We start from the raw sequence: 55,121 nt of genomic DNA on the forward strand, positions 1-55,121 counted from the left end.
GGTGCAGCGCGCCCAGGTCGGGATGTAGCTGATGCCGAGCCCGATCCGCCGGTCGTTCGAGCGGTTGGGCCGCGAATTGTGCACGAGATGCGTGTGGTGCAACGAGAACTGGCCGGCCTTCACCGGCATGTAGGCCGTCCTGGTGCGATCGACCTCGGCCGCCAGCGTCTGGCCGCGCGACAAAAGATTCTCCGGATCCTGTATCTCGGCATGGCGGAGCTGACCGAGCTTGTGTGAGCCCGGGACCACCTCCATGCAGCCCGCCTCGATCGAGGCATCCGTCAGCGCCACCCAGGCCGTGACGTGGCAGGCCGGCTCGAGCGCGAAGTAGGTCGCGTCCTGATGCCAGCTTACATAGGTGCCCGAGCCCGGATCCTTCGGCCAGACACTGAGATGGAACAGCCGGATGTCCGGCCCGATCAGGTCCTCGACCGCATCGAGCACCTCGGGCGCATGCACGATCTCGTCGACCCAGGGAAAAAGCAGGTGCGGCTTGAAATTGTGGCCTCGGCCCATCTTCTGGCCCTCCGCGCGCTCGAACGCTTCGAGCTTGTCGCGCCAGGCCCGCGCCTGACCGGCCGAGAATCCGTCCACGGGACAGATGTAGCCATCGCGCTCATAGGCGGCGATCTGATCGGGAGTAAGCTTCCTCGGCATGTCAATGCGCCGTCCAGCCGCCGTCGACGAACAGCAGCGTGCCCGTGACAAAGGACGAGTCGTCGCTCGCGAGAAACAGTGCCGCCCGCGCCACCTCCTCCGGCTGGCCGATCCGGCCCATCGGATGGCGCTGCTTCCAGACCAGACGCGCCGCTTCGGGATCGGCCTGACGCTGCAGCGAACGCGCCGGCATCGGCGTATCGATGACCCCGGGCATCAAGGCGTTGATGCGGATGCCCTGGCGCGCGTGATCGACGGCAATGGTCTTGGTGAAGGAAGCAATCGCGCCCTTCGATGCGACGTAGGCCGCGTTCTTGCCGAGGCTCGACTGGGCGAGTTGTGATCCTATCGTCACGACGGCTCCCGATTGCGCCGCGATCATCGGCTTGATGGCATGATGGATCCAGAGATACGTACCCTTCACGTTGACCGCGAAAGTCCTGTCCCAGGCTGCCTCGTCGACACTGTCGACCGTCCCGCCGAGCGACACGCCGGCCGCCGTCAGAAGGATATCGATCCGACCCCATTTCGCCAGGACCTGATCGACGCCCTCGCGCGCAAGGCGTCCGTCGCTCACATCGGCGACGATGGTGATGGCCTCGCCACCGCGCTCTCCGATGCCCGCTGCGACCCGGCCCAGGCCCCTCTCGTCGAGATCGACCAGGGCGAGCCGCGCACCTTCCGCTGCGAACAGGCGCGCCGACGCAGCGCCAATGCCGGAGGCGGCGCCGGTGACGATGGCAACGCGGTGCTCGAGCTTCATGGCGGCAAGCGCAGCGTCGCCCCGCGTCGAAGGAAGATCAACCGCCTTGTGCCGCATTGCGCCCCGTGCCCTAATTCCGCCAGTACCGGTGCAGGATCACGAGGGCGCAGCAAGACGCCCGATGGAGGAAGCGAAAAACCCAGGAGGAACGCCATGAAGACTGCAGTGGACGGGCTGCTCAAGGACGCTGTCGCCGAGGGCGACGTTCCAGGCGTTGTCGCGGTCGCGACGGATGCCAAGGGCACCACCTATGAAGGCGGCTTCGGCAAGCGCGTGCTCGGCCAGCCGGCCGAGATGACCCCTGACACCGTGGTCTGGATCGCCTCGATGACCAAGGCGATCACCGGCACCGCGGCAATGCAGCAGGTCGAGCGCGGCAAGCTCAGTCTCGACGCGCCGGCAAAATCGGTGATCCCCTACCTCGGTGAAGTCGGCGTGCTGGAGGGATTCGATGCCGCCGGCAAGCCGATAACGCGCAGGCCGCGCCGCGACATCACGCTGCGGCATCTGCTCACCCACACCGCCGGCTTCTCCTACGAGATCTGGAATGCCGACATCATCAAATACCAGCAGGCCATGGGCGTGCCGGGCATCACAGGCTGCGAGAACAAGGCACTCACCACGCCGCTCCTGTTCGACCCCGGCGACCGCTGGGACTATGGCATCAACATCGACTGGGCCGGCAAGATGGTCGAGGCGGTGAGCGGCCAGAAGCTCGGCCAGTATCTCAAGGACAACGTGCTGGGTCCGCTCGGCATGAACAGCACCGCCTTCTTCATCTCGCCCGAAATGCGCGGGCGGCTCGCCAAGATCCATCATCGCGGCGCCGACGGCTCGCTGACGCCCGACATGGAGCTCGAGATCCCGCAGCAGCCCGAGTTCGAAATGGGCGGCGGCGGGCTCTACGGCACCGCCGGCGACTACCTGAAGTTCGTGCGCATGATGCTGAACCAGGGCAAGTCCGACCGCGGCGAGCAGGTCCTGAAGCCCGAGACCGTGGCGCTGATGTCGAAGAACGCGATGGGCGATTGCAAGGTCTCGCTGCTCAAGACGGCGATGCCGCCGCTGTCGAACGACGCGGAGTTCTTCCCCGGGCTCGAGAAGCAATGGGGCCTGAGCTTCATGATCAACAATGTCGAGGCGCCGACCGGCCGCTCGGCCGGCAGCCTCGCCTGGACAGGCCTCGCCAACACGTTCTTCTGGATCGACCAGAAGAAGGGGACAGGCGGTGTCTTCGCCACGCAGGTCCTGCCCTTCGTGGATACGAAGGCGCTGCCGCTCTATCTCGCCTTCGAGAAAGCGATATACGACGCCGGTCGCCAGGCCCTGGCAGCGGAATGACTAACGCGCCAGGGTGAAGAGTTCCGTTTCCTCGCGGACGCCGCGCAGCCGGTGACTGCCGAGGGAGACCAGGTGGTCGCGGCTGCGCCCGGCGGCGGCCGCGAAGGCCTGGCTGACCAGCAGACTCTGGCCGAGCTCCTTGCACAGGAGCTCGATGCGGGCGGCCTCGTTCACGGCCGGGCCGATCACCGTGAAGTCGAGCCGCGCATCGGTGCCGACATTGCCGTACAGCACCTTGCCGACATGGAGCGCGATATCGAGGCCGGGTGTCGCCTGGTCCGACTTGCGTCGTTCCTCCGCCATAAGGTCCATCAGGTCGAGTGCTTCGCCGGCGGCCGTGAGGGCGAGCCCGCAGCTCTCGTCGCGGCGGCGCCGTTCGGTGGAAAAGATCGCAAGCAACCCGTCGCCCATAAACTTGAGGACCTCGCCGCCGCGCCGCGTCAACGGTCGCACCATGCAGTCGAAGCAATCGTCAAGCAGGTTGATCAGCTCGTGCGGCGGCAGCCTGTCGGCAAACCCCGTGAAATCACGCAGATCGGCGTAGAACAGGACAGCCTCGACGCCCTGCACCTCGCCGCGCTGGACCGTGCCGGAGAAGACGCGTGCCGCCGGGTCGGTACCGAGATAGGCAGCGAGCAGACCCTGGCCGACGGTACGCAGCGTGATCGCCTTCACCGCGAGCGCGAAGAGCGGCAGCACCGTGGCGATCGCAGTCATATCGGACGGCGAGAAGCCTCCGGGCCGGTCGGTGCTGACAGAGCACACAAGCCCGAGCCGCCCGCCTGCCTCGGTGATGGTCGGTCCCTGGATCTGAAATTCAAATTCGCCGAAAGGAAAGATGCGACCGAACCAGTCGGTCATTCCGGCCTCGCGCAGTTCGGCAAACAGAGGAGCCTCACCTTCGCTCGCAGGCAAGGTCAGATCCAGCCGCCGCTCGGCCATGCCTTGGCGCAGCATGGCGACGAACGGGCTCTGCGCGATGATCGGCGCATCGACCTCGGCATGCTGGAACTCGAAACGGGTTGCGGGTCCTGTGGCGCGGTCCCAGATGACACTGCGCGCGCGCACCAAAGGATGCAGCGTGTTCATGCCGACGAACAGGCGGGCGGCGGCAATACCCGCCTCGTTCAGGCGGCGGCCGAAGCCGTCGATCAATTCCTCGAAGGGCAGATTGCGCAGGCCGGACTCGACCAGCCATGCGGAAAGCGCGTCGGACTTCATGCCGCCGGCAAGGCGACGCGGGCAGGCGGCAACGGAAGGCCTGCGACCTCGACCCGGCTGCGGAAGATGCTGCCGCAGTTGTCGTGTGGGCCGCCGCGCGATCCGGTGACGACATAGAGATCGCGGAGATCGTCGCCGCCGAAGCACAGGCTCGTGACCATGGGAAGGGGAATCGCAACGTCCTCGCGGTGCGTGCCATCGGCGTTGAACACGACGACGCGTCCGCCATGGGCATCGGCGACCCACACCGACCCGTCGGCGGCGACTTTCAGGCCATCCGGCACCCCGTCCGGCGCAAGGCTTGCGAACGATTGCCATGAACCGACCGTGCCATCGGACTGGACAGGGTACACGCGCACCATGCCCGCCCGCGCATCGCAGTGGTAGAGGCGCCGTCCGTCGGGCGAGAAGCCGAGACCGTTGGTCAGCAAGATGCCGTCGGAGATGGTGCGCATCCTTCCATCGACGTCGATGACATGGAGATGTCCGGGTTTGGGGAGTTCGCCGCCGAAGACGCGAAAGGCGAGCGAGCCGACATAGACCCGGCCCGCCTGGTCCGTCGTGAGATCGTTGAAGCCGGTGGCCCCCGGAATCGAGTCAAGCGACAGCAGCGATCGCGTTCCGCCATCGGAAAGCGACACCCAGGCGATGTCGCGTCCACCGACGACCAGCCCACCCGAGGCATGCAGCGCCATGCCGCCGATGCCGCGCCGCTTGGGAAGCACCTGGGACACGTGGCCTGTCCGGTTCAACAAATGCACGCCACCGTTCAGAACGTCGCTGAAATAAAGACCTCGCGCCGGGTCCCAGACCGGCCCTTCGATCAGGCCGTAGCCTGTGGCTACCTGCTCAAGCTCGCGTTGCATGCGGCGGGCTCCTCTTGGGTCAATTCTGCGGCGAAACGCGGAACTGGTAGGGCTCCTCGAGCTGCTTGCATTCCTCGTCGCTGAGCGCGATCTCGGTCGCCTTCGCCGCCGAGTCGAGCTGTTCGAGGCCGGTGGCGCCAATGATCGGCGCGCCCATGTAGGGCTTGGCCAGCAACCAGGCGAGCGCGATCTGCGCCGGCGTGCAACCCCGCGCCGCCGCGATCTTCTTCAGGCGCTCGATGATCTCCCAATCGCAGTCGCGATAGGTCCCGGTCTGGACTTGCGTGTCGTTCTTCGACCGCTCGGTCGCGCCGCCGCCTTCCCTGCTGCGATTGCCGGCAAGAAATCCACGCGCCAGCGGCGAATAGGGGATCAGGCCGACGCCCTGCTCGTGGCAAAGCCGGTTCATCTCGCGTTCCTCCTCGCGCTGTATGAGATTGTACAGGTTCTGCATGGCAATCGGCCGCGCGTAGCCCTTCCAGTCGGCGATCACAGCCATCTGCGCGAACTTGTAGGCCGGCATGGTCGAGCCACCGATGTAGCGCACCTTGCCCGAGCGCACGATCTGGTCGAGCGAATACATGGTCTCTTCGACCGGCGTGTGAGGGTCGAGGCGATGGACCTGATAGACGTCGATGTAGTCGGTCTGAAGGCGCTTGAGCTGCTCGTCGAGCGAGGCCATCAGATGCTTGCGGCCCGTGCCCTGGTCGTTGGCGACCGGGCTCATGCGAATGCCGACCTTGGTCGAGATCACGATCTCCTCCCGTTTCGTGATCTTCATGAGCGTCGCGCCCATGATTTCCTCGGAGCGGCCGAAATTGTAGGTATCGGCGGTGTCGAAGAAGATGATGCCGAGGTCGAGGGCACGCTTGAAGTAGGCCGGCGCCTCGGCCTCGTCGAACTTGCCCCAGCCACGGCGGCCCTTGGCACCCCACGAGTTACCGCCAAGGCAAATGCGGCTCACGATCAGGCCCGAGCGGCCGAGCGGTCCGTACTTCATCAAAAATTCCCCCTTGTTGCGCCGAGCTTAAGGTCCCACCTTTGCAGAATGAAGGTCCTGATCGAATATTGCGGCGCTTGAGGCTACAAGCCGCAAGCCCTCCGTGTGAGGGAACGCCTCGAGAAGATGGGTGCCGCCGACATCGAGTTGCGTCCCGGCAAATCCGGCCAGTTCGACGTCTCAGTCGACGGCGCCCTGAAGTACACCCGCAGCAAGACCGGTCGCTTTCCGACCGACGCCGAGATCGAGGGTCTGCTGCCCGGGTAGAATTCAGGCCAGGACTTCCTTGTTTACGCAGTTGGCGGCGTTGGGACGGCCGTCGAACACCGACAGGATGTTCTCGACGGCGGTGACGGCCATGCGGTCGCTCGCCTCCTTGGTGACGCCTGCCATGTGCGGACTGAAGATGACGTTCTCCAGGGTAAAGAGCTTGTTCTTCGGGTCGGGCGGCTCGCGGTCGAGCACGTCGAGGCCGGCGCCGCGCAGCTTGCCGGCGCTCAGGGCATTGTAGAGCGCCTCCTCGTTGACGATGCCGCCGCGGGCGGTGTTCACCAGGAATGCGTCGTGCTTCATCAGCGCCAGCGTCTCGGCGTCGAACATGTTCACCGTATCCGGCGACTTGGGACAGTGGACCGAGACGAAATCGACCCTGGGCAGGATCGCCTTGAGGTCGGTTACCTTGCTGGCGCCCGCCTTCTTGATCTCGTGCTCGGGAATATTGGGATCAAGCACGTAGGTATTCATGTCGAAGGCGACGCAGCGCTTGACCGTGCGCGAGCCGATGCGGCCCATGCCGACTACCAGAACGGACTTTCCCGAAAGATCGGCGGGCAGATCGGAAAGCCGCTGGCCCCAGGCGCCTTCGCGAACGAAGCGGTCGTGCTTCCTCGTGAGCCGCGCTGCGGCCAGCATCATATACATCGCATGTTCTGCGACGGAGACCGAGTTGGCGATGCCGGTGGTCATGAGCGGAATCCTGCGCTTGTTGAGCGCCGGGATCTCGACCGCGTCGAAGCCCACGCCCAGGCGCGCCACGACCATCATGCCAGGTGCGGCGTCGAGTTCGGCCTGACGGAACGGTGTGGCGCCCAGCGTCACGGCGTTGGCGTCCTTGAGCTTGGGAAGCAGCGACGGGGCCGAATCATCGGTCAGGATCTCGTATTCGACATCGTCGCGCTTCTTCAGCACATCGAGACCCGCCTGAGGCATGCGTCCGACAATCAGTACCTTCTTGCGATTCTTCTTCCCCGTAGCCATGCTTTCCCCGCGATCTTGGATCGAACGGCCGCGATCCTAGTGGCGAGCGCAGAGCGGGGCCACATCGAACGCAGGTCGCCGCGACATGGTGGACCTGATATTTCGCGGGGCAATCGGCCGAGCCACTCAAGGACAGATAGGGCCAGTCACGACAGATAGGAAAGCGGAAGCCGGGTCGTGGATTTGATTTCCTCCATAGCGAACATGGAGGTGACGTCGGAGAGCTCGATCCGCGCGATGAGGCGCTTGTAGAAGGCGTCGTAGGCATCGATGTCGGGAAGGGCGAGGCGGATCAGGTAGTCGATCTCGCCGCTCATGCGATAACAATCCATCACCTCCGGAAACGAGGCCACCGCCTTGGCGAAGCGCGCCAGCCACTGCGCATTGTGTTGCGCGGTGCGCACGGCAACAAACACCGTGACGGCCGCATTCACCGCCCTGCGGTCGAGGAGTGCCACCCGGGCGCGGATGACGCCTTCCTCCTTCAGGCGATGGATGCGGCGCCAGCAAGGCGTGGTCGAGAGGCCGACGCGCCTCGCCACCTCGGCCAGAGGCATGTCCGAATCGTCCTGCAGGCAATCGAGAATCTTCCGGTCGAAGGAATCGAGCAATAATTTCGCTGACATGGCCATTTCCTTGGAATTTGGTTCTCGATATTGGCGTCCGTAGCGTAAAGCTTGCAACCCGTTTCCCGCGCCGCCGGCTAGACTTCCCGTCATGTTGCGGCGTTTCACCGACCATCCCGCCTCGGTCGACGAGACCTACCTCCAGCACATGGGCATGGCGTTCAGCTTCGGCATGCGTATGCTGATGGGCAGCTTCGCCTGCTTCGTGCACGGGCTCTTTCCGTGGCTTTGCCTTACTCGCGGCAGCGACACGGTCCGCAGCTTGCATCATCGCATGGTGACCAATCGCGCAGGGCGGCCGCAGCAGCCGGATGCCCGCTTGGCGAGCGTCAAGTAGATCCGGCAACCGGCCTTCCGGCGCGGCGTTTACGCAGGGGTAACAAGCGCAAGGGGATGGCCATGGAAACGCCACTGCGAGTGACCTTCCAGGGGGGCGAAACCAGCGAAGCCCTGGACAGTTTCATCCGTGAGCATGTCGAGAACCTGGAGAAGCTGCACGGCCGCATGACGGCCTGCCATGTGATCGTGCAAGTGCCGGACCGGCACCATCGCACCAGCAATCTCTATAGCGTCAACATTCACCTCGTCCTGCCGGGCAACATCAACATCGACATCGACCATACGCCGCAGGTGGACGACCGGTTTGCCATGCCGCAGTTCGCCGTCAACGACGCTTTCCGCCGCGCCAAACGCCTGCTGAAGGATCGCGCAGAAAGGCAGCGCGGCGAAGTGAAGACGCTGCACGAGCGCGTCGAGCGCACCATCGACCAGCCACCGGACCGCTGACGGCCGGTTGCCGATCGTTCGCCTCCCCCGACAGGACAGCCGGCCTCTCGCCACCTCAGGCAGCACGGCGGCGGTCTACGCCCTTTTCATCGAGACGTTCCCGCAACAGCCCGACGCGGTCGCCGCCCCAGAAGAGCTCGCCCTCGAGGACAAAGGTCGGCACTCCGAAAACGCCCGACCCCTCGGCCTCGTTGCGCAGTCGATCATGCTCCACCCCGCCCTCGCCGGCCAGATAGTCCGGGAAGCCGGCAGGCGCACCCGCTTCGAGGAGCAAGGCCTCGACCGCCGCGACATTCTCCGGATCGATGGCGCGGCGCCAAAAGCGGTCGAAGGCGAGGTCGTTGTACGCACGGAACACGCCATGCCTTTGCGCATAGAGCATGCCCGTCTGGATCGGGCGTGCGAAGTAGATCTTCTTCGGGCCCATGAGCGTCAGGCCCTGCTTGTTGGCAAAGCGGCGTGCATCCATGTAGGCATAGCGCACGCGCCGCCAATGATGCGGATCACGCCCGGCGACCGAGCCCTGGAACGCGGCGATATCGAGCGTATAGGGCCGCCACGTCAGCATGACGTCGTAGTCGGCCTCGAGCTGATAAGCCCACGCTTTCGCGACGAAAGCGTACGGGCTGACATAGTCGGACCAGAGGGTTATTTCTGCGGTCATGGTTCATGCGGTCGGCGCGCACCACGGGCGCTCTTCATCATGAGCGCGCAGGATGCGCGCGATCCGGAATAAGCTACCTCGCGTCCTTCGCCAGCTTTGTCTCCACCACGCGCGACCACAGGGTGGCGCCGAGCGTGATGATCTCGTCGTTGAAGTCGTAGCCCGGATTGTGGACCTCGCAGCCGCCCTCGCCGCCGCCATTGCCGATGTTGATGAAGGCGCCGGGCACCTTCTCCAGCATGTAGGAGAAGTCCTCGGATGCCATCACGTAAGGACCTTCGCGGTTCATGTTCTCCTCGCCCACGATCGAGGCGGCGACGTCGGAAATGAACGTCACCGAGTTCCTGTCGTTCACCAGGGGCGGGAAGACGACACGCACATCCGGCTCCGCCGTCCCGCCCAGGGTCTTGGCGATGCCGCGCGAGATCGTCTCGATGCGCTCCTTGATCAGGGCCATCGTCTCCTTGCGGAAGGCGCGGATGGTGCCGCGCAGCACCGCTTCCTGTGGAATCACGTTGTAGGCGTCGCCGGCATGCATCTGCGTCACCGAGATCACCGCCGAATCGAGCGGCGCCACGTTGCGCGACACCACGCTCTGCAGGGCCGAGATGATCTGCGTGGCGATGACGACGGGATCGATGCCGGTCTCGGGCCGCGCACCATGTGCGCCCTTGCCGGTGATCTTGATGTCGAACAGGCCGCCGCCCGCCATTTGCGGGCCGGTGCGGATGGCGAACTTGCCGACATCGAGCTTGGGCCGGTTATGCATCCCGAATATCTGCTCGCAGGGGAACTTGTCGAACAGGCCGTCCTTCACCATGGCCTCGGCGCCGCCACGGCCTTCCTCCGCCGGCTGAAAGATGAAGTGCACCGTGCCGTCGAAGTTGCGCGTCGCCGAAAGATATCTGGCCGCGCCGAGAAGCATGGTCGTGTGGCCGTCGTGGCCACAGGCATGCATTCGTCCCTGGTGACGGCTGCGATGGTCGAAAGTGTTGTGCTCGTCCATCGGCAATGCATCCATGTCGGCCCGGAGGCCGATCGCCCTGGGGTTGTTGCCGACGCGGATCGTGCCCACGACGCCCGTCTTGCCGATGCCGGTCGTGACCTCGCAGCCCCATTCCTTGAGCTTGCCGGCGACGATTTTCGAGGTTCGCTCCTCCTCGAAGCCGAGCTCGGGATGGGCGTGGATGTCACGCCGGATGGTGGTCAGCTCGTCCGCGAAGGCGTTGATCTTCGGTTCAATCTTGGCAGGCATTCAGGACTCCAGCAGGAAGGTGGTTATTACACGCCGAAATTCGGCGCCATGCACGCCCGGATAGAAGTGACCACCGTCCGGCAGCACATAGGCGCGCGCGTTCGGGATCAAGCGGACCAGCTCCTCGGTGAAATAGAGCGGCGTCACCATGTCGTCCCGGGCGCAGATCGCGAGCGTTCGCGCCCGCACGCTCTGAAGCTGGGTGTGCCGATCATGCGCCACGATGGCGGCGATGCGGGACAGCACGATCTCCGGGACGGGAATGGTCTCCTCCGCCTTCGCTTCCGCTGCCGCAAGATCGGCGTCGTGGTCGCGCACCCACGCCGGCATGTTGAGCGCCAATGCGCTGGCTTTGAGATAGGCTGCGGCTCCCAGTTCGCGCAGCATCCGGGAACGCACCTCGAACAGGCGACGGAAGAAGGCGTCGGTCCTCGCCCAGGTCGCGCTCAGCACCAGCCGGTCGATTCGTTCGGGCTTCTCGATCGCGAGCACCTGGCCCATCGCGCCACCCGTCGAATGGCCGCACCAATGGACCTTGTCGAAGCCCAGTCCCTCGATGAGCTGCACGGCATCGTCGGCCATCTGTGCCACGCTGTAGTCGATGTGCGACAGCGTGCTCCGGGCGGTGCCGCGATGGTCGTGCACCACGACGGTAAAGCGCTCGGCGAGCGCGGCGACATTCTCGCCCCAGAACCGGCCGTCGCCGCCCAGGCCCGGCACGAGAAAGAGCGGCGGGCCGCTTCCTGTCTTCTCGTAGTAAAGCTCCGCGCCATCGCGCAGCCTGAAATACGGCATCCATCTCCTCCGGCCCGCCCTGCAGCGGACGCGGCAGTATGCGCAGGCGACGCCGTGCTTGGAAGCGTTGCCCTGCAGGCCAAGGCCGTTAAGCTCCCGCTCCCCGAAACTTACGAAGGAAAACGTTCGATGCGTCCCCTGTCGATTGCCACGGCCATGCTCCTCGCGCCCCTGGGGGCCTGCGTGCAACAGGCTTCGGCAATCAGGACTACAGCACCGATCGCGCGACCGGCGCCCGACGATCTGGCGCCGCGCGGCATCGCCTACACTTGCGAAGACCACAAGGAAGTTCTGGTGGTCTACGCCAAGAACCGGGCGACGGTCACGTTCGAGAACAAGACGTGGCGCACGGAGTATCAGCCCGCCGGCGATGGCTTCCGCTACACCGATGCCGCGGTTCAATGGGCAGGCCGGGATGATCTTGCCGCCTTGCGCGAGAATTACGGCACCGGCCGCCCGCTTGCCTGGAATTGCCGCCCATCGCGCCTCACGACCTGACGTCACTTGAGCCAGAGGCGGATGCCGTAGTCCACAAGGGCAATGGCGCCGACGCCCGCCGCCCACAGGCTCATGAACCACAGCCACTGCCGCGCGGACGGCATCAGTGATAGCCCTCATGTCCCGTCTTGCCGCGGAAGACCCAGTACGCGTAACCGGTGTAGGCAAGAATGATCGGCACCATGATCGCCGCCCCGGCGAGCATGAATTCGAGGCTGGCCGCAGGCGCGGCGGCATCCCAGATCGTGACGGCGCGCGGCACAACATAGGGATAGAGGCTGACGCCGAGACCGGCGAGGCCGAGCGCAAACAGGGCGAGTGCGATCAGGAAGGGCCAGTGATCGTGCTTGTGGCGCAGCGCGAAGAAGAACGCGACCGAAGCAATCGCGACGAGGAGCGGCACCTGCGCCGTGAACATGACCTGCGGCCAGGCGAACCAGCGTGTCGCGTAGTCATTGCTGAGCAGCGGCGTGGCCGCACTGACCGCCGCGATGCCTGCGATGGTCGCGATGCCGAGCCGCAGCGCCAGGCGATGGCAATGATTCTGCAGAGTGCCCTCGCTTTTCATGATCAGCCAGGTTGCGCCCAGGAGCGCATAGCCGCAGACGAGGCTCACCCCGGCCAGGACACTGAAGGGCGACAACCAGTCCCACCAGCCGCCAGCATAGGCGTTGTCGCGCACGGCGATGCCCTGCAACAGGGCGCCGAGCGTGATGCCCTGCGCCAACGCCGCAACGACCGAGCCGAGCGCAAATCCGGCATCCCAATACTTGCGATGCCGCGGCTCGCGCCAGCGGAACTCGAAGGCAACGCCCCGGAAGATCAGCGCCAGCAGCATGGCGATGATCGGCGTGTAGAGCGCCGACAGGATGATGCCGTAGGCGATCGGGAACGCGGCCATCAGCCCGCCGCCGCCCAGGACCAGCCAGGTTTCATTGCCGTCCCAGACCGGCGCGATTGAGTTCATGGCGCTGTTGCGCTCCTGCCCCTCGGCGAAGAACGGGAACAGGATGCCGATGCCGAGATCGAACCCATCCATCACGACATAGGCGAAGATCGCGAAGGTAATGATGAAGGCCCAGACGGTGGGCAGGTCGAAGGCGATCGCCATGCTCAGATCCTTCGGCCGGTGGCTACCGCGGGTGCCGGCGTGATGCCGGCGGCGTGGGTTGGCACCGGCGCGGGCCCCGGTTCATCCTGATGCGGCGTCTGCCCCATCAGCTTCAGGACATAAACGATGCCGGCACCGAAGACGATGAAGTAGACGACGATGAAGGCAACGAGCGACGAGGCGACCGCCGGTGCCTGCAGCGGCGATACCGATTCTGCCGTGCGCAGGAGGCCATAGACGGTATACGGCTGGCGGCCGACCTCGGTCGTCACCCATCCGGCGACCACGGCAACAAAGCCGGCCGGTCCCATGGTCAGGGCGAGCCGGTGCAGCCACGTCCAGTCGTAAAGGCCACGCCACAACCGGGCGAGCAGGCTCCATGCCCCGAGCAGCAGCATGAGCAGACCAAGCCCGACCATGGCGCGGAACGACCAGAAAACGATCGCCACGGGCGGCCATTTGCTGCGCGGCACGCTATCGAGACCATCGAGCGGCGCGTCGAGTGAATGCTTGAGGATCAGCGACGAGAGCTTGGGCACCGAGATCTCGTCGCGCACCTTTCCCGCCGCCTGATCGGGCAGGCCGAACAGGATCAACGGCGCGCCGTTGGGGTGACTCTCGAAATGGCCCTCCATCGCCATCACCTTGATCGGTTGATATTCCAGCGTGTTCAGCCCGTGCTGATCGCCGAGCAGGACCTGGATCGGCGCCGTCACCGTGATCATGCCCATCGCCATGGAGAACATCACCCGCACGCCCTCGCCCTTCCGCCCGTGCAGCAGATGCCAGGCCGCGACCGCGCCGACAGCGAGCGCCGTGGTGAGGTAGGCCGCCGTCACTGTGTGGGGAAGCCGATATGGAAAGGACGGGTTGAAGATGATCTGCCACCAGTCGGCGGGCACGAACTGGCCGTTGGCCGCAACGGCGTAACCGGTCGGCGTCTGCATCCAACTGTTGGCAGCGAGGATCCAGAAGGCCGAGATCAATGTTCCGACCGCGACCGCGAGGGTCGCCGCGAAGTGCAGGCCGCGTCCGACGCGGTTCATGCCGAACAGCATGACGCCCAGGAAACCTGCCTCGAGAAAGAAGGCCGTCAGGACCTCATAGGCCATCAGCGGCCCGACGACCGGGCCGGCCTTCTGCGAATAGACCGACCAGTTGGTACCGAACTGGTAGGACATGACGATGCCCGACACCACGCCCATGCCGAAGATGAGCGAGAAAATCTTCAGCCAGTACTTGAAGAGGTCGAGATAGACGTCGCGACCCGTCGCGAGCCACATGCCCTCGAGCACGGCGAGATAACTGGCAAGCCCGATGGTGAACGACGGGAAGATGAAATGAAACGAAATGGTGAAGGCGAACTGCAGCCGGGCCAGCAGGGTTGCGTCGAAGGCTTCAAACATCGCGTTCCCCTCGCGCCGGACCGTGCGGGCGCCTCGCTATCCGAAGGCGTCAAAGAGTTCGGCGATGCCGGGCCGCTCCAGTCCGGCGCGCAGGCACGCATCCAAGAGAATGCGCGCCTTTACCGGATGCAGGCGCCCACCCCAGATCAGGCCTGCCTTGCGTAGCGCGATCTCCGAACTCGGGCCACCGTAAGTCTGTCGCAGCATTGGCCCACCGCCGGCCCGCGGCGAGACGACGGTGGGCAATACCGTTGCCAGTTGCACCAACCCGCCGACGACCCGTTCGGGCACATGCCCGCCACCCATTGCCGCGATCACGGCACCACCATAACCCAGTCGATCGGGCGCGCGGACCAGCGCCCCGATCAGGCCGCCCGGCTCGTCCAGTACCATCGACAACAACGCCACCGGTTTGTATTCGGTGTTGCGCGCGGCACTGGGTCGCGGCCCGAGCTTGGCGCGCGCCGCTATGACGGCGTCGCGAACCGGCAGTGCGAGCGGCACGACGCGGTCTTCGACCAGGGCCGCCAGCGGCCCGGTTTGCGTCGAGGCGAAGGCGTCGAGCCGCGTCGGATGGACTTTCAGGACATCGACGGCGGCATAAACCTCGTCGAGCATCACCGCCACGACGCCGAGCGCCTTGGCATGCGCCCGCACCCATGGATCGGTTGCGACCCGCACCGCAGCCAGCAGGTTTCCCGGTCCGTCGGGCGACGTGAGCGCGGGATTGCGCATCGCCGCCGTCACGATCACGGGAATGTCGAGGTCGAGCAGCAGGTCGAGCAGGAAGCTCGTCTCTTCCAGCGTATCGGTACCCTGGGTTACCACGATGCCGTCGACCTTCAGCGCATGGATCCTGGTCGCCAGCGCATGGATCTGATCGAAGGTGAGCGAATGACTACCGACGCGCGACACCGTTTCCGCTTCGATGTCGGCGATCCCGGTGAGTAGCGGCACGGCGGCGACGAGGTCGTCGGCGCCTAGTCCCATCTGCATGACACCCGTCGTGTCGGGGCGCGTGGCGATGGTGCCGCCGAGGGCGAGGATGTGGATGCGGGGTTTGCTCATGACTGAAGCTTCAACGAGGCGAAGAAGCGCTGGGCCTCCGGGCCGGTCACCGATCCGGCCGGACCGAGGAAGGCGAGCGACACGAAGCGCCTTCCCTTCAGGAGCACGAGTTGCCGCAGTGCATTGCCTGCAGGCAATGCACCAATCGACTCGACCGCCGCCGCCCCCTGCACCTGACGCCATTCGACCTTGCTCCATTTTCCACCCGCCAGGCTGCGGGCCCGGCTGTCGAGCGCGGCTTGCAGGATGACGCGCGGATTGCCGGCGTCGACGTCACCGGGATAGAGGGCGCTTTGCGCGACATAGGAAAAGCTGCCGGCGTCCAGACTGTAGGAATGGAGCTTGAAGGGCGTGCCGCCGGCCGAGGTGTCGTTCACGATGCGATGGTCGGGCACGCCCGGCATCTGTACCGTGAACACATTGTCCTCGACTTCGACGCCGTACCACTGCTCCGGCAGGCGGAGCGGCGTCTGGGCCTCGGTGCGAGACGCCAGCCCAAGCGCTGGCAGCGCAAGGAGCCCACGACGAAGAAGCGTCATCCCGTCGCCGGCCGAATGCCGAATTTCTCGCGGGCCTCTGCGGGCGTGTAGTAACCACGGGCGATGTCGCGCGCGATCAGCTCCGGCTTCCGCCTGGCCGGATCGCCGAAACCGCCGCCGCCCGGCGTCGACACGCGCACCACATCGCCGACGCCGATCTGGATGTCCTGATCCTTGGAAAGGTGCGGCGGGCGGTAGCTTTGGCCGGCTTGCGTCACGAGCACGGTGTTGGTGCCTCCGTCCCTGCCGCCCAGGACGCCCTGCGGCCCGGTCCGGCCGTGATCCATCACCATCGACACGCGCGCCTCGCCGCGGCGCAGCCTGATCGCGTAGTTGATGCCGAAGCCGCCACGATATTCGCCGGCCCCGCCCGATCCCTCGCGCAGCGAAAACTCCTCGAATAGCACCGGATAGAACTGCTCCAGTACCTCGACCGGCGGCATCTTCGAGATACCGATTGTCGAACAACCGTTGGAAAGACCGTCGCCACCCTGGAAGCCGCCGTAGCCGCCGCCGGTGAAGAGATACATGATGTAGTTGCGCTTGCGTTCGGGGTCGTAGCCACCGACCCCGAGATTGCCCGACGTGCCGGCGGGCGCCGCGAACAGCAGATCGGGAATGGCATGGGTCAGCGCCGCAAACACGGCCTCGGCGATGCGCTGGCTCACTTCAGCGGCGCAGCCGGACACCGGGCGCGGATATCTGGCGTAAAGGAACGTGCCTTCGGGTTCGACGATGTGAAGCGGCTCGAAGGTGCCGGCATTGATCGGCACGTCAGGGAAAATGTGCTTGATGGCGAGATAGATCGCCGACTTGGTCGTGGCGATCACGCTGTTCATCGGACCGCGACAGGGCGGGCTCGATCCGGTCATGTCGAAGGTCAGCTTCTCGCCCTTCTTCGTGATCTTCATCCTGATCGTGAGTGGCTCGTCGATGACCCCGTCACTGTCGACCTGCGAGCTGCCTTCGTACACGCCGTCGGGGATCTGCGCGATCCTGGCCCGCATCTGGCGCTCGGCACGATGGCGCATCTCGGCGATCGCCTGGCGCACCGTGGCCGCGCCATAACGATCGATCAGCGCCGTGAGCCGCTGTTCGCCGGTCGTGAGCGCTGCCGCCTGGGCCTTGATGTCACCGATTCTCTGGTCGGCGATACGAATGTTGCTCAGGATGATCGACAGGATCTCCTGGTCCATCTCGCCCTGCTTGAAGAATTTGACCGGGGGCAGGCGCAGGCCCTCCTGCTCGACCTCGGTGGCGCTCGCCGAGAAGCCCCCCGGGACCATGCCGCCGACATCCGGCCAGTGACCCGTGTTGGCAAGCCAGGCGAACAGCTCTCCCCCGTGGAAGAAGGGTTTCACGAAGCGCACGTCCATCAAGTGCGTGCCGCCGAGATAGGGGTCGTTGACGATGAACACGTCGCCCGGATCGACCTTGCCGGCATAGTGGGTTTTCACCCGTGTAATCACCGCCTGGGTCGAAAACTGCATCGTGCCGACGAATACCGGCAGGCCGAGCTCGCCCTGGGCGATCAGCGCGCCGTCCTCGGCCGCATAGATGCCGTCGGAGCGGTCCATGCCTTCGGAGATCACCGGCGAGAAGGCCGAGCGCACGAAGGCGAGATCCATTTCGTTGCAGACCTGGATCAGGCCGTTCTGGATGACCGTCAGGGTCACGGGGTCGAGGTTCGACATGGCAGCAATGACTAGCACAGCCCCCTGGGTCGTGCGCTATGATCGTTCCCGATTTCCCACCCATTTTCGGACGGACCGCCATGAACGCTCCTCTGGACGCGGACAATCTCAATTTGACGAAATTCGGCATCGGCCAGCCGGTGCCGCGCCAGGAAGACCCCACGCTGCTCAGGGGCCGGGGCCGCTACACCGACGACGTCAACCTGCCGAACCAGGCCTATGCCGTCATGGTGAGAAGCCAGGTGGCGCATGGCATCCTGAAGGGCATCGACATCGACGAGGCCCGCAAGATGCCGGGCGTGTTGGGCGCATGGACCGGCGCTGATCTCGATCAGGCGGGCTACGGTCCCCTCAAGACACTGATACCGGTGCCCAATCGCGATGGCTCGCCGATGAAGGTCCCGACGCGCCATTCGCTGGCGACCGGCAAGGTGCGCTTCGTCGGCGATCCGGTGGCCTTCGTCGTCGCCGAAACGCTGGCCCAGGCGAAGGACGCTGCCGAGACGGTCGCGCTCGACATCGAGTCGCTGCCGGCGGTCACCGATGCGCGCGCCGGAGCGGAAAGCGGCGCACCGCAGGTCTTCGACGACGTGCCGGGTAACATCTGTGTCGACTTCCACTACGGCGACAACGCGAAGGTGGCCGAAGCCTTCGCCAAGGCAGCACATGTGACGCGCCTGCGGCTGGTCAGCAATCGGATCGTCGTCTGTGCCATGGAACCGCGCTCGGCGATCGGCCACTACGATGCCGCCTCGGATCGCTACACCCTCTATGCCGGCAACCAGGGCGTCTTCGGCCTCAAGCACCAGATGGCGGACCTCCTGAAGATCAAGCCGGCACAGATGCGAGTCTCGACTGGCAATGTCGGCGGCTCGTTCGGGATGAAGGGTTCGCCCTATCCCGAATATGCCGGCCTGTTTCATGCTTCCAAGCTGCTCGGCCGTCCGGTGAAGTGGACCGACGAGCGCAGCGGCAGCTTTCTTTCCGACCAGCATGGCCGCGATCACGATTTCGACGCCGAGCTGGCGCTCGACAAGGATGGCCGATTTCTCGCGGTGCGGATGACGGGCTTTGCCAATGTCGGCGCTTATCTTGCCAATGTCGGCCCGTTGATGGGATCGATGGGCGTCACGCGCAATCTCGCGGCGGTCTATCGCACGCCGTTGATCGAGGTCTCGTCCAAGGTGGTGTTCACCCACACCTCGCCCGTCGGCGCCTATCGCGGGGCCGGCCGGCCGGAAGCGAACTATTTCATGGAGCGGCTGATCGACACTGCGGCGCGCGAAATGGGCATCGACCGCATCGAGATGCGCAGGCGCAACCACATCCGTCCCGAGGAGATGCCCTACAAGACGGCGTCAGGCACGACCTACGACAGCGGCGAGTTCACGACGCTGCTCGACAAGGCAGTGAAGCTCGCCGATGTCGCGGGCTTCGCCGGGCGCAAGGCCGAGAGTGCGACGCGAGGCAAACTGCGCGGCCTCGGCATCGGCGACTATCTCGAAGTGACGGCACCACCGACCAAGGAGATGGGCGGCATCCGCTTCGAGCCGAACGGCGACGTCACGATCATCACCGGCACGCTCGACTACGGCCAGGGCCACTGGTCGCCGTTCGCGCAGGTGCTGACCGAGAAGCTCGGCATCCCCTTCCACAGGATCAAGCTGATCCAGGGCGACAGCGACCTTCTGATTGCAGGCGGCGGCACCGGCGGCTCCAAGTCGATCATGGCGTCGGGTGCGGCGATCGTCGAAGCCTCGGACAAGGTGATCGACAAGGGCAAGCAGATTGCCGGCGTCGCCCTCGAGGCCTCGGCTGCCGACATCGAATTCAGGGCCGGCCGTTTCAGCATCGTCGGCACCGACCGCGGCATCGGCATCATGGAGCTGGCTGCGAAGGTGCGTGCCGGCATGAAGCTGCCCGAGGGCGTGCCCGCCACCCTCGACGTCAGCCACGTTCACGAAGCGGCGCCCTCGGCCTTTCCCAATGGCGCTCACGTCGCGGAGGTCGAGATCGATCCCGACACCGGTTGGATCGATGTGGTGAAGTACACCATGGTCAACGACTTCGGCACGGTCATCAATCCGCTGTTGGTCGAAGGGCAGAGCCACGGCGGTGTCGTTCAGGGCATCGGCCAGGCGATGTTCGAGCGCGTCGTCTACAGCGACGACGGCCAGATCGTCACCGGCAGCTTCACCGACTATGCCCTGCCGAGGGCCTCCGACACGCCGTCCTTCCGCATCGACTACCATTCGGTACCCGCCAAAACCAACGCGCTGGGAGCAAAAGGGTGCGGCGAGGCGGGCTGTGCCGGCTCGCTGCCTTCGGTGATGAACGCCATCGTCGATGCGCTGGGCGGCAAGCACATCAACATGCCCTGCACGCCCGAACGCGTCTGGGAGGCGCTCAACTCCTGATCGCCGACGTCGCCATCGTCGGCTGCGGGCCGGTCGGCGCGCTGCTGGCCAACCTTCTCGGACAGGCTGGCCTCTCGGTCGATGTCTACGAGCGCGAGGCCGCCATCCATGCGCTGCCGCGCGCGGTGCATTTCGACGGCGAGGTGATGCGCATCTTCCAGTCGGCCGGCCTTGCCGGGCCTGTCGTCGCCGTGGCCCGCAGTTCATCCAAGGGCATGCACTTCATCGATGCGGCGGGCCGCACGCTCATGGTTCGGCGCGGCATCGACGGCGTTGGCCCGCACGGCTGGGCCGGCAACTGGTATTTCCACCAGCCGTCGTTGGAGCAGATCCTGCGCGAAGGCCTTGCCCGTTTCCCCAACGTGCGGCTTCACCTTGGCCACGACGTCGGCTCGGTCGACGACCTGCAGGCGCGCTATGTCGTGGGCTGCGATGGCGCACGCTCCCTGGTGCGCCGTGCCATCGACAGCCTGGCCCACGATCTCGATCTCGATCAGCCGTGGCTGGTGGTCGACCTCATTTGCGATCCCGCCTCGCCGCGCGTGCGGACCTTGCCCGACTACACGATCCAGCTCTGCGACCCCGAACGGCCAATGACGATCGTCAATGTCGGCGGCAAGCGGCGCCGGTGGGAGATCATGCTGCTGCCGGACGACGATCCGGCGCGCCTCACCGAACCCGACATCTTCTGGCCGATGATGGCGAAATGGCTCGGGCCGGAAGATGCCGCAGTCGAGAGATCGGCCGTCTACACCTTTCACTCGGTCGTCCAGGAAGCCTGGCGCAAAGGACGTCTGCTGCTGGCGGGCGACGCCTGTCACCAGACCCCGCCATTCCTCGGCCAAGGCATGTGTGCCGGCATGCGCGACGTCGCCAACCTCGCCTGGAAGCTCGCCGCCGTGGCGAAGGGCGCCGCGGCCGATGTCCTGCTCGACACCTACGAAAGTGAGCGGCGGCCGCATGTCACGGCGTTCATCGAGTTGGCCGTCCGATTGGGTGCCGTGATTCAGGCGACCGATCCGGCAGCCGTCGCCGAACGCGACCGTCGCTTCGCCGAAGGTCCGCACACCTTCGACTTCCCGCAGCCGCAGCTCGGCCCCGGCTGCCGCATCGACGCGCCGCCACCGGTCGGCACGATCTTCCCCCAGCCGCGACTGGCGGATGGCCGCCTGATGGATGACGCCATCGGCCAGCGCTTTGCCATCGTCGGTGACGTCACGCTGCTGACCCATTTGAGATCTGACGCAGTGCCGTTGCCCGCGGTCGGCCGGGAATGGCTGGCTGAGCACCACCTGCGGGCGGCGATGCTGCGCCCCGATCGTTATATCTACGCGGTTGCCTAAGCCGGTGTGAACATCGGCAGCGGCGGGCCGCCGTCGGTCGGCTTGAAGACGAGCTTCACCGCCTGCTCGACCTCGAGCTTGTCGAAATTGCAATCGACGATGTTGGTCACCATGCGCGGACCCTCCGCCAGCGTGACGTAGGCCATGACATAGGGCACCGGCGCGCGGCGCATGACGCTATAGGAATAGATGGTGCCCTTGCCCGACGCCTCGATCCATTCGGTCCTGTCGCTGAAGCAGAACGGACAGATGGTGCGCGGATAGTGATGCACCTCTCCGCAGCTCGTGCATTTGCGCACGAGAAGCTTGCCCTTGGCGGCGGCGTCCCAGTAGGCCTTGGTCTCCGGGCTGATGGAGGGCGCCGGCAGCTTGCGCTCTCTGGTCTCGACCATGATCCTATTCCCTCTCCAGAATGACGGTGGCGCTGCCGTGCCGGAGGCCGAGCGAGCCGCCGGTGCCGTGCGCGAGCGCGAGATCGCAGTTCTTCACCTGCACCTTGGGATGCGCCTCGCCGCGCAACTGGCGAACGGCCTCCAGCACCTTGGTGAGGCCGCCGCGATTGCCGGGATGGTTGCTGCAGAGTCCGCCGCCATCGGTATTGAAGGGCAGCTTGCCTTGCCCCGCGATCAGATTGCCGTCCGACACGAACTTGCCGCCCTTGCCCTTCTCGCAGAAGCCGAGATCCTCGAGCTGCATCAGCACGGTGATGGTGAAGCTGTCGTAGATCGAGGCGTACTTGATGTCGGACGGCTTGACGCCCGCCTCGGCGAAGGCGGCCGGCCCGGTGAAACGCGCGCCCGAATAGGTGAGATCGACCTTGCCGCCCATCTGCGTCTTGATGAACTCCGAGGCGCCGAGCAGCCTCACCTTCGGTCGTTTGAGCCTGGCCGCGATGTCCGGCGCCACGACCACGATGGCGCCGCCGCCATCGGTGATGACGCAGCAATCGAGCCGGTGCAGCGGATCCGAGATCATCGGCGAGTTCACGACGTCCTCGACCGTGACCACGTCCTTCAGAAGGGCATGGGGATTGTGCTGCGCATGATGCGACGCCGCGACCTTGATCCAGGCAAGCTGCTCCGAGGTGGTGCCGAACTCGTACATGTGGCGCATGGCGCACATGGCATACATGTTCACGACCGTCGGGCCGTAGGGAAATTCGAACGGCTCGTCGGGTGTGGGCGTGCCACCGCGGCTGCGCGGCACGGTGCCGGTCGCCATGCCTTCGGCACGCGGGCGGCCGGCCAGCGTGATCAGCGCCACCTTGCACTTGCCCGCCGCGATCGCCTCGGCGGCGTGGCCGACATGGAGGACATAGGACGAGCCGCCGGTATCGGTCGAATCGACGTGCCTCGGGCGCAGCCCCATATATTCGACCATCGACATCGGCCCCAGCCCCGGCGCGTCGCCGGCGCAGAAATAGCCATCGACGTCGTCCTTGCCGAGGCCCGCATCCTCGAGTGCGCCCTTGGCCACCTCGGCGTGGATCTGGGCCAGCGACAGATCCTTCGCCAGACGCGTCGGATGCTCGTAGATGCCGGCGATGTAGGCCTTGCCCTTGATGCTCATCGCGCGCCGTCTCCTTGCTTCAGGTTACAGGGCATGGTGCGCGATTCGTCGCTCACGAAAAAGCGAAGGTTTCCGTTCTGAGGAACCTGTTAGGCTGCAATCAAGACCGGGAGGAATGGGATGCGTTTTCGGTTTTTCGCCCTTGTCGCCGCCGCTTGCCTGGTTCTTGTCAACGCGGCCAACGCTCAAGGCAAGATCCAGCTTCAATGGTTCGCGCAGTCCGCGTTCAAGCTTACCATGCCCGGCGGCAAGGTCGCGATGATCGATCCCTGGATTACCGGAAATCCCAAGTGTCCGCCGGAATGGAAGGATCTCGACAAGTTCGGCAAGGTCGACGTGATCTTCGTCACGCATGGCCATGGCGATCACCTGGGGGATTCCATCGCCCTTGCAAAGAAGAACGAGGCGCCGGTCTGGGCACCGGCGGGCATGGATCAGTTCCTGATAGCGCTCGGCGTCCTGCCTGCCAGCCTGGCGCCGCGCTTCGGCAAGGGCGGCACCATCGAGCCGGTTCCCGGACTGAAGGTCACGGCGGTGCATGCCGAGCATTCGTCCGAGATGATCCTCAAGGACCCTGCGACCGGGAAGGAGACGAGCTATCCCGCCGGCGAGCCGGTGGGCTTCATCTTCCAGTTCGACAACGGCTTCACGATCTACGACATGGGTGACACCGCTCTGTTCGGCGACATGAAGTTCTACGGTGAAAGGTACAAGCCCGATCTGCTCCTGATCCCGATCGGCGGGCATTTCGTGATGAATCCCTCGGATGCCGCCTTCGCCACCAGGGAATGGATCAAGCCCAAGATGGTGCTGCCCATGCACTACGGCACCAGTTCGGTGCTGAAGGGCACTCCTGCCGAGTTCAAGACGGCGCTGGGCCAGACCTCGATCAAGGTCTTGGACGACTGGCAGCCGGGCCAGGTGAAGGAGTTCTGACGCGAAGCGTCATGACCCCTAGTCGACGTCGCGCGCGCCGACGGTGCGCTGGCGGAACTCGTCCGGCACGTCGCGGCCAACGTCGGTGAAGGCCTTTTTCACCGCTGCAACCGTCGGGCCGAACACCGCCTTGCGGTTGGTGCGCGCCCACTCGTTCGAGGCCACGATCGTGTCCAGCGAACCTTGGAAGCGCGGCATCACGTAGCGCGCGAACAGCTCGTAGGAGCGCAGCGTTGCCTCGCGGCTCGCCCATTCGTGCGCGCGGAACAGCACACCACCGAAGCCGCCGTTGGAATAGCCCAGCAGCCGCTCGATTCCCTTCGCGACGGTGTCGGGCGTGCCGACCAGCGTCGTGCCTTGCGCCACGCCCTCGCGTAGCGGGTCGTCGGAGCGGCCCGGTGGACGGCCCAGCGTGTCCTCGAAGTAGGTCACGGTCTCGCGCCGTTCGCCGATATGGACATCGCGCAGCGCCTGCTCGTCGTCCTCGGCGAGATGGGCGTTGACGACGATGCGCCATTTCGAGCGATCGGCCGTCTTGCCGTGCTGGGCCGCGGTCTCCTCGTAGATCGCCCATTGCCTGGCCATCGCCTGCGGTCCCCCCGGCAGGCCGGCGCCGATCGAGAGCACGCCGAGGCCATGCTTGCCGGCCGCGATCATGCCCGAAGGCGTGATAGTGCTGGCGCAGGCGATCGGGAAATGCGGTTGGCTGTAGGGTGCGAGATGCAGGCGCGCCTCGCGCAGCTCGAACCAGTCGGTCTTCATGGTGACGGGCTCCCTGCACTCGAGGAGCCGCATGATCGCCTCGAGCGCTTCCTCCATGCGGCTGCGCTGCGTGGAAGGCTCGATCCCCATCATGTAGGCGTCCGACGGCAGGGCGCCGGGGCCGCAGCCCAGCATCGTGCGACCCCGCGACATGTGATCGAGTTGCACGAACCGGTTCGCGACCATGAGCGGATGGTGATAAGGCAGGCTCGTGACACCCGAGCCGAGGCGGATGAAGCGCGTGCGCTCGATGGCGGCGCCGATGAAGACTTCCGGCGCGGCGATCGTCTCCCAGCCGGCCGAATGATGCTCGCCCACCCAGGCCTCGTCGAAGCCGAGCTCGTCGAGCCATTCGATCAGCTCCATGTCGCGTGCCATGGCAAGCGTCGGATTCTCGCCCACGCGATGGAACGGCGCCAGGAAGATGCCGAATGTCAGCCCCTTGTGATTGCCGGTCTGCGCCATGTCGCTACCTCCGTTGTTGGACGCTAGCATGGCGGGCAGCGTTGACCGAGGTCTTCGCCCGCGATACGCGGAAACAGTGCCATGAGCGCCGCCGATACCTTGCCGCTCCAGCGTTTCACCGTCGTCGAAGTGAACGACCGCGACGTCCCGCAATGTCTGCGCCTTGCGACGTCGCTGGCGGGCAAGATCGCGGCCGACCTCGGCGCCGATGTGCTCAAGGTGGAGCCGCCGGGCGGCGATCCGGTGCGGAAGGCACCGCCCTTCCTGCCGCAAGGCGGAAGTGCGCTGTTCCAGTTCCTCAACACGTCGAAGCGCTCGCTGGTACTCGATCTTGCGAGCGACGCCGGTCATGCCGCCTTGGGCAAACTGCTCGACACCGCCGATGCGGTGCTGTTCGAGGAGCCCGCCTGCGTCGCCCCGCAGATGCGCGCAAGTCGCGCGACGCCGATCGAGATTGCCGCGCTTCCCGCCGGTATGCAGGCGGGTGCGCATCCGGTCAGCGAATTCACGATACTGGCCATGAGTGGCCTCCTGCACATGATCGGTGAACCGGAACGAAAGCCGCTGAGGATTGGCGGCCATCAGGCGTCCTATGCCGCGGGACTGACGGCTTTCACCGGTCTTGCGGCCGCGCTGGCGGCACGTGACGCAGGCCGCAACGCCCCCGCCGTGCGTGTATCGCTGACCGAAGTGATGCAGTGGGTCAACTGGAAGGCGGCTTCGGGCGCCGACGCATCGGGCGTTTCGCCGGGACGCGAAGGCAAGCGCTCGGAGTTTCAGGTCGTGCCTTGCAGGGACGGCCACGTCGCGGTCGTCCATACGGCGACGCAATGGCCCGCGATGCGCGCCCTCGTCGGCGATCCGCGTCTCGACCACGTGAAATATGCCACGCGCGCCGGCCGACGCCAGAACGTCGCCGAACTGTACGAGATCTTGACGCCCTGGCTTGCCGACAAGACACGTCGGGAAATTCAGGCTCTGGCCCAGGCCAAAGGCGTCCCGTTCGGGCCGATCTTCTCGCCGGCCGAATTGCTCGCAGCCGAGCAATATCTGGCACGCGGCTTCTTCACCGACATTGCGCATCCGACGCTTGGAACACTGCGCCTGCCGCAGCTTCCGGTGCAGTGGAACGGTCGTTCCTTCGCGCCGCGGCCGGCGCCGGGGTTGTCGACATGAGCGCTCGCCCGCTTCACGGCGTGCGCGTCCTCGACTTCGGCCTGCTGACGGCCGGCGCCAATACCTCGGCGATGCTGGCGGATCTCGGCGCCGACGTGCTCAAGATCGAATCGGGCGCCTATCTCGACCCCTTCCGCGTGGTCGGCAAGCCTGACAATGACGACGGTTGGTGGAACCGCTCGCCGCAATTCCGCTTCACCAACCGCAACAAGCGCGGACTGGCGCTGAACCTGAAGGACCCGCAGGGCCAGCGCGTCATCCGCGAACTCGCGGCGCGGTGCGACGTCGTGATCGAGAATTTCCGACGCGGCGTGCTCGATCGCGCGGGTGTCGGCTACAAGGATCTGAGCGCCATCAATCCGAAGCTCGTCTTCGCCGCCATCTCCAGCCAGGGCGATACCGGGCCCGAGCGCATGAACGTCTCCTTCGGCAGCACGCTCGATGCCACCTCGGGCATCGCCGCGCTGACCGGTTACGAGGGCGAGGAGCCGCGCATCTCCGGCATGGACGTGAACTATCCCGACCAGATCGTGTCGCTGTTCGCGGCCGGCATCGTGATCATCGCCATCATGGTAGCGCGGCGCACACGCCGGGGTTGCTTCCTCGACTTCTCCCAGCGTGAGGTCGCTTCGTTCACCCTGGGTGAGGAGATCCTGGCCGCCGCCTGCAATCCCGGCCGCAGCAGCGTGCGAGGCGGCAACGCCATCGAAGGGATCGCACAGCAGGACACGTATCGATGCAGCGATGGGCGCTGGATTGCGGTCACCTCCGAGATCGCGCTGCCGGATCTGGCGCGGTTTTGCGCCGCCCTGACAAGCACGGAAGCCGCTGCCGAGCTGCTGACACGCGGCATTGCGGCGGCGTCCTGCAACGACGGCGGTGACCTCCTGCGTGACGTGGCCCTGGCGGGCGTCACGCTGACGCGCGACGAGAAAGGCCGACTGGTCAAGGGTCTGCCCTATCGGCTCGACGGCAAGGGCATCGTCATCGAGTGCGCGGCCCCCGATCTCGGCCAGCATACCGAAGAGGTCCTGCGCGACCTGCTCGGCTACGATGAGGCGAAACTCGAGGAACTCGCGAAAGCCGGCGTGACGTCCACCACGCCCAGCACGGGAGACGTCTGATGGCGCGCGCCGAAGTGCTGAATCTGATCGACCGCATGGCGATGCCCTTGATCGCCGCGCCGATGTTCCTCGTCTCCAACCCGGCTCTCGCCCTCGCCTGCTGCGGCGAGGGCATCATGGGCAGCTTCCCCGCTCACGGCACGCGCAGCCGCGAGCAATTCCAGGCCTGGCTCGACGAGATGCAGGAGGGCATCCAGCGGCTGGAGGATGCCGGGAAGAAGCCGGCGCCGTGGGCCGTCAATCTCGTCGTCCATTCCTCCAACCCACGCTATCCCGGCGATCTCGAACTGGTCGAAAAATATCGGGTCCCGGTCGTGCTCACCTCAAAGGGCGCGCCGGGTGATGCCATCAGGCGCATCCATGACTGGGGCGCGGTGGCGCTGCACGACATCGCCAACCGTCGCCATGCCGAGAAGGCGCTCGAAGCGGGTGTCGACGGTGTGATCGCTGTGGCGGGTGGCGCCGGCGGCCATACCGGCACGATCAACCCCTTCGCGCTTGTGAACGAGGTGCGCCAGCTCGGCGAACACTTCGCGATCGTGCTGGCGGGCGGCATGTCCACCGGCCGCGATGTGCTGGCGGCCGAGGCGATGGGCGCCGACCTCGCCTATGTCGGCACGCGCTTCATCGCCACCCGCGAGGCGATGGCCGCCGACGCCCACAAGAAGATGATCCTCGACACCCGGGCGACCGACGTCTTCCTGACCGCCTCCATCGACGGTGCGCCGGCCAACTGGCTGGTGCCGAGCCTGCTCGCCGCCGGCATCGATCTCGACGTGCTGCGCACGACGCTCCCGGGCAAGATCGTGGCCGCGCAGGAGAGCAAGAAGCGCTGGAAGGACATCTACACGGCAGGCCACGGCGTCGGGAACATCGACGACATCCCGACCGCCGCCGACCTTTGCCGCCGCCTGATCCGGCAGTATCGCGAGGCGAGGTCCCGGATGACCGGCCGCCGCGCGAAAGTGGCGGCGGCATAGACTGCGGCCGCTCCCCTGCTCTAGGCTCCCCGTCTCACCCGGGGAGCGCAGCGTGAAGACGAAGGCGGCGGTCTGTTACGAAGCCGGCAAAAAACTCGAGATCGAGACGGTCGACGTCGAAGGACCGAAGTTCGGCGAGGTGCTGGTCGAGATCAAGGCGTCGGGCGTTTGTCACACCGACGAGTTCACGCGCTCGGGCGGTGACCCGGAAGGACTGTTTCCGGTGATCTTCGGTCACGAGGGTGCAGGGATCGTAGTCGACGTCGGGCCGGGCGTCGTCTCCCTCAAGAAGGGCGATCATGTGATTCCGCTCTACACACCCGAATGCCGGCAATGCAAATCGTGTCTCTCGGGCAAGACCAACCTCTGCACGGCGATCCGCGGCACACAGGGTCAGGGCGTGATGCCTGACGGCACCTCGCGCTTCTCGATCAAGGGCAGGAAGATCCATCATTACATGGGCTGCTCGACCTTCTCGAACTACACCGTGCTGCCCGAGATCGCGCTTGCCAAGATCCGGCCCGACGCGCCCTTCGACAAGGTCTGCTACATCGGCTGCGGCGTGACGACGGGCATCGGCGCCGTGATCAACACCGCCAGGGTCGAGCCGGGAGCGAACGTCGTCGTGTTCGGCCTGGGCGGCATCGGGCTGAACGTCGTGCAGGGCGCGCGCCTGGCGGGCGCCGGCATGATCGTGGGCGTCGATCTCAATCCGGCGCGCGAGGCGCTGGCGCGCAAGTTCGGTCTCACCCATTTCGTCAATCCCGCTGCGCTCGAAGGCAAGGACGTCGTGGCCCATCTCGTCGAAATGACCGATGGCGGCGCCGACTACAGCTTCGAGTGCGTGGGCAACACCAAGCTGATGCGCCAGGCGCTGGAGTGCTGCCATCGCGGCTGGGGCAAGTCGGTGATCATCGGCGTCGCGGGCGCCGGCCAGGAGATCAGCACGCGGCCGTTCCAGCTCGTCACCGGCCGACAATGGCTCGGCACCGCGTTCGGCGGCGCCAGGGGACGGCGCGACGTGCCGAGGATCGTCGACTGGTACATGAACGGCAAGATCGATATCGATTCGCTGATCACCCACACCATGCCGGTGGAAAAGATCAACGAAGCGTTCGACCTGATGCATCGCGGTGAGTCGATCCGCAGCGTCGTCACTTTCTGAGGAAGCGGACACATGACCGTGCGCAAGCTGGGCAGCGCCATCATCGAGAAAGTCGAGGAGATCTGCGGGCCGGGCTTCAAGCCGACACGCATGTTCCCCAGGTTCAGCCAGCAGGCCTTCGACGCGCACAAGTCGTGGATGGTGCCCGAGCATGTCGAGGCCGGCAGCGACCGGCTGGTCGGCAGCGTCCACACATGGATCGTGAAGACGCCGCATCACACCATCCTGATCGACACCTGCCTCGGCAATCACAAGCAGCGGCAGAACCCCGGCTGGAACAACCTCAACACGCCCTTCCTCGAGCGCCTGGCGGCGTGCGGTTGCCCGGCCGAATCCGTCGATTTCGTGATGTGCACCCATCTCCATGTCGACCATGTCGGCTGGAACACGCAGCTCAAGGACGGTCGATGGGTCCCGACCTTCCCCAATGCGAAGTACCTCTTCGCCAAGCGCGAGTACGCGCACTGGGAGACGGAGCGCAAGACCAAAGGCGCCAACGTCAACGATGGATCGTTCGACGATTCGGTGCTGCCTGTCGTGGAAGCCGGCAGGGCGGTGATGATCGGGACCGACCACCAGCCCGATCCGCTGCTCACCCTCAAGGACTATCCCGGCCACACGCCGGGGTCGGTCGCGATCAATCTCGGCGACGGCGACCGCAAGGCCTGCTTCTCGGGCGACATCATGCATCATCCGATCCAGGTCTACTACCCCGATTGGTCGAGCCAGTTCTGCTGGGACCAGGAGCTCTCGGCCAAAAGCCGCCGGTTGCTCCTCGAGGACTGCGTCGAGAGCCAAGCACTTCTCTGTCCCGCGCACTTCCCGGGCGCCAATGCCGGCTACATCAAGCGGCAGGGCGATGCCTTCAGGATCGAGTGGGACCGATGATCAGGTTTTCCGAACTGAGTTCCCGACCATGAAGCTCGAGCCATTCCTCTCCGGTCTCTGCTTCGGCGAAGGGCCGCGCTGGCACGATGGCAGGCTGTGGTTCTCGGACTTCTACGTCCATCAGGTCCGCTCCGTCGACGAAAGCGGCAAGGCGGAGACGATCGTCGAGGTACCCGGCCGCCCGTCGGGCCTGGGCTGGCGACCCGACGGCACGCTGTTGATCGTGAGCATGACCGATCGCCGGCTGATGCGGTTCGCGAAGGGCAACCTTGCGGTCGAGGCCGAACTGAAGTCATTAGCGAGCGGATACTGCAACGACATGGTCGTGGACGGCCAAGGCCGCGCCTATGTCGGCAATTTCGGCTACGATCGTCACGCCGGCGAGACGCCGCGCACGACCTGCCTGATCCGCGTCGATCCCGACGGATCGGTGCACAAGGCAGCGGACGGGCTGCTCTTTCCCAACGGCACGGTGATCACGCCCGACGGCCGGACCATGATCGTGGGCGAGACTTTCGCCCATCGCCTGACCGCTTTCGATGTCGCTTCCGACGGCACGCTCTCCAACAAGCGCCTGTGGGCGGTTATCGACGCCTGCTATCCTGACGGCATCTGCCTCGATGCCGAAGGCGCGATCTGGGTCTCCGACCCGTTCGGGCACCGCGTGCTGCGGGTTTTGGAAGGCGGCCGGATCACGGACAGCATCGACCTCGCGCCGCGCGGCGCCTATGCCTGCATGCTCGGCGGGGCCGACCGGCGGATGCTCTACGTCGTCACCAATTCCGGCAGCGGTCCCGGCATCGCCGACAAGCGCGACGGCCGTATCGAGACGATGCGGGTGGACGTACCGGGCACCGGCTGGCCTTGAACCGCCTGCGAAGGGGGAAGCGATGAAGGGTCCTGAAGACGATCCCGGCCTCGACGGCAAGGTAGCGATCGTGTCGGGTGGCGGCGCTGCGGGGGACGGCATCGGCAATGGCCGCGCGGCCGCCATCCTGCTGGCGCGGGCCGGCACCAAGGTCGTTGTGTCCGATCTCGACCTCAAACTTGCCGAACGCACGGTCGAAATGATCAAGGCCGAGGGTGGCGTTGCCGTCGCCGAGCCGTGCGACGCGACCAAGGAGGCCGATTGCCGCCGCCTCGTCGATGCCGCGGTCGATCACTGGGGCCGTCTCGATTTCCTCGACAACAATGTCGGCATCGGCAGTCGCGGCAGCGTAGTCCAGGAGAAACCGGAGGAATACCGGCGCGTGATGCAGGTGAATGTCGAGACGATGTTCCTGCTCTCCAGGCATGCCATTCCCGCGATGATCAAGACCGCCAAGGGCGGCGCGATCGTCAACATTTCCTCGATCTCCGCGCTCAGGCCGCGCGGGCTCACGACCTACACGACCTCCAAGGCGGCCGTGATCGGTCTCACCCGCGCGATGGCGGTCGATCACGGCAAGGACCATATCCGCGTGAACTGCATTTGCCCCGGACCGATGTACACGCCGATGGTCTATGCCCGCGGCATGAGCGAGGCCGCCCGTACCCAACGCGCCGGCGCCTCGACACTAAAGATCGAAGGCACCGGCTGGGACATCGGCTATGCCGTGCGGTTCCTGATGAGCGGCCATGCCAGGTACATCACCGGACAGGTGCTGGTGGTCGACGGCGGGGTCACGCTGCAGGGACCGGAACGGGATTCACAGGATCATTGAGGAGACACGCAAGAATGGCTCGCCTGCCCTATCTCGAGGCCGACCAGGTCGCGCCGGAATATCGCGACATGCTGAAGCGCAACACCAACCTGCACAAACTCCTGGTGAACAGCCCCGACATGGCGAAGGCTTTCAACGGCGTCGGCAACTTCATCCGCTTCAGGAGCAAGCTCGATCCGCGGCTGCGCGAGCTCGCCATCCTGCAGGTAGGCTGGCTGGAAAGGTCGGAGTACGAATTCACCCATCACGTAAAAATCGGCAGGGAATTCGGCGTCACCGACGAGGATATCGAGGGCCTGATGGCGGAGACGGAGGGCAAGCCGTCGAAGCTCGAGCCGCTCGCCAGGGCGATCCTGAGGGGTGCGCGCGAGATGGTGCGCGATCTCGGCATGTCAGAGGCGACCTTCACAGATATCAAGCGGCATCTTTCCGACGAGCATATGACCGATCTCGTGCTGACGGTCGCTCACTACTGTGCCGTGGTACGCGTGCTCGCGACCATGAAGATCGACAACGAACCCTTCTACAAGGAGGTGCTTCGGCAATATCCTATTCCCGGAGTGTCGTGACATGCGGCTGAAGGACAAGGTTGCCATCGTGGTCGGCGCGGGGCAGAGCCCCGGCGAAGGCATCGGCAATGGCCGCGCCACCGCCCTCACCTTCGCCCGCGAGGGCGCCAAGGTCGTGTGCGTCGACCGCGACCTGAAATCCGCGGACGAAACGGTTCAGATGATTGCGGAAAAGCAGGGCGCGGCCGTGGCCTTCGAGGCCGACGTGACCAAGGCAGCCGACATCAAGGCCATGGTCGCTGACACTCGGTCGCGCTGGGGTCGCATCGACATCCTGCACAACAATGTCGGCGTGTCGCTGGCAGGCGGTGATGCCGAGCTCCTCGAAATTGCCGAGGAGGCGTTCGACCGCTGCGTGGCAATCAACCTCAAGAGCTGCATCCTGGCCTGCAAGGAGGTGATCCCGATCATGCGCCGGCAGATGAGCGGCGCCATCGTCAACATCTCCTCGATGGCGGTAATCACGACCTATCCTTACGTCGCGTACAAGGCGACCAAGGCGGCGATGGTATCGTTCACCGAGCAGCTCGCCTACCAGAACGCAAGCTACGGCATTCGCGCCAACGTGATCCTGCCGGGCCTCATGAACACCCCGATGGCGGTGGACACCCGCGCCCGCGAGTTCAGGAAGACGCGTGCCGAAATCGAGGCTCAGCGCGACGCCCAGGTTCCGTTGCGCCGCAAGATGGGCACTGGCTGGGATGTCGCCAACGCAGCGCTCTTCCTCGCCTCCGACGAGGCCAAATTCATCACCGGCGTGACCCTGCCCGTGGATGGCGGCGCCAGCGTGCGACGCGGATGAAAGCAGCGCATAGTCCTTGCCTACCGGGACGCCGAGGAATGGGGGACTCCATGAATTGGACGGCTTTGATCGCAACGGCGGCCCTTGCGCTTTCAGGCGCGGCCATGGCGCAAAACACCGATCATCCGGGGGACAAGACCATGGTCGTCGGTTCCGACTTCGGCGTGGCGCCGTGGATGGTGCGCGGCGCATCCGGACCGGAAGGCTTCGGCGTCGACATGATCACGGACATCGCGAAGCGCGTCGGCCGCCCGGGCGTGGAGATCGTCGACATCAACTTCTCCGGCCTGTTCGCGGCGCTCTTTTCCAAGCGGATCGAATTCACGGTCAATCCGCTCAACATCACTGCCGAACGCGCCGAGCGCATGCTTTATACCGAGCCGTTCTTCGCCACGGGCAACGGCTTCCTCGTCCGCGCCGCCGACGAGATGAAGGGCTTCGAGGATCTCAAAGGCAAGCAGCTGGCGGTGAACCGCGGCACGATCTCCGATACCTGGGCGACCGCCAATTCCGAGAAATACGGCTTCGAGGTGCAGCGCTATGACACCTTCCCCGATTCGGTCCAGGCCGTGATCACCCGCCGCGCCTTCACGGCGTTGAACGAAATCCCGACTGCGGTGTTTGCCGCGGCCCACAACAAGGCGATCAAGGTGGGCTTCAAGGACTTCAACGGGCGTAATTTCGGCTATGCCTTCCGGCTCGAGGACACGGCCTATCGCAACACCGTCGAGGAGGCGATCGAGTGCATGAAGCTCGATGGCACGCTCGCGAGGATGTACGAGAAATGGTACGGCTCCGCGCCCGACCAGACCTCGACGATCAATGCGGTGTTCGTGGGCTACGGGGCGCCCGGCTTCAAGGGCTACGAATTCAAGCCGCATGTGCCGGGCTGCAAATGACGGCCGAATAGGGCGTCATGCGCCCGCTCCTCGACAATTTCTTCAATCCGCAGATTCTCGCCCAGTACGGGCCCTCCATCATCGGCGGCTTCGGCACGACCGTCGCCGTCGCGCTGCTCACGATCTTTTCGGGCGTGGCGATCGGCCTGATCCTCGCCGTCGTGCGCGCGATGCGGATCGGGCCGGCCGATGTGTTGATCACGACGTTCGTCGACGTGTTCCGCACCCTGCCCCAGCTCGTGGTAATCGTGTTCATCTACTTCGGCCTGCCCTATGCCGGCATCCAGCTCTCGCCTTTCGCCGCCACCGTAGTCTCGCTCGGCGCCGTCCTGGCCGCCTTCGCCACCGAGATCTTCTGGGCCGCCATCCAGGCCGTGCCGCAGGGCCAATGGGATGCCGCGCGCTCGTTGGGGCTCGGTTTTTTCCGCATCCTGTTCTTGGTGATCCTGCCGCAAGCGATCCGTATCTCGGTGCCGCTTCTCACCAACCGCGCCATCGCCATCACCAAGGGCACCGCACTCGGTACCGCGGTGGCACTGCCCGAGCTGCTCGGCCGCGCCGAAAGCGCGATGGCGATCGCCGCCAACCCCTCGCCGCTCACCCTCGCGGCCGCCCTCTATCTCGTCTTCTTCGTACCCCTGGTCGTGGCGAGCCGATGGCTCGAAGCGCTGGGTCCCGCGCGGCGCTGACCATGGATGCTCTGCAGCTCTTCCTCGACAATTTTGCCGACTGGCAGAGCTTCGTGCGGATCTGGCCGCTCTTGTGGCAAGGCCTGCAGCTCACGGTCCTGCTGGCCGCCGTGACGCTGCCGCTGGCGGTCCTGGCCGGCCTTGCGATCGCCATTCTCTACAGCTTCCACAACAGGAGCCTGAACATCCTTCTTTTGGTCTGGATCGACCTGTTCCGCTCCTTTCCCGTCCTCGTCCTGCTGATCCTGATCTTCTATGGCCTGCCGTTCCTCGGCTTGAAGCTTCCCTCCTTCGCCGCCTGCGTGCTCGCGCTGGCGCTCAACAATTCCGGCTACTACGGCGAGATTTTCCGCGCCGGTATCGAGGCGGTGCCGCCGGGTCAGCGCGAAGCGGCACGGGCGCTCGGCCTGCAGCCGCTGCCGCTCATCTTCCTGGTCATCCTGCCGCAGGCGATTGCGCGCGTGCTGGCGCCGCTTGCCTCCAATTCGCTCGAGCTGGTGAAGACCACCTCGATCGCCGCTCTGGTGGCGCTGCCCGAGCTCCTGCGCTCGGCCCGGGTCGCGCAGGAACAAACCTACAACCCGACGCCGCTCACGGCCGCCGCGGTGATCTTCTTCGTCCTGCTTTGGCCTTTCGCACGCTGGGTGGCGAGGCTCGAACGCGACATGCTGACGAGGCAAAGATGAAGCGACTCCAGGGCAAGACGGCGCTGATCACCGGCGCCTCGTCCGGCATCGGCCGCGCCATCGCCAGGAAGTTCCATGCCGAGGGCGCGATTCTTCTGTTGATGGACATCACCGAGCAGGTGATCGAAGGCGGCGAGCCGACGCACGAGCTCCTCAGCGTGCCCTTCTTCAAGGGCGACGTTTCAAAGGAAGCAGCCGTCGAGGAGGCTGTGCGCCGGGCCGCGGAACCCACGGGTCGGCTCGACATCCTGGTCAATGATTCCGTCATCCGGGTCGGCAAGCCTCTGGTCGAGACGAGCCTCGATGAATGGGAGCGCGTCATGGCGGTCAATGTCACCGGCGTCTTCCTGATGTGCCGTGCCGCGGTGCGCCGGATGCTGACGCAGGACATCCGAAACGAAGCGCGCGGGCGTATCGTCAACATTTCCTCGCAACATGGCATGATCGCCGCGCCCGAGGACTGCTCCTACGGCGTCTCGAAGTCGGCGGTCGTTTATCTCACCCGCCAGATCGCCGCCGACTATGGCAAGGACAACATCATCTGCAACGCCGTCGCGCCGGGCAAGATCCTGACCGGCAAAGGTGGCCGCGCCGTCGAGCCGCGCTGGATCGAGTACAGCCATGCGCGCACGCCGCTGCCGCGGCTCGGCCGCTCCGACGATGTCGCCAACGCCGCCCTCTTCCTCGCCTCGGACGAGGCAACCTTCATCACCGGCGAGAACCTGATGGTCGATGGTGGGTGGATGGCGAGTTGAGACTGCGGCCGAAGCTCACGCGATCCCGAGCGCCAGGAGACTGTCGGCGGTATCGACGATCGCTTCGTCATTGGAACGTGGCGACCACTCCAGGAGCGTTTTCGCCTTCTCGCTGGACACCGTCCGCTTCCTACCGAGCTCGAACAGATGCTCGTGCAACATCGGATCGAACGGCGCCGCGAGTTTCAGCAGCCAGTCAGGCAGACGTCGGGTCGGCACGCGTCGGGCCAGTTCGGGACGCCGGGCGCGAAGGGTGTGCGCGATGTCGGCCACCCAGTAGAATGGCCCGGCGCCGATGAAGCGCTCGCCCGCCGCCTTCGGATTCGTCATCGCCCGCAGGTGCAAATCGGCAATATCGCGCACGTCCGCCAATGGCCAGCCGAACGCCGGCAGGCCCGGCACCGATCGGTCGAGCAGTCTCTTCACGACTTCGATCGAGACCGAATAGTCGCGGCTGAGCACCGGCCCCAGCACCAGGCCGGGGTTGACGGTCGCAAGTTCGAGGTGTCCGGCCTGCTCCTCGATCCACGCCCAGGCGGCACGCTCGGCAATGGTCTTGGCCCGCTCATAGGCCGAAGTGTCGCCAAGATCGGTCTCATCAGTCCAATCGGCTTCCGTGAACGACGCGCGACCGGCCCCATGGCCATAGGAGACGGCGGCTATCGATGACGTCATCACCACACGCTTCACACCGCCCGCTCGCGCCGCCGCGAGGACCCGCAGGGCACCGTCGCGCGCGGGGCGGACCAGTTCATCGTCGCTTCTCGACCGCCCGGTGGGCAATGGCGAGGCGACGTGCAGAACATGGTCGCAGCCGGCTGCAGCCTCGGTCCAGCCGGCGTCGCCGTCGAGGTCGGCCGCAACGAAAGAGAGCCGATCGCCCGGATCGACGAGCTTCGACAAGGAGGTTCGCACCGCCTCGCCGCGCGCCGGAGAGCGCAGGGTGGCACGGACTCGCCACCCATCCCGGATCAGCTGCGCGATGCAGAAGCCCGCGATATAGCCAGAGCCGCCCGTAACCAGTACCAGACCGCGCTCTTCCATGGTCATGCTCTCCGTGAGGCGCACGATGAGGGTGACATGGAAGAGGCACATCGACCAATGCTGCCGTCACGATTTGTTTGTGCGCGATGATCACAAAAGGCGATAGTCGTTCCCTCGACGGAGAGCGCGCCAATGAACGCCTTCATCACGGTCTCCTCCTGTTCGGAGTGTTCATGGCGGGCATGACGGCACTCGAACGGTGCCGGCGCTTCAATGTCGCCGACATTCGGGGCCTCGCCTATATGCCGGCGCCGAGCGACTACACGCCGACCGGCACGCCCGGGCTCTACGAGACTTCGGATTTCTACAACAACGTCTTCGCCGAGTTGTGGGGACCTGCAAGCCTTGCCTCCGGCCTTCCTGGCCGGGCGGACCTCCTTCGCTTCCGACGGCGACTGGGTGTCAATTTCATTCATTGCTACGACTGGGCGGCCCCGATCGCACGGACGGCTGCCTCCGGGCAGGAGCACGCTCTTCTGGAACACGTCGGCTTCCTGCAAGCCTGCCACGAGCTCGGCATGGCGGCCACGATTCCCGTCAGCAACTACACGATGGATCTACTCAGCCAGGGCAAGACAAATGCCGCTCGTGACAATCTCGAACGCATTACCGAGGAGATCTACGGCCGGGGCGCCATCAAGTCGCCGGTGCCGGGCGCGGGCATGTGGAAGATCTTCAACGAATATGAACTGAACTTCGACCGCAGCGCTCGGCATGTAGTCTCGATCATGAGCTGGATCGCCGAGTGGGAGGAAGCGCATGGCGTGAGCGAGGACAATCGTCTTCCGGTGATGATCAGCACATCGTTCGCCATGAAAGACGGGATCGAGGGAGCCGGTGCCCTCGAGCAAGTTCGCGGCCTCCTGCTCAGGCAGGGCCGGATCGGTCCGTATGACGCCGCGTCCTTCTGGAAGGAGCGCATCGTCTTCGCGACGAACCCGCAGAATCCGGCCCCGGATATCCGCGACTATCTCGTCCGGCGCCTCCCTGCCTATTGGCAGCGGCACGGCATTCCAATGCCGCCAGTGATGTTCACCGAGCTTGGATCAAGCATCCAGCAGGCGGGCGACGAAGAGCAGCAGGCGCGCCAGCTGTCGGAGCAGATCGCTGCGTCGAAGCCGGGTGGCAGCCGCGGCATGATGCTCGGCGCCTGCGTGTTCCTCAACGAGGAACGTCCCTGGGAGCACGGTGCGGAGCGCACCTTTGGCCTCTTGCGCTTCGGGCGCGACAGCGACTGGGGACGGCCGTCGCGGAACTACCGGGCAGGCACGAAGTATCCCGTATGGGATTCCAACGGCCGGTGGTGGCAGCAGACGGCAAACTATCCCGTCGAACAACAGGCCGAGAAGCCGGCCTATCAGGCCGTTGTGGACGCCTGGAAAAGCTGACGCTCGCGCCTACCCGTTGCTCTCCCGTGAATCGGCGGGCGCCTCGGCACGCTCCCTCATGCCGTAGTCGCGGACGACCTGCGCCACGCGCAGGCGATAATCGCGGAAGACACCGCCACGGCCGGCCTTCTGTGCGTCGCGGTGATGCTCCAGCGTGCGCCACGCCTTCACTGCCGCCTCGTCGCGCCAGAAGGAAAGCGAGAGGATCTTTCCCTCGTCCGTCAGGCTCTGGAAGCGCTCGATGCTCAGGAATCCGTCGATCTTCTCCAGCTTTGGCTTCAGCTCGGCGGCGATGTCGAGATAGGTCTGCTTGCGGCCGTCGGCCGGCCACACTTCGAAGATCACGGCGATCACGGCTGCTCTCCTTTCAGGCGGCGGCCCACCGCTTCATGGAGCACGCGGCGGCCGGTTTCGAGATGCATCAGATGCGTTCCCGCCGCCAGCTTGATGTCACGGCGACAGGGCGATGCGGTCGCGGCGTCCAGGATCATGGCAGCGTCGCCGTCGCGGCAGAGCGAATCCCAGGCACCGCGTACGATCGTAAGGGGCCGGGCAAGCTTCTCCGGCTGCCACGCCAGCCGTCCCTGCCAGGCATCGGCGTTGTCGGCGCGCGGTCCGTTGGGGATGCGGACGGCAGGCGGCGTGCGCGCCTCGGCCCCCGGATCGCTTGCGAGGTAGGCAGGCGCCCAGCGATCGAAGGCGACGAGCACCGGCGCGTGTTCTTTCGGCACATCCTCGACGAAGCGGGCATGCTGCGCCTCTTTGCCGACATCGCTCCAGGCGGGAAGCGTCGGCAGCGCACCGGTCCCCGGCCGTCGGGCAATGGGCGCGAACAGAACGAGCTGCTCGATTGTTTCCGGATCGGCGATGGTCGCCAGCCCGGCCGGCATGGTGCCCCAGGAATGCGCGACCAGCGATATTCGCTGGCGGCCGGTCTCGCGCCGGATGAGCGCCAGAACGGCAGCCACCTGCCCCGCCGCTCGCGCCGCCCGACCGAGCGGCGGATGGCGGTCGGCCGGCTCGGCCATCTCGGGATAGCGACCGCTTCCGCCAAAGCCCGCGAAGTCGAACGCCCAGGCATCGAGGTCGCGGCCGTTCCAGTCGTCGAGCCACGAACCATCACCGAAATCGAAGCCGACGGAGAGCGCCGAGGGGAAAGTGGCGCCGTGGACATAGAGGACCGCCGGTGCGTCGTGCCTGGGCTGGCGGCGGACGAACAGCGACGGGCAGGCGGTCGTCGCGGGAATGTGGAAGCTCTGCTGTGTCATGGTCGGGAGATAGGCGCTCATGGCGGGCTATCCCTTCGGTCCCGACCGAAGGGATAGGTAGGTCAGTCGAGCCCATTGCCGCCATAGAGCCAGTCGAGGGCGTCCAGCCACTCGGCCTGGCTCTTGGCGCTCATGATCACGTTGCGCAGCGCCGCATGGGGGCCATCCGGATGGTAGACATGATCGCCGATGGCGCGCGAAGTAAGCTGCACACGGGCCGTTCGCAGCACACGGCGGTCACGATAGTGCAGCAGGCCTTCGCGCAGATCGCCGCCATCACGCGCCAGCGAATCGGCCAGGCACACCGCATCCTCCATCGCCATGCAGGCACCCTGCGCCATGTATTGCAGCATGGGATGCGCCGCATCGCCCAGCAGGGCGACGCGCCCGTCCACCCACTCGTTCACCGGCTCGCGATCGCACAGCACCCACATCCTCCAGTCGATTCCGTGCCGGATGATGTTTTGCGCCCGCTCGCAGACATGGGCGAAGCCCCGTCGAACTTCCTCCACAGGCACCGGCTTGCCGGCCACCGGCTCGGGCGCGTCGTTGTGGTAAGTCACGACGAGGTTGAAGACCTTCCAGCCCGACAGTGGATAGTGGACGATGTGGCACTTGGGGCCGGCCCACAACGTGGCCGCATTCCAGCGCAGGTCCTCCGGCATCTGCCTGGTCGGGATCACCGAGCGGTAGGTGGTATGACCCGAGACTCGCGGCGCACCGTCGCCCACCAGTTGACCCCGGACGTTGGACCAGAGGCCGTCGGCACCGATCAGCGCGGCGCCGATGACGGGCTCGCCCGTGCCGACCTTCGCCGCAACGGTCTTGCCATCCTGATCGTATCCCGTGATCTCGCTGCTGACCCGCAGCTCGATCAGCGGATGCTCACGACAGGCCTTGAGGAGCACACCATGCAGGTCGCCGCGGTGCACCACCGCATAGGGATTGCCGAAGCGCGTGCGAAAGGCATCGCCGAGATCGACATGCATGATCTCGCCATCGGCCATCGCGTCCATCAGTCGCAACTGATCGATATAGACCGCCATCGCCCGGGCCGCCTCGCCCACCCCCAGGCGATCGAAGCAGCGGAACGCATTGGGGCCGAGTTGGATGCCGGCGCCGATCTCGCCCAGTTGCGACGCCTTCTCCAGCACCAGAGAGGCCAAGTTCTTCTGCGCCAGCGCCAGTGCCGCGGCCAAGCCGCCGATGCCGCCGCCGGCAATCAGGATCCTATCGCGGTCCGGCAACGATCTTCTCGTCGTGCAGCCGGGCGATCTCATGGACGGAAAGACCGAGGATGCCGCACAGGACCTCGTCGGTGTGCTGGCCGAGCACAGGTGCGGCCCGCGGCGCCTCGCGCGCCACCGCGCCGAATTGGAGTGGCGTGGCGGCCACCGGATAACGGCCGATGCCCGGCTGATCGATCACGGTGAAGAGCGGATTGTCGCGCACCGCATCCTTGTCCTGCAGCAGCTCGCGAAAGGTCAGGTACGGCGCCCACAGTGCACCGGCCTTCTTGAGCGCCGCCCCCACTTCGCCGGCACTGCGCGTCGCGACCCACGGCTCGATCACGGCGCAAAGCTCAGCCCGGGCGGTCCAGCGTCCGGCATCGGTCTTGAGATCGACGCCGGTCTTCTTCTCGATCGCAGCGAACGCGGCCGCGAAGCCACCCGCAGCGGCAAGCGCATCGACATGGCGATCCGAGAAGATGCAGATCATGACGTACCGGCCATCCTTGGTACGGAAGTCGCGGCCGAAGGTGCCGAAGATCTCGTTGCCGAGGCGCGGCCGGTCGTCGTCGTTGACGGCGGCCTCGCCGAGGTAGCCCAGCGCCGACGTGGCGGCGAGCGCCATGTCCTGCAACGGCAGGACGATGCGCTGGCCTTGTCCGGTGAGTCGACGATGTCGCTCCGCCGCCAGCAGGGCCATCGCGCCGGCATAGGCGGTGGCGAGATCCCATGGGGGCGCCACCGAATTGACGGGCCCCTCATGGCCAATCGGTCCGGTGACCAGCGGAAAGCCGGTGATCGCGTTCGCGGTATAGTCGACCTGTGCGGAGCCATCGCGCGTGCCGACGATGTTGAGCGCGATCAGGTCGGCGCGTCTCTTCCGGAGTTCGTCGTAGGAAAGCCAGCCACGAGCGGGCATGTTGGTCGTGAAGATACCCGCGCCCTCGCCCGAGGCGGTGATCAGCGCAGTGAGCAGCTCGCGGCCCTCGGGATGGCGCAGATCGACCGCAATCGAGCGCTTGCCCTTGTTGAGGCCGGCCCAATAGATCGATTGGCCTTCGTTGGTCACCGGCCAGCGGTCGCTGTCGAGGCCACCACGGATGTCGTCGAAGCGGATCACGTCGGCGCCCAGTTGCGCCAGCGTCATGCCGCCCAGAGGCGCCGCGATGAAGGCCGAACCCTCGACGATGCGAAGGCCTGCAAGGATGCCGGTCATGATACGCTTCCCGCGGTCTTCCTGTCCGGCAGGTTGTTCTTCCGCTTGTCCAGCCACCAGCCGTATTCGGGCGTCCACATCTCGAAGCTCGAGTCGCAGCCCAGCTCCTGCGCCGCATGCAGTGCCCAGAACGGATCGTAAAGCGCCTGCCGACCGATCGCGATCAGGTCTGCGTCGCCGGCCTGCAGAATGGCCTCGGCCTGCGGCCCGTCCAGAATCAAGCCGACCGCCATGGTCGGAATGCAGGCGCCACGCTTGATCGCTGCTGCAAACGGCACCTGGAAGCCGAGCGTTCGCTTGATTGGCAGCGCGGTTGAAAGACCCGTCAGGCCGCCCGACGAGGTGTCGACGACATCGACGCCCAGCACCTTCAGCTCTTTGGCGTAGGCAACCGAATCCTCGACGTCCCAGCCGCCCGCCCCGTCGACCGCCGACACGCGAATGAACATCGGCTTGTGCTCTGGCCAACCGGTGCGCACGGCCCGCGCGACGGCGAGCGGGAAGCGCATGCGGCCTGCCCGGTCGCCGCCATACTGGTCATTGCGCTTGTTGCTGACGGGCGAGAGGAACTGCGCCAGCAGGTAGCCGTGCGCGCCGTGGATCTCGATCACGTCGTAACCTGCCGCATCGGCGCGTCTTGCAGCCTCGCCGAACTTCCGCACGATGTCTTGGATTTCCGCCTCGGAGAGCTGCCTGGGCGTGGCGTAGCCGTCGCCCGCCGGCAACTCCGATGGGCCAACGACCTGCCAGCGTTGCCAGCCCGCACCTTCGGGTCCGAGCTGACCCGGCTTGTCGAAGGAGCGCGGCGTCGAGCCCTTGCGGCCGGAATGGGTGATCTGGGTGGCCGAAAGCGCTCCTTCCTGCTTCAGGAACCGCGTCAACCGACGGTGGCCTTCGATCTGCCCGTCGTCCCACAGGCCGAGATCGCCCTGCGTCACGCGCCCACGCGGCTCGACGGCACAGTTCTCGGTGAAGACGATGCCGAACTTGCCCAGCGCGAACTTGCCGAGATGGACGATGTGATAGTCGTTTACCTGTCCACCAACGGCCCGGTACTGCACCATGGGCGAGACGACGGCACGATTGGGCGCCGTAACACCACGCAGCCTGAAAGGCGTAAAGAGCAGCGGTCTTTGCAAAGGTCGTTCTTCCCGATGAGATGGCTCGCGCACGGCAGAACATAGACCGGGCACACCGGCTCAGCCTATCTTTGCCCCATGTATGACCTCGTCATCCGAAACGGAACGGTGATCGACGGCTCCGGCTCGCCACGCCGCATGGCCGATGTTGCAGTGCAGGATGGCAGGATCGCCTCCGTCGGGCCGAAGCTCGGCGCCGCGCGGCGTGAGATCGAGGCCGGCGGGTCGATCGTGGCGCCGGGGTTCGTCGACATTCATACCCATTATGACGGCCAGGCAACCTGGGACCCGTTCGTCACCCCGTCCTCCTGGCATGGCGTCACTACGACCGTGTTCGGCAATTGCGGCGTCGGCTTCGCGCCAGTGCGGCCGGGCAAGTCGGCATATCTCATCAACCTGATGGAAGGCGTCGAGGACATTCCCGGGACAGTGTTGAGCGAAGGCGTGAAATTTGGCTGGGAGTCCTTTTCGCAATATCTCGATGCGCTGGACTCCATGCCGCGCGCCGTCGACGTGGCGGCGCAGCTTCCGCACGGCGCCTTGCGCTTCTATGTCATGGGCGAGCGCGGCGCCGACCATGCCGAGTTGCCGAGCGAGCGCGAGTTGGAGGAGATCACGCGCCTCGCGGCCGAGGCGCTCGAGGCAGGGGCGCTCGGCGTTACTACTTCGCGCACGACCAAGCACAAGGCGCGTGACGGACGCTTCACGCCGTCGCTGTCGGCGCGCGAGGCCGAGCTGTTCGCGCTGGCGGAGGGAATGAAGCGCGCGAGGCGCGGCGTGCTGCAGGTCAATTCCGACTTCGGCCCGGGCGAGTTCGAGGCGCTCGCTGCCGCAGCCGGGCTTGCGGACCGGCCGCTGTCCGTCCTGCTGGTACAGGTCGACGCGCAGCCCAACCTCTGGCGCGAGACGCTCGATCGGGTCCATGGCGTGCGTCGCGCCGGGCGGGCTGCCAATGCGCAGGTAGGATCACGCCCGATCGGGGTCATCATGGGGCTCGAGACGACGGTCCATCCTTTTGTTGCCCATCCGGCCTGGCGCGAGGTGCGCGATCTGACGCCGGCCGAGCGCCACAGCCGTCTTTCGAGTGATGCCGAGCTGCGTCGTCGCCTGCTCGAGCCGCGTACCAACGAGGCTGCACCCGCATTCATGGGCGAGTCGTTCCACAAAATGTTCCCGGTCGGCGACAAACCGGACTACGAACCGGAAAGGCAGAACTCGGTCGCCTCGATCGCGCAGCGGACGGGCCGCACGGCCCAGGCCGTCGCACTCGATGCGCTGATGGCGCAGGATGGCAAGGGCCTTCTGATGCTGCCGTTCGAGAACTACGCCTATGGCAGCCTCGACGTCGTGCACGAGATGATCACCGATCCCGCGACGGTGCTGGGCGTGGCCGATGGCGGCGCGCATGTGGGCGTGATCTGCGATGCCTCTTCGCCGACCTCCCTGCTCACCCTGTGGGGCCGCGACCGCGTCAGGGGACCGCGGCTGCCGCTGGAATTCCTGATCGCCAAGCAGACGCGCAGCACCGCCGCAGCCTACGGTCTCGACGATCGCGGTTTGCTGGCGCCGGGCTACAAGGCCGACATCAACGTGATCGACTTTGACGACCTGCACCTCAAGCGGCCCGAAGTGGTCTACGACCTGCCCGCCGGCGGCCGCCGCCTGATCCAGCGCGCCTCGGGTTATCGACACACCTTCGTGGCGGGCGTCGAGACGGTGCGGAACGACGAACTGACCGGCGAACGGCCGGGGCGATTGGTGCGCGGTCCTCAGACCGACATGTGACGGCGCACGGCCTCGGCGTGGAAGGTCTCGCGAGTCCCGGCGAGCACGATCTCTCCGCGGTCCATGACGGCGAAATCATCGGCAAGCTCATGGGCGAACTCCAGGTACTGCTCCACCAGCAGGATCGCCATGTCGCCGCGCTGGCGCAGGAACGTGATGGCGCGGCCAATATCCTTGATGACCGAAGGCTGGATGCCCTCGGTCGGCTCGTCCAGCACCAGGAGCTTGGGGCGCATGGTGAGCGCCCGGCCGATCGCGAGCTGCTGCTGCTGGCCTCCCGACAGGTCGCCGCCGCGCCGGCGCAGCATGCTTTGCAGCACCGGGAAGAGCTCGAAGACCTCGTCCGGCACCTTTCGCAGGTCGCGCCTCAGTGGTGCGAAACCGGTCTCGAGATTCTCCTTCACCGTAAGCAGCGGAAAAATCTCGCGACCCTGCGGCACCATGGCGACGCCGCGCCGCGCCCGGTCGAACGCCGCGAGGCGCGACACGTCCTGCCCGTCGAGCGAGATCGCGCCCGAGGCGATCGGCTGCAGGCCGACGATGGCACGCAGCAGGCTGGTCTTGCCAACGCCATTGCGGCCCAGGAGGCAGGTCACACGCCCCACCGCGGCGGTCAGCGACACCGAGCGCAGCGCCTGCGCGGCGCCGTAGAACAGGTCGACGTTCCTGACGGCGAGCATCGGCTAGCGCCCCAGATACACTTCGATGACGCGAGGATCGGCACTCACCTGGTCGAGCGTACCCTCCGCCAGCATCGCGCCCTCGTGCAGCACCGTCACCTTCACGCCGAGCGCCCGCACGAAGCTCATGTCGTGCTCGACCACGACCACGGAATGCGACCTGTTGATCTCGCGCAACACCTGCGCCGTGGTCTCGGTTTCGACGTCAGTCATGCCGGCGACCGGCTCGTCGACCAGCAGGAGCTTGGGGTCCTGCGCCAGCAGCATGCCGATCTCGAGCCACTGCTTCTGGCCGTGGCTGAGCCGTGCCGCCGGCAGGTGTTGCTGCGGGCCCATGCGGATCACGCCCAGGATCTCCTCGAGCCGATCGTTCTCGGCCCTGGTCGGCGCCGCCACGAGCAGCCGGTACCAGTTCCGCGGACCCGCCAGGGACAGCAGGAGATTGTCGCGCACCGTGTGGTTTTCGAACACAGTCGGCTTCTGGAATTTCCGCCCGATGCCGAGTGTCGCGATATCGGCCTCGTCGAGCCGAGTGAGATCGGCCTGGCCGTCGAACACGACTTCGCCCTCGTCCGGTCGGGTCTTGCCGGTGATGACGTCCATCATGGTCGTCTTGCCGGCGCCATTGGGGCCGATGATGGCGCGCATCTCGCCGGGCTCGACGAGCAGTGACAGGTTGTTCAGGGCCTTGAAGCCGTCGAACGACACGGTGACGCCGCTGAGATAGAGCAGCGCCGAGGTGGATCTCTGCGGGGACTTCAGCGGGCCTTTCATGCCGGCGCGGCCGCTTTCCTCGGCCGGGTGCGCGCCGCCTTGAACTGCGCCCACAGGCCGACTACGCCCTTGGGCAGGAAGAGCGTGACGGCGATGAACAGGCCGCCCAGCGCGAACAGCCAGATCTCGGGGAGCGCGCCGGTGAGGTAGGTCTTGGCCCAGTTCACCAGGAAGGCGCCGATCACGGGACCGATCAGCGTCCCGCGCCCGCCAACCGCGACCCAGAGCACGGCCTCGATCGAGTTGCCGGGCGCGAATTCGCTGGGATTGATGATGCCGACCTGCGGTACATAAAGCGCGCCAGCGATGCCGGCCATGGCTGCAGACAGCACGAAGACGAAAAGCTTGTAGCCCTCGACCCGGTAGCCGAGGAAGCGCATACGGCTCTCCGCATCGCGCATCGCGGTCAGCGCCTTGCCGAAGCGCGAGCCCACGACAGCGCCCGAGATCGCGAGGAAGACCGCGAGCATCAGCGTCGACGCCAGGTAGAGCGCCGCACGGGTGACGTCGGCCTGGACCGGAAAGCCCAGAATGTCCTTGAAATCGGTCATGCCGTTGTTGCCACCCAGCCCCATGTCATTGCGGAAGAAAGCCAACATGAGCGCGAACGTCATCGCCTGGGTGATGATGGAGAGATAGACGCCGGTGACGCGGCTTCGGAACGCGAACCAGCCCAACGCCAGGGCGAGAACGCCGGGCACGATCACGATCATCGGCGCGGCGAACCAGAAATGGTCGAAGCCGTGCCAGAACCAGGGCAGCTCCTTGTAGTTCAGGAACACCATGAAGTCCGGCAGGATCGGATTGCCGTAGACACCGCGGCTGCCGATCTGGCGCATCAGATACATGCCCATGCAGTAGCCGCCGAGGGCGAAGAACGCGCCATGACCGAGCGAAAGGATGCCGCAATAACCCCAGACGAGATCGACCGCGAGCGCGAGGACAGCATAGCACAGATACTTGCCGACGAGCTGCAGCACCCAGGCCGGCACGTAAAACGAGTTGCTGGCAGGCATCAGCAGATTGAGAAGTGCCGGCACCATACCCAGCACCAGCACCAGCACGATGAACCAGCGCAGGTTGCGACCGAGGTCCCGCCAGAGGAAGCGCACGATCATTCGATAGCCCGTCCTCTCAGAGCGAACAGGCCGCGCGGCCGACGCTGGATGAAGAGGATTATGAACACCAGCACCAGAATCTTGCCCAGCACCGCGCCGGCATAGGGTTCGAGGAACTTGTTGACGATACCGAGCGCAGTGGCGCCGACAAGCGTGCCGAAAAGATTGCCCACGCCGCCGAATACCACGACCATGAAGGAGTCGATGATGTAGCCTTGGCCGAGATTCGGGCTGACATTGTCGATCTGGGAGAGTGCAACGCCCGCCAGCCCGGCAATCCCTGAACCCAGCCCGAAAGTCAGCGCATCGACGCGTGGCGTGCGGATGCCCATCGCCGAAGCCATAGGCCGGTTCTGTGTTACTGCACGCATGTAGAGCCCGAGTGGGGTCTTGCGCAGGATCAGGATCAGCGCGCCGAAGACCAGCAGCGCGAACACGACGATCCAGAGGCGGCTGTAGGTTACGTCGATCTGGCCGACCAGGACCGAGCCCGACATCCATGAGGGCGCGCTCACCTCGCGATTGGTCGGCCCGAAGATGGAGCGCACGGCCTGCTGCAACACCAGCGACAGACCCCAGGTGGCGAGAAGCGTGTCGAGTGGCCGGCCGTAGAGGAAGCGAATAATGCTGCGTTCGATCAGGACGCCGACCGCGCCCGCCACCAGGAAAGCAAGCGGCAGGGCGATGACGATCGAGCCATCGATCACACCGGGAGCGTAGGCACGAACCATTTGCTGCACGACGAAGGTCGTGTAGGCCCCGAGCATGACCATCTCGCCATGCGCCATGTTGATGACGCCCATGGTGCCGAAGGTGATGGCGAGCCCGATCGCCGCCAGCAACAGCACCGAACCCAGCGAGATGCCGTACCAAACGTTCTGCGCGGCCTCCCAGGCGGCCAGCGTCTGGCGCAACGAGCCCGCCGCCGACACGGCCGCCGCCCTTATGTCGGCATCGGACGAGGAGGCAGCCGCTTGCAGGACGCCCATCGCGTCACGATCGCCCCGATCACGGACGACGGTGATAGCCTCGAGCTTCTGGTTCTTCGGTGCTTCATCGGAGGCCAGCACGATCGACGCGCGAGCCTCGGAAAACGCGCGTTTGATCGCTGGGTTCTTTTCCGCTGCCATCGCATGCTCGACCGCTGCCAGCGCCGCCGGATTGCGCTGCTTGAAAAGCGAGTCTGCGGCGCTGCGGCGCATCCTGGGATCGGGACTCATCAGGGTGAGCGCACCCACCGCCTCGTCGATGACTCCGCGCAGCCGATTGTTGACGCGCACGCGTTCGAGCGCGTCCTCGGGCGCGGTGCCCGCCAGCTTCCCGGTGACGGCCTCCGTCAGGACGAGCTGCCTGCCGTCGGCCTTGCCGATGACCACGACCTTGTCGGCTGTCCGGACATAGAGCCGGCCGGCCGAAAGCGCTTCCAGGATCGGGGCGGCGCGCGCATCGCCCGAGGCGGCCAGCGCCTTGATTGCGGTTTCCCGGTCGCCGAAGCCGCCGATCGTCAGATTCGCGACGAGCTCCGCGAGGTCGGCGGCGGCCGCGATGCCGGCGAGCATCAGCGAGGCAAGCACGGCGACCAGAACCGCGACCGAGCGCAAGGAAGGCATATGTCGAGACTTAAACCGGAGAAGGGAACGGGACGACCGGAAAGTCGTCCCGCGCCTGTGGGTTGTCGGCTGGCGAGACTACATGCCCTTGCCGCCGCATTTGCCGGTTGCAACGTTGAAGTTGCCGCAGTTCATCGGCTTGCGCCAATCGGAAATCAGATCCTTGGAGTCGGGCAGATAGTCCGACCATTCGTCACCGACCACCAGGCCCGGCGTCTGCCACACGACGTCGAACTGGCCATTGCCCTGGATCTCGCCGATCAGGACCGGCTTGGTGATGTGGTGGTTCGGCATCATGGTTGCGTAGCCACCCGTCAGGTTGGGCACCGATACACCGATAATGGCATCGATGACCTTGTCCGGATCGGTCGAGCCGGCCTTCTTCACGGCCTCGACCCACATGTTGAAGCCGATCACGTGTGCTTCCATCGGGTCATTGGTCACGCGCTTGGGGTTCTTGGTAAAGGCCTGCCAGTCCTTGATGAACTTCTCGTTCGCCGGGTTCTTGACCGACTCGAAGTAGTTCCAGGCGGCGAGATGGCCGACCAATGGCTTGGTGTCGACGCCGGCCAGCTCTTCTTCCCCGACCGAGAAGGCGACCACCGGGATGTCCTTGGCCTTGATGCCCTGGTTGGCAAGCTCCTTGTAGAAGGGAACGTTGGCGTCACCGTTGATGGTCGAGACCACTGCCGTCTTCTTGCCGGCGGAGCCGAACTTCTTGATCTCCGCCACGATCGACTGCCAGTCCGAGTGGCCGAACGGCGTATAGTTGATCAGGATGTCTTCGGGCTTCACGCCCTTCATCTTGAGGTAGGCTTCGAGGATCTTGTTGGTCGTGCGCGGATAGACGTAATCGGTGCCGGCCAGGACCCAGCGCTTCACGCCTTCGTTCTGCATCAGGTAGTCGACCGCCGGGATCGCCTGCTGGTTCGGCGCGGCGCCGGTATAGAAGACGTTGCGCGAGCTCTCCTCGCCCTCGTACTGGACAGGATAGAACAGCAGTCCGTCGAGCTCCTCGAATACCGGCAGCACCGATTTGCGGCTGACCGAGGTCCAGCAGCCAAAGACCGCGGCCACCTTGTCCTTTTGAAGGAGCTCGCGCGCCTTTTCCGCGAACAGCGGCCAGTTGGAGGCGGGATCGACCACCACAGGCTCGAGCTTGCGGCCCAGCAGGCCGCCCTTCTTGTTCTGCTCGTCGATCAGCATCAGCATGACGTCTTTGAGCGTCGTCTCGCTGATGGCCATGGTGCCGGACAGAGAGTGCAAAATGCCGACCTTGATCGGCTCGCCTTGAGCGAACGCGCTGGTCGCGGCGCTGGCCAGAAGGCCGGCCGTCACGAGCCCAGTCCGCAAGAGTGATCCCAACTTCATCCCGCTCTCCTTGTTCTTTTCCCGACGGCAAGCCCGCCGCGTTCGGGAAAGCGAAAGCCGTGCCAAGCCGGCTGGGTAAATGCATCGCGCAACGGTGGAAATGTCGATTATCCGGCAAATCGAGGAAGAATCGACGCGAACACAGCCCGGCTCAGCAGAGGCAGCCCGCCGACTTGCCGTTCGACATCGCGGCCGCAGTCATAACATTGACGCCGGCCATAGCGGGCCGGTCCAAGCCGGTGCGCCCCGGGGAGGGCAATTTCCTGCCCAGGAATTTGCCACCTGCCCGGGAATTGGCCCGCAGGCCGGCAGGGTCAACGCGGCGGCAGCCCGCCCTGGCGCACGATGAAGCCCGCGATCTCGTCGACGCCGGTGTCTTCCTTGAGGTTGGAAAACAGGAATGGCCGCTGGCCGCGCATCCTGCGCGCGTCACGATCCATCACCTCGAGATTGGCGCCGACCAGTGGCGCAAGGTCGATCTTGTTGATCACCAGGAGGTCGGAGCGCGTGATGCCAGGCCCGCCCTTGCGCGGGATCTTCTCGCCGGCCGCCACGTCGATCACATAGATCGTCAGATCGGCGAGCTCGGGCGAGAACGTGGCGGCAAGGTTGTCACCGCCCGACTCCACGAACACGATCTCGAGCTTGGGCCACTTGCGCACGATGTCGGCGACGGCGGCGAGGTTGATCGAGGCATCCTCGCGGATGGCGGTATGCGGGCAACCGCCCGTCTCGACGCCCACGATGCGCTCCGGTGCCAAGGCGCCAGCCCGGGTCAGGAACTCGGCATCTTCCTTGGTGTAGATGTCGTTGGTGACGACGGCAATGTCGTAGGCCGCACGCATCTTCTTGCACAGGCGCTCGACCAAGGCCGTCTTCCCCGACCCCACCGGACCACCGACGCCCACCCGTAGCGGACCCCGCAATGCCATTTCTGCAGCTCGCATCGGCTCTTATAGCGCCCCGAAGTCACGACCGGAACAGACGGGTGTACTGGGTCTCGTGGCGCAGCGAGCACCAGTCGAGCAGCGGTGTTGCCGTCCCCACTTCGTCGAGGTCGGTGACCGCGAGCGCCGCCGCAGCCGTGCGACGTACCGCGCTTTCGAGAGCGGCCAACACCAGTTGACCATCGGTCTGCCCCAGCGGCACGGCCCGTAACGCCGCCGAGATCTGGTTGGCCGTGAAGACGTGAAGATAGGCACCGAGCGCCATCTCGAGGGCGATGGCGTGCGCGGCGGCCGCCAGGGCCACGGCAGCCGGCAAGGCGATCTCGCCAGCCAGGCGCTGGTGCGCGGCATCGAGGTCGGGATGCGGCCAGGCCACGCGGGTGGTCGAGAGGAAGGAGCCACCTTGCTGGCGCGACTCGAGCGCCATCTCGGATGTGCCGCGCCAGGCGGCGGCACGCTCGGCAACGGCGTCGAACGCCGGCCAGTCCCGGGCGCCCGCCGCTCGCCAGGCGGCCGCGAGCAAGGCTCCGTCGACCCGACCGGTGCCGTTGCACAACACGGTCTCCAGCCAAGCGGTCAGCGATGCACGATCCTTGACGAAGCCTTCTTCGACCGCGGTTTCAATGCCGTGGCTGTAGCTGAAGGCGCCAATCGGATAGGCCGGTGACATCCAGGCCAGCAGGCGATACAGCGCTTCGCTGCCCATGATCAGCTGTGCCGCTCGGCATGCAACGCACCATGATGATGGCCGGGATCGTGATTGTGTTGCCCGTACGCACCACCTTCGGGATCGAATGGAGCCTTCACCTTGCGTATCTCGGCGCCGAGACCTTTCAGCATGTCGACGATGACGTGATCGTCACGGATCAGGATGCGATCGCCCGCGATCTCGGCCGGCAGATGCCGGTTGCCGAGATGCCAGGCAAACCGTGCAAACGAGGCCGCATCGCGGCCACGTATCTCCACCAGGTCCTCCTCGGCCGCCTTCACCTCGACATAGCCGCCCTCCTCGAGCTTCAGCCCGTCGCCGCCATGCAGCACGAGCGGCTCGACCAGATCGAGCAGGAAATCGGTGCCGGCATCGCCCAGCATCCTGAGACGCCGCCGGTAGCGATCGTCGAACAACAGGGTGACCGTATCGATCCTCTCTGCCGCGGGCCAGCGGCCGGCACGGGCGACTTCGGTGGCGCGCTTCATCAGAACAGGAAGTAGCGCTGCGCCATCGGAAGTACCCTGGCGGGTTCGCAGGTCAGGAGCTCGCCGTCGGCCCGCACCTCGTACGTCTCGGGATCGACCTCGATCCTGGGGCAGAGCGCATTGTGAACCATGTGCTTTTTGCCGATCTTGCGCGTGCCCTTCACCGCAAGGACGGGCCGGCCGAGTCCCAGTTTCTTTGCGATGCCCCGGCGAACGGCCGCTTGCGAGACGAACAGCACGGGGCTCGTCACCAGGCTGCGCCCGAAAGCGCCGAACATCGGCCGGTAATGCACAGGCTGCGGTGTCGGGATCGAAGCGTTGGGATCGCCCATGAGCGCCGCGGCGATCGAACCGCCGATCAGCACCATGTCCGGCTTGGCGCCGAAGAAGGCCGGCGACCAGATCACCAGATCGGCGCGCTTGCCGACCTCGACCGAGCCGACGTGCCGCGCGATTCCATGTGTGATCGCCGGATTGATCGTGTACTTGGCGACATACCGTTTGACCCGGATATTGTCGTTGTCGCCATTCTCTTCGCGCAGACGCCCACGCTGCTTCTTCATCTTGTCGGCAGTCTGCCAGGTGCGGATCACGACCTCGCCGACCCGACCCATCGCCTGGCTGTCCGACGACATCATCGAGAAGGCGCCCATGTCGTGCAGGATGTCCTCCGCTGCGATCGTCTCCTTGCGGATGCGGCTCTCGGCGAAGGCCACATCCTCGGCGATGCGCGCGTCGAGATGATGGCAGACCATCAGCATGTCGAGATGCTCGTCGACGGTATTCACCGTGTAGGGCATGGTCGGATTGGTCGAGCTCGGCATCACGTTCCGCTCGCCTGCCAGCCGGATGATGTCGGGCGCGTGGCCGCCGCCGGCGCCCTCGGTATGGAACGTCGCGATGGCCCGGCCCTTGAAGGCGGCGCGCGTGGTTTCGACGAACCCCGACTCGTTCAGGGTGTCGGTATGGATCGCCACCTGGACGTCCATCTTGTCGGCAACGGAAAGGCAATTGTCGATGGCCGCCGGCGTGGTGCCCCAGTCCTCGTGCAGCTTGAGGCCACAGGCGCCCGCTTCGATCTGTTCCCGCAGGCCCGCAGGCTTGCTCGTGTTTCCTTTGCCGAAAAATCCCAGGTTCATCGGCAGCCCTTCAGCCGCCTGCAGCATGCGACCCATGTGCCACGGGCCCGGCGTGACGGTGGTGGCGAGCGTGCCATGCGCGGGGCCGGTGCCGCCGCCCATCATGGTCGTGACGCCGCTATAGAGCGCATCATCGACCTGCTGCGGGCAGATGAAATGGATGTGGCAGTCGATGGCGCCCGCGGTCACGATCTTGCCCTCGCCGGCGATCGCCTCGGTCCCCGGGCCGATGATGATGTCGACGCCGGGCTGGACGTCGGGATTGCCCGCCTTGCCGATGCCGGCGATGCGGCCATCCCTGAGCCCGATGTCGGCTTTCACGATGCCCCAGTGATCGAGAATGAGGGCGTTGGTGATCACGGTATCGACCGCACCTTGCGCGCGGGTGCGCTGGCTCTGGCCCATGCCGTCGCGGATCACCTTGCCGCCGCCGAACTTCACCTCCTCGCCATAGATCGTGTGGTCCTTCTCGACCTCGATGAAGAGATCGGTGTCGGCGAGGCGCACCTTGTCGCCCACCGTGGGTCCGAACATGCCGGCATAGGCGGCACGGGAGATGCGGGTTGACCCTTCGTTTGACCGGCCAACCCGGGCGACCGGCCCGAGCTTGCCCGAGACCTTGCCCTGGAAGCCGTGGGCCTCGCGCGCACCCATGTATGGAGTGAGCCGCACGGTGCGCGACTGGCCGGGCTCGAAGCGCACTGCCGTACCGGCGGCGATGTCGAGCCGCATGCCCCTGGC

General features: G+C 65.6%; 56 protein-coding genes and 1 pseudogene (1 of these 57 running past the window's edge). 23 read left to right on the plus strand and 34 right to left on the minus strand.

The genetic code is table 11. From position 1 onward, the window contains the following. Both VH499_RS25045 and VH499_RS25050 read right to left on the minus strand, forming a co-directional pair. Positions 1-657: phytanoyl-CoA dioxygenase family protein (locus tag VH499_RS25045; RefSeq protein WP_332055500.1), on the minus strand; the 657-nt coding region annotated here is incomplete at its 3' end. A 1-nt stretch (position 658) separates the two neighbouring features. After that, on the minus strand, positions 659-1,420 hold the full coding sequence (locus tag VH499_RS25050; RefSeq protein ID WP_332055501.1) for an SDR family oxidoreductase: 762 nt from the start codon (positions 1,418-1,420) through the stop codon (positions 659-661). 153 nt (positions 1,421-1,573) lie between these two features. Here VH499_RS25050 and VH499_RS25055 point away from each other — a divergent pair, with 153 nt between their 5' ends. Further along, positions 1,574-2,761: a serine hydrolase domain-containing protein gene (locus VH499_RS25055; RefSeq protein ID WP_332055502.1), complete on the plus strand. Its 1,188-nt coding sequence runs from the start codon at positions 1,574-1,576 to the stop codon at positions 2,759-2,761. Here VH499_RS25055 and VH499_RS25060 read toward each other — a convergent pair whose 3' ends face one another. The 3 genes from VH499_RS25060 to VH499_RS25070 are packed head-to-tail and all read right to left on the minus strand — an operon-like array spanning position 2,762 to position 5,848. Then, the gene (locus tag VH499_RS25060; protein WP_332055503.1) at positions 2,762-3,982 is read right to left on the minus strand and encodes an adenylate/guanylate cyclase domain-containing protein; all 1,221 of its coding nucleotides are present in this window, start codon (positions 3,980-3,982) and stop codon (positions 2,762-2,764) included. Continuing rightward, positions 3,979-4,848 carry an SMP-30/gluconolactonase/LRE family protein gene (locus VH499_RS25065; RefSeq protein WP_332055504.1) on the minus strand — a complete coding sequence of 290 codons (870 nt, stop codon included), beginning with the start codon at positions 4,846-4,848 and terminating at the stop codon, positions 3,979-3,981. Before VH499_RS25065 ends, VH499_RS25060 begins: the two co-directional genes overlap by 4 nt. A 19-nt stretch (positions 4,849-4,867) precedes the next feature. Next, positions 4,868-5,848, minus strand: coding sequence for an aldo/keto reductase (locus tag VH499_RS25070; RefSeq protein WP_332055505.1), 981 nt, complete (start codon positions 5,846-5,848; stop codon positions 4,868-4,870). Positions 5,849-5,944: 96 nt separating this feature from the next. Between VH499_RS25070 and VH499_RS25075 the strand changes: the two are divergent. After that, positions 5,945-6,115, plus strand: a pseudogene (locus tag VH499_RS25075) (Rdx family protein); the annotation flags it as partial. 3 nt (positions 6,116-6,118) lie between these two features. Here VH499_RS25075 and VH499_RS25080 read toward each other — a convergent pair. Further along, entirely contained in the window at positions 6,119-7,105 is a 987-nt protein-coding gene (locus VH499_RS25080; RefSeq protein ID WP_332055506.1) for a hydroxyacid dehydrogenase, read from the minus strand. A gap of 146 nt (positions 7,106-7,251) precedes the next feature. Further along, positions 7,252-7,731 carry an Lrp/AsnC family transcriptional regulator gene (locus tag VH499_RS25085; protein ID WP_332055507.1) on the minus strand — a complete coding sequence of 160 codons (480 nt, stop codon included), beginning with the start codon at positions 7,729-7,731 and terminating at the stop codon, positions 7,252-7,254. 91 nt (positions 7,732-7,822) lie between these two features. Between VH499_RS25085 and VH499_RS25090 the strand changes: the two genes are divergently transcribed. Continuing rightward, positions 7,823-8,068, plus strand: coding sequence for a DUF6356 family protein (locus VH499_RS25090; RefSeq protein WP_332055508.1), 246 nt, complete (start codon positions 7,823-7,825; stop codon positions 8,066-8,068). A gap of 62 nt (positions 8,069-8,130) precedes the next feature. After that, positions 8,131-8,517 (plus strand): HPF/RaiA family ribosome-associated protein, encoded by a 387-nt coding sequence (locus VH499_RS25095; RefSeq protein WP_332055509.1) that lies wholly within the window; start codon positions 8,131-8,133, stop codon positions 8,515-8,517. Positions 8,518-8,572: 55 nt separating this feature from the next. On the opposite strand, the gene VH499_RS25100 is transcribed toward VH499_RS25095, so the two are convergent. The 3 genes from VH499_RS25100 to VH499_RS25110 all read right to left on the minus strand — a co-directional run bounded on the left by VH499_RS25100 (position 8,573) and on the right by VH499_RS25110 (position 11,231). Then, positions 8,573-9,181, minus strand: a complete 609-nt coding sequence (locus tag VH499_RS25100) for a DsbA family protein (RefSeq protein WP_332055510.1) — start codon at positions 9,179-9,181, stop codon at positions 8,573-8,575. Positions 9,182-9,254: 73 nt separating this feature from the next. Further along, entirely contained in the window at positions 9,255-10,436 is a 1,182-nt protein-coding gene (locus VH499_RS25105; protein WP_332055511.1) for a M20 aminoacylase family protein, read from the minus strand. Continuing rightward, complete coding sequence (locus VH499_RS25110) at positions 10,437-11,231, minus strand: alpha/beta fold hydrolase (RefSeq protein WP_332055512.1); 795 nt, start codon at positions 11,229-11,231, stop codon at positions 10,437-10,439. Positions 11,232-11,360: 129 nt separating this feature from the next. Here VH499_RS25110 and VH499_RS25115 point away from each other — a divergent pair, with 129 nt between their 5' ends. After that, positions 11,361-11,729 (plus strand): MliC family protein, encoded by a 369-nt coding sequence (locus VH499_RS25115; protein WP_332055513.1) that lies wholly within the window; start codon positions 11,361-11,363, stop codon positions 11,727-11,729. Positions 11,730-11,731: 2 nt separating this feature from the next. Here the strand turns inward: VH499_RS25115 and VH499_RS25120 are convergent, their stop codons facing one another. The 6 genes from VH499_RS25120 to VH499_RS25145 are packed head-to-tail and all read right to left on the minus strand — an operon-like array spanning position 11,732 to position 17,547. Continuing rightward, positions 11,732-11,833 (minus strand): DUF2474 domain-containing protein, encoded by a 102-nt coding sequence (locus VH499_RS25120; protein WP_332055514.1) that lies wholly within the window; start codon positions 11,831-11,833, stop codon positions 11,732-11,734. Next, the gene (cydB, locus tag VH499_RS25125; RefSeq protein WP_332055515.1) at positions 11,833-12,840 is read right to left on the minus strand and encodes a cytochrome d ubiquinol oxidase subunit II; all 1,008 of its coding nucleotides are present in this window, start codon (positions 12,838-12,840) and stop codon (positions 11,833-11,835) included. The genes VH499_RS25120 and cydB overlap by 1 nt, the downstream gene beginning before the upstream one ends. Positions 12,841-12,842: 2 nt before the next feature. Further along, positions 12,843-14,246, minus strand: a complete 1,404-nt coding sequence (locus VH499_RS25130) for a cytochrome ubiquinol oxidase subunit I (RefSeq protein ID WP_332055516.1) — start codon at positions 14,244-14,246, stop codon at positions 12,843-12,845. A 36-nt stretch (positions 14,247-14,282) separates the two neighbouring features. After that, complete coding sequence (locus VH499_RS25135) at positions 14,283-15,314, minus strand: asparaginase (protein ID WP_332055517.1); 1,032 nt, start codon at positions 15,312-15,314, stop codon at positions 14,283-14,285. Then, entirely contained in the window at positions 15,311-15,853 is a 543-nt protein-coding gene (locus tag VH499_RS25140; RefSeq protein ID WP_332055518.1) for a hypothetical protein, read from the minus strand. Before VH499_RS25140 ends, VH499_RS25135 begins: the two co-directional genes overlap by 4 nt. Further along, the gene (locus VH499_RS25145) at positions 15,850-17,547 is read right to left on the minus strand and encodes a hydantoinase B/oxoprolinase family protein (protein ID WP_332055519.1); all 1,698 of its coding nucleotides are present in this window, start codon (positions 17,545-17,547) and stop codon (positions 15,850-15,852) included. The genes VH499_RS25140 and VH499_RS25145 overlap by 4 nt, the downstream gene beginning before the upstream one ends. Before the next feature lie 80 nt (positions 17,548-17,627). Here VH499_RS25145 and VH499_RS25150 point away from each other — a divergent pair, with 80 nt between their 5' ends. Both VH499_RS25150 and VH499_RS25155 read left to right on the plus strand, forming a co-directional pair. Next, a complete protein-coding gene (locus VH499_RS25150; protein ID WP_332055520.1) occupies positions 17,628-19,964 on the plus strand; it encodes a xanthine dehydrogenase family protein molybdopterin-binding subunit in 2,337 nt (778 codons plus the stop codon). Positions 19,965-19,978: 14 nt separating this feature from the next. Next, positions 19,979-21,307 carry a bifunctional 3-(3-hydroxy-phenyl)propionate/3-hydroxycinnamic acid hydroxylase gene (locus VH499_RS25155; RefSeq protein ID WP_332055576.1) on the plus strand — a complete coding sequence of 443 codons (1,329 nt, stop codon included), beginning with the start codon at positions 19,979-19,981 and terminating at the stop codon, positions 21,305-21,307. Here VH499_RS25155 and VH499_RS25160 read toward each other — a convergent pair. Beyond that, on the minus strand, positions 21,304-21,699 hold the full coding sequence (locus VH499_RS25160) for a Zn-ribbon domain-containing OB-fold protein (RefSeq protein WP_332055521.1): 396 nt from the start codon (positions 21,697-21,699) through the stop codon (positions 21,304-21,306). The genes VH499_RS25155 and VH499_RS25160 overlap by 4 nt on opposite strands. A gap of 4 nt (positions 21,700-21,703) precedes the next feature. Then, positions 21,704-22,876, minus strand: coding sequence for a thiolase domain-containing protein (locus VH499_RS25165; protein ID WP_332055522.1), 1,173 nt, complete (start codon positions 22,874-22,876; stop codon positions 21,704-21,706). A 120-nt stretch (positions 22,877-22,996) separates the two neighbouring features. On the opposite strand from VH499_RS25165, the gene VH499_RS25170 reads away from it, so the two are divergent. Beyond that, a complete protein-coding gene (locus VH499_RS25170) occupies positions 22,997-23,812 on the plus strand; it encodes a metal-dependent hydrolase (protein WP_332055523.1) in 816 nt (271 codons plus the stop codon). A gap of 18 nt (positions 23,813-23,830) precedes the next feature. Here VH499_RS25170 and VH499_RS25175 read toward each other — a convergent pair whose 3' ends face one another. Continuing rightward, positions 23,831-25,039, minus strand: coding sequence for an LLM class flavin-dependent oxidoreductase (locus VH499_RS25175; RefSeq protein WP_332055524.1), 1,209 nt, complete (start codon positions 25,037-25,039; stop codon positions 23,831-23,833). Positions 25,040-25,120: 81 nt separating this feature from the next. Between VH499_RS25175 and VH499_RS25180 the strand changes: the two genes are divergently transcribed. The 13 genes from VH499_RS25180 to VH499_RS25240 are packed head-to-tail and all read left to right on the plus strand — an operon-like array spanning position 25,121 to position 36,475. Next, a complete protein-coding gene (locus tag VH499_RS25180) occupies positions 25,121-26,215 on the plus strand; it encodes a CoA transferase (protein WP_332055525.1) in 1,095 nt (364 codons plus the stop codon). After that, positions 26,212-27,339 carry a CaiB/BaiF CoA-transferase family protein gene (locus VH499_RS25185; protein WP_332055526.1) on the plus strand — a complete coding sequence of 376 codons (1,128 nt, stop codon included), beginning with the start codon at positions 26,212-26,214 and terminating at the stop codon, positions 27,337-27,339. Before VH499_RS25180 ends, VH499_RS25185 begins: the two co-directional genes overlap by 4 nt. Then, the gene (locus tag VH499_RS25190; protein ID WP_332055527.1) at positions 27,339-28,319 is read left to right on the plus strand and encodes a nitronate monooxygenase family protein; all 981 of its coding nucleotides are present in this window, start codon (positions 27,339-27,341) and stop codon (positions 28,317-28,319) included. Before VH499_RS25185 ends, VH499_RS25190 begins: the two co-directional genes overlap by 1 nt. 52 nt (positions 28,320-28,371) lie before the next feature. Further along, positions 28,372-29,484: an S-(hydroxymethyl)glutathione dehydrogenase/class III alcohol dehydrogenase gene (locus VH499_RS25195; RefSeq protein WP_332055528.1), complete on the plus strand. Its 1,113-nt coding sequence runs from the start codon at positions 28,372-28,374 to the stop codon at positions 29,482-29,484. Positions 29,485-29,496: 12 nt separating this feature from the next. Further along, positions 29,497-30,372 (plus strand): MBL fold metallo-hydrolase, encoded by an 876-nt coding sequence (locus tag VH499_RS25200; RefSeq protein WP_332055529.1) that lies wholly within the window; start codon positions 29,497-29,499, stop codon positions 30,370-30,372. Positions 30,373-30,400: 28 nt separating this feature from the next. Next, positions 30,401-31,240, plus strand: coding sequence for an SMP-30/gluconolactonase/LRE family protein (locus VH499_RS25205; protein ID WP_332055530.1), 840 nt, complete (start codon positions 30,401-30,403; stop codon positions 31,238-31,240). 22 nt (positions 31,241-31,262) lie between these two features. Then, positions 31,263-32,075, plus strand: a complete 813-nt coding sequence (locus VH499_RS25210; protein WP_332055531.1) for an SDR family oxidoreductase — start codon at positions 31,263-31,265, stop codon at positions 32,073-32,075. Positions 32,076-32,089: 14 nt separating this feature from the next. Then, complete coding sequence (locus tag VH499_RS25215) at positions 32,090-32,644, plus strand: carboxymuconolactone decarboxylase family protein (protein ID WP_332055532.1); 555 nt, start codon at positions 32,090-32,092, stop codon at positions 32,642-32,644. A 1-nt stretch (position 32,645) separates the two neighbouring features. Then, positions 32,646-33,446, plus strand: a complete 801-nt coding sequence (locus tag VH499_RS25220) for an SDR family NAD(P)-dependent oxidoreductase (RefSeq protein ID WP_332055533.1) — start codon at positions 32,646-32,648, stop codon at positions 33,444-33,446. Between the two features lie 50 nt (positions 33,447-33,496). After that, the gene (locus VH499_RS25225) at positions 33,497-34,345 is read left to right on the plus strand and encodes an ABC transporter substrate-binding protein (RefSeq protein ID WP_332055534.1); all 849 of its coding nucleotides are present in this window, start codon (positions 33,497-33,499) and stop codon (positions 34,343-34,345) included. A gap of 17 nt (positions 34,346-34,362) precedes the next feature. Continuing rightward, the gene (locus VH499_RS25230; RefSeq protein ID WP_332055535.1) at positions 34,363-35,034 is read left to right on the plus strand and encodes an amino acid ABC transporter permease; all 672 of its coding nucleotides are present in this window, start codon (positions 34,363-34,365) and stop codon (positions 35,032-35,034) included. Positions 35,035-35,036: 2 nt separating this feature from the next. Continuing rightward, positions 35,037-35,720 (plus strand): amino acid ABC transporter permease, encoded by a 684-nt coding sequence (locus VH499_RS25235; protein ID WP_332055536.1) that lies wholly within the window; start codon positions 35,037-35,039, stop codon positions 35,718-35,720. After that, the gene (locus VH499_RS25240; protein WP_332055537.1) at positions 35,717-36,475 is read left to right on the plus strand and encodes an SDR family oxidoreductase; all 759 of its coding nucleotides are present in this window, start codon (positions 35,717-35,719) and stop codon (positions 36,473-36,475) included. The genes VH499_RS25235 and VH499_RS25240 overlap by 4 nt, the downstream gene beginning before the upstream one ends. Before the next feature lie 15 nt (positions 36,476-36,490). Here the strand turns inward: VH499_RS25240 and VH499_RS25245 are convergent, their stop codons facing one another. Further along, positions 36,491-37,570 (minus strand): aldehyde reductase, encoded by a 1,080-nt coding sequence (locus VH499_RS25245; RefSeq protein ID WP_332055538.1) that lies wholly within the window; start codon positions 37,568-37,570, stop codon positions 36,491-36,493. 122 nt (positions 37,571-37,692) lie between these two features. Here VH499_RS25245 and VH499_RS25250 point away from each other — a divergent pair, with 122 nt between their 5' ends. Beyond that, entirely contained in the window at positions 37,693-38,907 is a 1,215-nt protein-coding gene (locus VH499_RS25250; protein WP_332055539.1) for a hypothetical protein, read from the plus strand. Between the two features lie 9 nt (positions 38,908-38,916). Here VH499_RS25250 and VH499_RS25255 read toward each other — a convergent pair whose 3' ends face one another. The 5 genes from VH499_RS25255 to VH499_RS25275 are packed head-to-tail and all read right to left on the minus strand — an operon-like array spanning position 38,917 to position 43,759. Then, complete coding sequence (locus VH499_RS25255) at positions 38,917-39,261, minus strand: antibiotic biosynthesis monooxygenase (protein WP_332055540.1); 345 nt, start codon at positions 39,259-39,261, stop codon at positions 38,917-38,919. Continuing rightward, positions 39,258-40,196, minus strand: a complete 939-nt coding sequence (locus VH499_RS25260) for an alpha/beta hydrolase (RefSeq protein WP_332055541.1) — start codon at positions 40,194-40,196, stop codon at positions 39,258-39,260. The genes VH499_RS25255 and VH499_RS25260 overlap by 4 nt, the downstream gene beginning before the upstream one ends. 41 nt (positions 40,197-40,237) lie before the next feature. Next, positions 40,238-41,422, minus strand: coding sequence for a 3-hydroxybenzoate 6-monooxygenase (locus tag VH499_RS25265; RefSeq protein WP_332055542.1), 1,185 nt, complete (start codon positions 41,420-41,422; stop codon positions 40,238-40,240). Beyond that, entirely contained in the window at positions 41,406-42,620 is a 1,215-nt protein-coding gene (locus tag VH499_RS25270; RefSeq protein WP_332055543.1) for a CoA transferase, read from the minus strand. The genes VH499_RS25265 and VH499_RS25270 overlap by 17 nt, the downstream gene beginning before the upstream one ends. After that, positions 42,617-43,759: an NADH:flavin oxidoreductase/NADH oxidase gene (locus VH499_RS25275; protein WP_332055544.1), complete on the minus strand. Its 1,143-nt coding sequence runs from the start codon at positions 43,757-43,759 to the stop codon at positions 42,617-42,619. Before VH499_RS25275 ends, VH499_RS25270 begins: the two co-directional genes overlap by 4 nt. A 78-nt stretch (positions 43,760-43,837) precedes the next feature. Between VH499_RS25275 and VH499_RS25280 the strand changes: the two genes are divergently transcribed. Continuing rightward, a complete protein-coding gene (locus VH499_RS25280; RefSeq protein ID WP_332055545.1) occupies positions 43,838-45,544 on the plus strand; it encodes an N-acyl-D-amino-acid deacylase family protein in 1,707 nt (568 codons plus the stop codon). On the opposite strand, the gene urtE is transcribed toward VH499_RS25280, so the two are convergent. The 9 genes from urtE to ureC form a co-directional block, all read right to left on the minus strand. Beyond that, a complete protein-coding gene (gene urtE, locus VH499_RS25285; protein WP_332055546.1) occupies positions 45,529-46,224 on the minus strand; it encodes an urea ABC transporter ATP-binding subunit UrtE in 696 nt (231 codons plus the stop codon). The genes VH499_RS25280 and urtE overlap by 16 nt on opposite strands. 3 nt (positions 46,225-46,227) lie before the next feature. Next, positions 46,228-46,998, minus strand: a complete 771-nt coding sequence (urtD, locus tag VH499_RS25290; RefSeq protein WP_332055547.1) for an urea ABC transporter ATP-binding protein UrtD — start codon at positions 46,996-46,998, stop codon at positions 46,228-46,230. Then, positions 46,995-48,116 (minus strand): urea ABC transporter permease subunit UrtC, encoded by a 1,122-nt coding sequence (gene urtC / locus VH499_RS25295; protein WP_332055548.1) that lies wholly within the window; start codon positions 48,114-48,116, stop codon positions 46,995-46,997. The genes urtD and urtC overlap by 4 nt, the downstream gene beginning before the upstream one ends. Continuing rightward, on the minus strand, positions 48,113-49,726 hold the full coding sequence (gene urtB / locus VH499_RS25300) for an urea ABC transporter permease subunit UrtB (RefSeq protein WP_332055549.1): 1,614 nt from the start codon (positions 49,724-49,726) through the stop codon (positions 48,113-48,115). Before urtB ends, urtC begins: the two co-directional genes overlap by 4 nt. 78 nt (positions 49,727-49,804) lie before the next feature. Further along, positions 49,805-51,097 carry an urea ABC transporter substrate-binding protein gene (urtA, locus tag VH499_RS25305; RefSeq protein ID WP_332055550.1) on the minus strand — a complete coding sequence of 431 codons (1,293 nt, stop codon included), beginning with the start codon at positions 51,095-51,097 and terminating at the stop codon, positions 49,805-49,807. Positions 51,098-51,411: 314 nt separating this feature from the next. Next, positions 51,412-52,029: an urease accessory protein UreG gene (ureG, locus tag VH499_RS25310; RefSeq protein WP_332055551.1), complete on the minus strand. Its 618-nt coding sequence runs from the start codon at positions 52,027-52,029 to the stop codon at positions 51,412-51,414. 37 nt (positions 52,030-52,066) lie between these two features. Next, positions 52,067-52,750, minus strand: a complete 684-nt coding sequence (locus VH499_RS25315) for an urease accessory protein UreF (protein ID WP_332055552.1) — start codon at positions 52,748-52,750, stop codon at positions 52,067-52,069. A 2-nt stretch (positions 52,751-52,752) separates the two neighbouring features. After that, positions 52,753-53,241 (minus strand): urease accessory protein UreE, encoded by a 489-nt coding sequence (locus VH499_RS25320; protein WP_332055553.1) that lies wholly within the window; start codon positions 53,239-53,241, stop codon positions 52,753-52,755. Next, on the minus strand, positions 53,241-55,121 hold the 3' portion of the coding sequence (gene ureC, locus VH499_RS25325; protein ID WP_332055554.1) for an urease subunit alpha. The gene runs 171 nt beyond the window's last position; the window shows 1,881 of its 2,052 coding nt (coding positions 172-2,052); its start codon lies off the right edge, out of view; its stop codon occupies positions 53,241-53,243. The genes VH499_RS25320 and ureC overlap by 1 nt, the downstream gene beginning before the upstream one ends.

It is taken from the genome of Reyranella sp. (assembly GCF_036558665.1).
In the GTDB taxonomy this organism is placed as follows: Bacteria; Pseudomonadota; Alphaproteobacteria; order Reyranellales; family Reyranellaceae; genus Reyranella.

Excerpts from the sequence above, each read along its gene's own strand:
- VH499_RS25175 (WP_332055524.1), bottom strand. The coding sequence starts at position 25,039 with ATGGCGCAGACCGGCAATCACAAGGGGCTGACATTCGGCATCTTCCTG.
- VH499_RS25055 (WP_332055502.1), top strand. The coding sequence starts at position 1,574 with ATGAAGACTGCAGTGGACGGGCTGCTCAAGGACGCTGTCGCCGAGGGC.
- urtE (WP_332055546.1), bottom strand. The coding sequence starts at position 46,224 with ATGCTCGCCGTCAGGAACGTCGACCTGTTCTACGGCGCCGCGCAGGCG.
- VH499_RS25140 (WP_332055518.1), bottom strand. The coding sequence starts at position 15,853 with ATGACGCTTCTTCGTCGTGGGCTCCTTGCGCTGCCAGCGCTTGGGCTG.
- VH499_RS25315 (WP_332055552.1), bottom strand. The coding sequence starts at position 52,750 with ATGGGCAGCGAAGCGCTGTATCGCCTGCTGGCCTGGATGTCACCGGCC.
- VH499_RS25100 (WP_332055510.1), bottom strand. The coding sequence starts at position 9,181 with ATGACCGCAGAAATAACCCTCTGGTCCGACTATGTCAGCCCGTACGCT.
- VH499_RS25080 (WP_332055506.1), bottom strand. The coding sequence starts at position 7,105 with ATGGCTACGGGGAAGAAGAATCGCAAGAAGGTACTGATTGTCGGACGC.
- VH499_RS25245 (WP_332055538.1), bottom strand. The coding sequence starts at position 37,570 with ATGTGCCTCTTCCATGTCACCCTCATCGTGCGCCTCACGGAGAGCATG.
- urtD (WP_332055547.1), bottom strand. The coding sequence starts at position 46,998 with ATGAAAGGCCCGCTGAAGTCCCCGCAGAGATCCACCTCGGCGCTGCTC.
- VH499_RS25170 (WP_332055523.1), top strand. The coding sequence starts at position 22,997 with ATGCGTTTTCGGTTTTTCGCCCTTGTCGCCGCCGCTTGCCTGGTTCTT.
- VH499_RS25220 (WP_332055533.1), top strand. The coding sequence starts at position 32,646 with ATGCGGCTGAAGGACAAGGTTGCCATCGTGGTCGGCGCGGGGCAGAGC.
- VH499_RS25060 (WP_332055503.1), bottom strand. The coding sequence starts at position 3,982 with ATGAAGTCCGACGCGCTTTCCGCATGGCTGGTCGAGTCCGGCCTGCGC.
- VH499_RS25120 (WP_332055514.1), bottom strand. The coding sequence starts at position 11,833 with ATGCCGTCCGCGCGGCAGTGGCTGTGGTTCATGAGCCTGTGGGCGGCG.
- VH499_RS25115 (WP_332055513.1), top strand. The coding sequence starts at position 11,361 with ATGCGTCCCCTGTCGATTGCCACGGCCATGCTCCTCGCGCCCCTGGGG.
- VH499_RS25130 (WP_332055516.1), bottom strand. The coding sequence starts at position 14,246 with ATGTTTGAAGCCTTCGACGCAACCCTGCTGGCCCGGCTGCAGTTCGCC.
- urtC (WP_332055548.1), bottom strand. The coding sequence starts at position 48,116 with ATGATCGTGCGCTTCCTCTGGCGGGACCTCGGTCGCAACCTGCGCTGG.
- VH499_RS25230 (WP_332055535.1), top strand. The coding sequence starts at position 34,363 with ATGCGCCCGCTCCTCGACAATTTCTTCAATCCGCAGATTCTCGCCCAG.
- VH499_RS25105 (WP_332055511.1), bottom strand. The coding sequence starts at position 10,436 with ATGCCTGCCAAGATTGAACCGAAGATCAACGCCTTCGCGGACGAGCTG.
- VH499_RS25235 (WP_332055536.1), top strand. The coding sequence starts at position 35,037 with ATGGATGCTCTGCAGCTCTTCCTCGACAATTTTGCCGACTGGCAGAGC.
- VH499_RS25320 (WP_332055553.1), bottom strand. The coding sequence starts at position 53,241 with ATGAAGCGCGCCACCGAAGTCGCCCGTGCCGGCCGCTGGCCCGCGGCA.
- VH499_RS25210 (WP_332055531.1), top strand. The coding sequence starts at position 31,263 with ATGAAGGGTCCTGAAGACGATCCCGGCCTCGACGGCAAGGTAGCGATC.
- VH499_RS25065 (WP_332055504.1), bottom strand. The coding sequence starts at position 4,848 with ATGCAACGCGAGCTTGAGCAGGTAGCCACAGGCTACGGCCTGATCGAA.
- VH499_RS25270 (WP_332055543.1), bottom strand. The coding sequence starts at position 42,620 with ATGACCGGCATCCTTGCAGGCCTTCGCATCGTCGAGGGTTCGGCCTTC.
- VH499_RS25135 (WP_332055517.1), bottom strand. The coding sequence starts at position 15,314 with ATGAGCAAACCCCGCATCCACATCCTCGCCCTCGGCGGCACCATCGCC.
- VH499_RS25050 (WP_332055501.1), bottom strand. The coding sequence starts at position 1,420 with ATGAAGCTCGAGCACCGCGTTGCCATCGTCACCGGCGCCGCCTCCGGC.
- VH499_RS25200 (WP_332055529.1), top strand. The coding sequence starts at position 29,497 with ATGACCGTGCGCAAGCTGGGCAGCGCCATCATCGAGAAAGTCGAGGAG.
- urtA (WP_332055550.1), bottom strand. The coding sequence starts at position 51,097 with ATGAAGTTGGGATCACTCTTGCGGACTGGGCTCGTGACGGCCGGCCTT.
- VH499_RS25150 (WP_332055520.1), top strand. The coding sequence starts at position 17,628 with ATGAACGCTCCTCTGGACGCGGACAATCTCAATTTGACGAAATTCGGC.
- VH499_RS25185 (WP_332055526.1), top strand. The coding sequence starts at position 26,212 with ATGAGCGCTCGCCCGCTTCACGGCGTGCGCGTCCTCGACTTCGGCCTG.
- ureG (WP_332055551.1), bottom strand. The coding sequence starts at position 52,029 with ATGGCATTGCGGGGTCCGCTACGGGTGGGCGTCGGTGGTCCGGTGGGG.
- VH499_RS25145 (WP_332055519.1), bottom strand. The coding sequence starts at position 17,547 with ATGTCGAACCTCGACCCCGTGACCCTGACGGTCATCCAGAACGGCCTG.
- VH499_RS25085 (WP_332055507.1), bottom strand. The coding sequence starts at position 7,731 with ATGTCAGCGAAATTATTGCTCGATTCCTTCGACCGGAAGATTCTCGAT.
- VH499_RS25070 (WP_332055505.1), bottom strand. The coding sequence starts at position 5,848 with ATGAAGTACGGACCGCTCGGCCGCTCGGGCCTGATCGTGAGCCGCATT.
- VH499_RS25160 (WP_332055521.1), bottom strand. The coding sequence starts at position 21,699 with ATGGTCGAGACCAGAGAGCGCAAGCTGCCGGCGCCCTCCATCAGCCCG.
- cydB (WP_332055515.1), bottom strand. The coding sequence starts at position 12,840 with ATGGCGATCGCCTTCGACCTGCCCACCGTCTGGGCCTTCATCATTACC.
- VH499_RS25205 (WP_332055530.1), top strand. The coding sequence starts at position 30,401 with ATGAAGCTCGAGCCATTCCTCTCCGGTCTCTGCTTCGGCGAAGGGCCG.
- VH499_RS25095 (WP_332055509.1), top strand. The coding sequence starts at position 8,131 with ATGGAAACGCCACTGCGAGTGACCTTCCAGGGGGGCGAAACCAGCGAA.
- VH499_RS25280 (WP_332055545.1), top strand. The coding sequence starts at position 43,838 with ATGTATGACCTCGTCATCCGAAACGGAACGGTGATCGACGGCTCCGGC.
- urtB (WP_332055549.1), bottom strand. The coding sequence starts at position 49,726 with ATGCCTTCCTTGCGCTCGGTCGCGGTTCTGGTCGCCGTGCTTGCCTCG.
- VH499_RS25260 (WP_332055541.1), bottom strand. The coding sequence starts at position 40,196 with ATGAGCGCCTATCTCCCGACCATGACACAGCAGAGCTTCCACATTCCC.
- VH499_RS25180 (WP_332055525.1), top strand. The coding sequence starts at position 25,121 with ATGAGCGCCGCCGATACCTTGCCGCTCCAGCGTTTCACCGTCGTCGAA.
- VH499_RS25215 (WP_332055532.1), top strand. The coding sequence starts at position 32,090 with ATGGCTCGCCTGCCCTATCTCGAGGCCGACCAGGTCGCGCCGGAATAT.
- VH499_RS25250 (WP_332055539.1), top strand. The coding sequence starts at position 37,693 with ATGGCGGGCATGACGGCACTCGAACGGTGCCGGCGCTTCAATGTCGCC.
- VH499_RS25110 (WP_332055512.1), bottom strand. The coding sequence starts at position 11,231 with ATGCCGTATTTCAGGCTGCGCGATGGCGCGGAGCTTTACTACGAGAAG.
- VH499_RS25240 (WP_332055537.1), top strand. The coding sequence starts at position 35,717 with ATGAAGCGACTCCAGGGCAAGACGGCGCTGATCACCGGCGCCTCGTCC.
- VH499_RS25225 (WP_332055534.1), top strand. The coding sequence starts at position 33,497 with ATGAATTGGACGGCTTTGATCGCAACGGCGGCCCTTGCGCTTTCAGGC.
- VH499_RS25190 (WP_332055527.1), top strand. The coding sequence starts at position 27,339 with ATGGCGCGCGCCGAAGTGCTGAATCTGATCGACCGCATGGCGATGCCC.
- VH499_RS25090 (WP_332055508.1), top strand. The coding sequence starts at position 7,823 with ATGTTGCGGCGTTTCACCGACCATCCCGCCTCGGTCGACGAGACCTAC.
- VH499_RS25165 (WP_332055522.1), bottom strand. The coding sequence starts at position 22,876 with ATGAGCATCAAGGGCAAGGCCTACATCGCCGGCATCTACGAGCATCCG.